Annotated in this window: 49 protein-coding genes and 1 pseudogene (1 of these 50 cut by a window edge); 13 read left to right on the forward strand and 37 right to left on the reverse strand. The window is 73.9% G+C overall.

The genetic code is table 11. The features are described from left to right. Positions 1 to 303 precede the first annotated feature (303 nt). Complete coding sequence (locus ACWDD9_RS05630) at positions 304 to 504, reverse strand: hypothetical protein (protein ID WP_049656200.1); 201 nt, start codon at positions 502 to 504, stop codon at positions 304 to 306. Positions 505 to 910: 406 nt separating this feature from the next. On the opposite strand from ACWDD9_RS05630, the pseudogene ACWDD9_RS05635 reads away from it, so the two are divergent. Continuing rightward, positions 911 to 2,224, forward strand: a pseudogene (locus ACWDD9_RS05635) (protein kinase domain-containing protein); the annotation flags it as partial. Positions 2,225 to 3,205: 981 nt separating this feature from the next. Here ACWDD9_RS05635 and ACWDD9_RS05640 read toward each other — a convergent pair. Then, positions 3,206 to 4,012: a TrmH family RNA methyltransferase gene (locus ACWDD9_RS05640; RefSeq protein ID WP_049658657.1), complete on the reverse strand. Its 807-nt coding sequence runs from the start codon at positions 4,010 to 4,012 to the stop codon at positions 3,206 to 3,208. Between the two features lie 88 nt (positions 4,013 to 4,100). Here ACWDD9_RS05640 and ACWDD9_RS05645 point away from each other — a divergent pair, with 88 nt between their 5' ends. Then, positions 4,101 to 6,842, forward strand: a complete 2,742-nt coding sequence (locus tag ACWDD9_RS05645; RefSeq protein ID WP_449810859.1) for a SpoIIE family protein phosphatase — start codon at positions 4,101 to 4,103, stop codon at positions 6,840 to 6,842. Between the two features lie 36 nt (positions 6,843 to 6,878). Here ACWDD9_RS05645 and cobA read toward each other — a convergent pair whose 3' ends face one another. From cobA to ACWDD9_RS05725, 16 genes are all read right to left on the reverse strand, one after another. Continuing rightward, positions 6,879 to 8,126, reverse strand: a complete 1,248-nt coding sequence (cobA, locus tag ACWDD9_RS05650; protein WP_380779124.1) for a uroporphyrinogen-III C-methyltransferase — start codon at positions 8,124 to 8,126, stop codon at positions 6,879 to 6,881. Positions 8,127 to 8,233: 107 nt separating this feature from the next. Then, a complete protein-coding gene (cobT, locus tag ACWDD9_RS05655; protein ID WP_449810860.1) occupies positions 8,234 to 12,232 on the reverse strand; it encodes a nicotinate-nucleotide--dimethylbenzimidazole phosphoribosyltransferase in 3,999 nt (1,332 codons plus the stop codon). Between the two features lie 494 nt (positions 12,233 to 12,726). Continuing rightward, positions 12,727 to 13,983, reverse strand: coding sequence for a precorrin-6y C5,15-methyltransferase (decarboxylating) subunit CbiE (gene cbiE, locus ACWDD9_RS05660; protein WP_107418731.1), 1,257 nt, complete (start codon positions 13,981 to 13,983; stop codon positions 12,727 to 12,729). Positions 13,984 to 14,120: 137 nt separating this feature from the next. Beyond that, positions 14,121 to 14,756: a GNAT family N-acetyltransferase gene (locus ACWDD9_RS05665; protein ID WP_049652062.1), complete on the reverse strand. Its 636-nt coding sequence runs from the start codon at positions 14,754 to 14,756 to the stop codon at positions 14,121 to 14,123. 199 nt (positions 14,757 to 14,955) lie between these two features. Further along, a complete protein-coding gene (locus ACWDD9_RS05670; RefSeq protein ID WP_074002360.1) occupies positions 14,956 to 15,783 on the reverse strand; it encodes a MetQ/NlpA family ABC transporter substrate-binding protein in 828 nt (275 codons plus the stop codon). A gap of 57 nt (positions 15,784 to 15,840) precedes the next feature. Beyond that, positions 15,841 to 16,569: a methionine ABC transporter permease gene (locus ACWDD9_RS05675; RefSeq protein ID WP_449810861.1), complete on the reverse strand. Its 729-nt coding sequence runs from the start codon at positions 16,567 to 16,569 to the stop codon at positions 15,841 to 15,843. Continuing rightward, complete coding sequence (locus tag ACWDD9_RS05680) at positions 16,566 to 17,591, reverse strand: methionine ABC transporter ATP-binding protein (RefSeq protein ID WP_074002359.1); 1,026 nt, start codon at positions 17,589 to 17,591, stop codon at positions 16,566 to 16,568. Before ACWDD9_RS05680 ends, ACWDD9_RS05675 begins: the two co-directional genes overlap by 4 nt. 550 nt (positions 17,592 to 18,141) lie before the next feature. After that, entirely contained in the window at positions 18,142 to 18,642 is a 501-nt protein-coding gene (locus tag ACWDD9_RS05685) for a GNAT family N-acetyltransferase (RefSeq protein ID WP_049652066.1), read from the reverse strand. A gap of 206 nt (positions 18,643 to 18,848) precedes the next feature. Beyond that, a complete protein-coding gene (locus ACWDD9_RS05690) occupies positions 18,849 to 19,106 on the reverse strand; it encodes a sigma-70 RNA polymerase sigma factor region 4 domain-containing protein (RefSeq protein WP_053112078.1) in 258 nt (85 codons plus the stop codon). Positions 19,107 to 19,270: 164 nt separating this feature from the next. Continuing rightward, the gene (argH, locus tag ACWDD9_RS05695; RefSeq protein WP_117487176.1) at positions 19,271 to 20,695 is read right to left on the reverse strand and encodes an argininosuccinate lyase; all 1,425 of its coding nucleotides are present in this window, start codon (positions 20,693 to 20,695) and stop codon (positions 19,271 to 19,273) included. A gap of 116 nt (positions 20,696 to 20,811) precedes the next feature. Continuing rightward, positions 20,812 to 21,360, reverse strand: coding sequence for an arginine repressor (locus ACWDD9_RS05700; RefSeq protein ID WP_049652068.1), 549 nt, complete (start codon positions 21,358 to 21,360; stop codon positions 20,812 to 20,814). A gap of 23 nt (positions 21,361 to 21,383) precedes the next feature. Further along, positions 21,384 to 22,652: an acetylornithine transaminase gene (locus ACWDD9_RS05705; RefSeq protein WP_449810862.1), complete on the reverse strand. Its 1,269-nt coding sequence runs from the start codon at positions 22,650 to 22,652 to the stop codon at positions 21,384 to 21,386. Further along, a complete protein-coding gene (argB, locus tag ACWDD9_RS05710) occupies positions 22,649 to 23,524 on the reverse strand; it encodes an acetylglutamate kinase (RefSeq protein ID WP_117491545.1) in 876 nt (291 codons plus the stop codon). The genes ACWDD9_RS05705 and argB overlap by 4 nt, the downstream gene beginning before the upstream one ends. Before the next feature lie 142 nt (positions 23,525 to 23,666). Beyond that, positions 23,667 to 24,839 carry a bifunctional glutamate N-acetyltransferase/amino-acid acetyltransferase ArgJ gene (argJ, locus tag ACWDD9_RS05715; protein ID WP_449810863.1) on the reverse strand — a complete coding sequence of 391 codons (1,173 nt, stop codon included), beginning with the start codon at positions 24,837 to 24,839 and terminating at the stop codon, positions 23,667 to 23,669. After that, on the reverse strand, positions 24,836 to 25,864 hold the full coding sequence (argC, locus tag ACWDD9_RS05720; RefSeq protein ID WP_449810864.1) for an N-acetyl-gamma-glutamyl-phosphate reductase: 1,029 nt from the start codon (positions 25,862 to 25,864) through the stop codon (positions 24,836 to 24,838). Before argC ends, argJ begins: the two co-directional genes overlap by 4 nt. Positions 25,865 to 25,958: 94 nt before the next feature. Then, a complete protein-coding gene (locus ACWDD9_RS05725; protein WP_387831178.1) occupies positions 25,959 to 27,170 on the reverse strand; it encodes a methyltransferase in 1,212 nt (403 codons plus the stop codon). 80 nt (positions 27,171 to 27,250) lie between these two features. Between ACWDD9_RS05725 and ACWDD9_RS05730 the strand changes: the two genes are divergently transcribed. Further along, on the forward strand, positions 27,251 to 27,673 hold the full coding sequence (locus ACWDD9_RS05730; protein ID WP_074002352.1) for a VOC family protein: 423 nt from the start codon (positions 27,251 to 27,253) through the stop codon (positions 27,671 to 27,673). A gap of 9 nt (positions 27,674 to 27,682) precedes the next feature. Continuing rightward, positions 27,683 to 28,057 (forward strand): RNA-binding S4 domain-containing protein, encoded by a 375-nt coding sequence (locus ACWDD9_RS05735; protein WP_074002351.1) that lies wholly within the window; start codon positions 27,683 to 27,685, stop codon positions 28,055 to 28,057. A gap of 14 nt (positions 28,058 to 28,071) precedes the next feature. Here ACWDD9_RS05735 and ACWDD9_RS05740 read toward each other — a convergent pair whose 3' ends face one another. From ACWDD9_RS05740 to ACWDD9_RS05750, 3 genes are all read right to left on the reverse strand, one after another. Continuing rightward, positions 28,072 to 28,581, reverse strand: a complete 510-nt coding sequence (locus tag ACWDD9_RS05740) for an FBP domain-containing protein (protein ID WP_049652075.1) — start codon at positions 28,579 to 28,581, stop codon at positions 28,072 to 28,074. Positions 28,582 to 28,625: 44 nt separating this feature from the next. After that, complete coding sequence (locus ACWDD9_RS05745; protein WP_449810865.1) at positions 28,626 to 29,180, reverse strand: HD domain-containing protein; 555 nt, start codon at positions 29,178 to 29,180, stop codon at positions 28,626 to 28,628. Positions 29,181 to 29,326: 146 nt separating this feature from the next. Next, a complete protein-coding gene (locus ACWDD9_RS05750) occupies positions 29,327 to 30,211 on the reverse strand; it encodes an SAM-dependent methyltransferase (protein ID WP_079272094.1) in 885 nt (294 codons plus the stop codon). 210 nt (positions 30,212 to 30,421) lie between these two features. Here ACWDD9_RS05750 and ACWDD9_RS05755 point away from each other — a divergent pair, with 210 nt between their 5' ends. Next, on the forward strand, positions 30,422 to 31,336 hold the full coding sequence (locus tag ACWDD9_RS05755; RefSeq protein WP_380779388.1) for a polysaccharide deacetylase family protein: 915 nt from the start codon (positions 30,422 to 30,424) through the stop codon (positions 31,334 to 31,336). 42 nt (positions 31,337 to 31,378) lie between these two features. Here the strand turns inward: ACWDD9_RS05755 and ACWDD9_RS05760 are convergent, their stop codons facing one another. Next, positions 31,379 to 32,197 carry an SDR family NAD(P)-dependent oxidoreductase gene (locus tag ACWDD9_RS05760; RefSeq protein ID WP_074002350.1) on the reverse strand — a complete coding sequence of 273 codons (819 nt, stop codon included), beginning with the start codon at positions 32,195 to 32,197 and terminating at the stop codon, positions 31,379 to 31,381. A 304-nt stretch (positions 32,198 to 32,501) separates the two neighbouring features. On the opposite strand from ACWDD9_RS05760, the gene ACWDD9_RS05765 reads away from it, so the two are divergent. Then, positions 32,502 to 33,371: a 3-hydroxybutyryl-CoA dehydrogenase gene (locus ACWDD9_RS05765; RefSeq protein WP_074002349.1), complete on the forward strand. Its 870-nt coding sequence runs from the start codon at positions 32,502 to 32,504 to the stop codon at positions 33,369 to 33,371. A 72-nt stretch (positions 33,372 to 33,443) separates the two neighbouring features. Here the strand turns inward: ACWDD9_RS05765 and ACWDD9_RS05770 are convergent, their stop codons facing one another. The 8 genes from ACWDD9_RS05770 to infC form a co-directional block, all read right to left on the reverse strand. Beyond that, positions 33,444 to 34,286: a chitosanase gene (locus ACWDD9_RS05770; RefSeq protein WP_449810866.1), complete on the reverse strand. Its 843-nt coding sequence runs from the start codon at positions 34,284 to 34,286 to the stop codon at positions 33,444 to 33,446. 249 nt (positions 34,287 to 34,535) lie between these two features. After that, positions 34,536 to 37,037, reverse strand: coding sequence for a phenylalanine--tRNA ligase subunit beta (gene pheT / locus ACWDD9_RS05775; protein WP_380741460.1), 2,502 nt, complete (start codon positions 37,035 to 37,037; stop codon positions 34,536 to 34,538). Continuing rightward, complete coding sequence (gene pheS / locus ACWDD9_RS05780; RefSeq protein WP_049649868.1) at positions 37,037 to 38,158, reverse strand: phenylalanine--tRNA ligase subunit alpha; 1,122 nt, start codon at positions 38,156 to 38,158, stop codon at positions 37,037 to 37,039. Before pheS ends, pheT begins: the two co-directional genes overlap by 1 nt. Positions 38,159 to 38,330: 172 nt before the next feature. Beyond that, on the reverse strand, positions 38,331 to 39,434 hold the full coding sequence (locus ACWDD9_RS05785; protein ID WP_049649869.1) for a sensor histidine kinase: 1,104 nt from the start codon (positions 39,432 to 39,434) through the stop codon (positions 38,331 to 38,333). 117 nt (positions 39,435 to 39,551) lie between these two features. After that, positions 39,552 to 40,418 (reverse strand): TrmH family RNA methyltransferase, encoded by an 867-nt coding sequence (locus tag ACWDD9_RS05790; protein WP_049649870.1) that lies wholly within the window; start codon positions 40,416 to 40,418, stop codon positions 39,552 to 39,554. A gap of 100 nt (positions 40,419 to 40,518) precedes the next feature. Continuing rightward, positions 40,519 to 40,914 (reverse strand): 50S ribosomal protein L20, encoded by a 396-nt coding sequence (gene rplT, locus ACWDD9_RS05795; protein ID WP_030055649.1) that lies wholly within the window; start codon positions 40,912 to 40,914, stop codon positions 40,519 to 40,521. 109 nt (positions 40,915 to 41,023) lie between these two features. Beyond that, positions 41,024 to 41,218 carry a 50S ribosomal protein L35 gene (rpmI, locus tag ACWDD9_RS05800; protein WP_030055648.1) on the reverse strand — a complete coding sequence of 65 codons (195 nt, stop codon included), beginning with the start codon at positions 41,216 to 41,218 and terminating at the stop codon, positions 41,024 to 41,026. A 142-nt stretch (positions 41,219 to 41,360) separates the two neighbouring features. Next, on the reverse strand, positions 41,361 to 42,092 hold the full coding sequence (gene infC, locus ACWDD9_RS05805; protein WP_074002347.1) for a translation initiation factor IF-3: 732 nt from the start codon (positions 42,090 to 42,092) through the stop codon (positions 41,361 to 41,363). A 446-nt stretch (positions 42,093 to 42,538) separates the two neighbouring features. On the opposite strand from infC, the gene ACWDD9_RS05810 reads away from it, so the two are divergent. Then, positions 42,539 to 42,916 carry a DUF1844 domain-containing protein gene (locus tag ACWDD9_RS05810; RefSeq protein WP_049649872.1) on the forward strand — a complete coding sequence of 126 codons (378 nt, stop codon included), beginning with the start codon at positions 42,539 to 42,541 and terminating at the stop codon, positions 42,914 to 42,916. Between the two features lie 68 nt (positions 42,917 to 42,984). On the opposite strand, the gene ACWDD9_RS05815 is transcribed toward ACWDD9_RS05810, so the two are convergent. Then, positions 42,985 to 43,758 (reverse strand): SseB family protein, encoded by a 774-nt coding sequence (locus ACWDD9_RS05815; RefSeq protein ID WP_074002346.1) that lies wholly within the window; start codon positions 43,756 to 43,758, stop codon positions 42,985 to 42,987. Between the two features lie 102 nt (positions 43,759 to 43,860). On the opposite strand from ACWDD9_RS05815, the gene ACWDD9_RS05820 reads away from it, so the two are divergent. From ACWDD9_RS05820 to ACWDD9_RS05830, 3 genes are all read left to right on the forward strand, one after another. After that, complete coding sequence (locus ACWDD9_RS05820) at positions 43,861 to 45,084, forward strand: amino acid deaminase/aldolase (RefSeq protein WP_074002345.1); 1,224 nt, start codon at positions 43,861 to 43,863, stop codon at positions 45,082 to 45,084. 58 nt (positions 45,085 to 45,142) lie between these two features. After that, positions 45,143 to 45,562, forward strand: a complete 420-nt coding sequence (locus tag ACWDD9_RS05825) for a hypothetical protein (RefSeq protein WP_049649875.1) — start codon at positions 45,143 to 45,145, stop codon at positions 45,560 to 45,562. A gap of 241 nt (positions 45,563 to 45,803) precedes the next feature. Beyond that, a complete protein-coding gene (locus ACWDD9_RS05830) occupies positions 45,804 to 46,718 on the forward strand; it encodes a lytic polysaccharide monooxygenase auxiliary activity family 9 protein (RefSeq protein WP_449810867.1) in 915 nt (304 codons plus the stop codon). Between the two features lie 139 nt (positions 46,719 to 46,857). Here the strand turns inward: ACWDD9_RS05830 and ACWDD9_RS05835 are convergent, their stop codons facing one another. From ACWDD9_RS05835 to ACWDD9_RS05850, 4 genes are all read right to left on the reverse strand, one after another. Then, positions 46,858 to 48,018 carry a DUF2510 domain-containing protein gene (locus tag ACWDD9_RS05835; RefSeq protein WP_449810868.1) on the reverse strand — a complete coding sequence of 387 codons (1,161 nt, stop codon included), beginning with the start codon at positions 48,016 to 48,018 and terminating at the stop codon, positions 46,858 to 46,860. Positions 48,019 to 48,172: 154 nt separating this feature from the next. After that, positions 48,173 to 48,973, reverse strand: coding sequence for a 3-oxoacyl-ACP reductase (locus tag ACWDD9_RS05840; RefSeq protein WP_049649878.1), 801 nt, complete (start codon positions 48,971 to 48,973; stop codon positions 48,173 to 48,175). A 7-nt stretch (positions 48,974 to 48,980) separates the two neighbouring features. Next, the gene (locus tag ACWDD9_RS05845; protein ID WP_449810869.1) at positions 48,981 to 50,360 is read right to left on the reverse strand and encodes an aldehyde dehydrogenase family protein; all 1,380 of its coding nucleotides are present in this window, start codon (positions 50,358 to 50,360) and stop codon (positions 48,981 to 48,983) included. A gap of 3 nt (positions 50,361 to 50,363) precedes the next feature. Continuing rightward, positions 50,364 to 51,758: a glutamine synthetase family protein gene (locus tag ACWDD9_RS05850; protein WP_049649880.1), complete on the reverse strand. Its 1,395-nt coding sequence runs from the start codon at positions 51,756 to 51,758 to the stop codon at positions 50,364 to 50,366. Positions 51,759 to 51,923: 165 nt separating this feature from the next. Between ACWDD9_RS05850 and ACWDD9_RS05855 the strand changes: the two genes are divergently transcribed. From ACWDD9_RS05855 to ACWDD9_RS05865, 3 genes are all read left to right on the forward strand, one after another. Continuing rightward, a complete protein-coding gene (locus ACWDD9_RS05855) occupies positions 51,924 to 52,652 on the forward strand; it encodes a gamma-glutamyl-gamma-aminobutyrate hydrolase family protein (protein ID WP_049649881.1) in 729 nt (242 codons plus the stop codon). 194 nt (positions 52,653 to 52,846) lie between these two features. After that, positions 52,847 to 54,001 (forward strand): cation diffusion facilitator family transporter, encoded by a 1,155-nt coding sequence (locus tag ACWDD9_RS05860; protein WP_074002341.1) that lies wholly within the window; start codon positions 52,847 to 52,849, stop codon positions 53,999 to 54,001. Positions 54,002 to 54,060: 59 nt separating this feature from the next. Then, entirely contained in the window at positions 54,061 to 54,963 is a 903-nt protein-coding gene (locus ACWDD9_RS05865) for a 5'-3' exonuclease (protein WP_380662857.1), read from the forward strand. A 54-nt stretch (positions 54,964 to 55,017) separates the two neighbouring features. Here ACWDD9_RS05865 and ACWDD9_RS05870 read toward each other — a convergent pair whose 3' ends face one another. Further along, positions 55,018 to 55,476 (reverse strand): NUDIX hydrolase, encoded by a 459-nt coding sequence (locus tag ACWDD9_RS05870; RefSeq protein ID WP_449810870.1) that lies wholly within the window; start codon positions 55,474 to 55,476, stop codon positions 55,018 to 55,020. Positions 55,477 to 55,750: 274 nt separating this feature from the next. Further along, a protein-coding gene (locus tag ACWDD9_RS05875) for a radical SAM protein (RefSeq protein WP_449810871.1) crosses the window boundary here: on the reverse strand, positions 55,751 to 56,120 show its 3' end. Its footprint extends 725 nt past the window's final position; 370 of the gene's 1,095 nt are visible here — the last part of the coding sequence; its start codon lies off the right edge, out of view; it ends in the stop codon at positions 55,751 to 55,753.

Consider the following 56,120-nt stretch of genomic DNA (forward strand, 5'->3'; position numbering starts at 1 on the left):
AGTAACGGCCGGGGCCGCGATCCGTAAGGGTCGCGGCCCCGGCCTTCTGTCGTCCCGTTCGGGTGGTTCCGGGTGCCGGGCCTCCGGCGGGGAAGCGCCGGGAAAAGAGAAGAGCCGCGTACGGACGCCCTCACCGACGTCCGTACGCGGCGTCTCCGCCTGCCGGGGCGCTCTGCGCACCGCCCACGCCCGTCCGCGTGTCATCGCGGCCGCGGCCTCCCCGGCGGCACCGCTCCCCGTCCCCAGGGGTTCGGTGCCCGTCTTCGACCGGCCTCGGGGCCGGTGTCCTTCTTCTTCCCCTGCTCAGCGGGCGATCAGATCGGCGACGGCCTGGGCCTGGTTCGCCATCTGCTCCCACCCTCCGAAGAGCAGCACCAGCAGCACGGCGCACGGCAGGGCCATGGCCAACGCCACGGCGGGGTGCCGCGTGGGCTGCTCGGCGGACCCCGTCCGGAGGGAGGCCTGCCGACGGCGGCGGGGGGTTCCCGTGAGCTGCGGTGGCATGTCCTGGCTCCTGATCCGGTCGAGTTGGCGCGGTGGACGGCTTACCTCGGGGGACGAGCTCCCCGTCCACCGCTGAGCACAACGCTATTGGTCGGGGGCCCCTCCGGGCGTCATGCCGTCGTACTGTTCCTCGGACGTCCCGGAGGATGACGATCGGACTTGAGGCCTACTACCGCAGGGGGACAGCGGGCTCATCCGACCCCCGGGGGAACCCTGAGGGGCAACCCCGAGAGGCTCTCCGACGGCCCTGTGACCTGCAGGTCAGCGCAAGATCCGACAATCGCACGGTGGCTACGGGTGTTGCGTATCAGCACACCGCAGCGGGCAGTCCGTAAGCTGTGCCAGACAGAAACTGACGATGGCCCAACCGACGGGGCCTCACCCACCGGCTGACGGGGAACGAAACATGGCGATGATGCGGCTGAGGCGTGAGGACCCCCGCATCGTCGGGCCGTACCGCCTGCACCGGCGACTGGGCGCCGGCGGCATGGGCGTGGTCTACCTCGGCTCCGACCGCCGCGGGCAGCGCGTCGCCCTCAAGCTGATCCGCGCCGAACTCGCCGAGGACCAGGAGTTCCGCACCCGCTTCGCCCGCGAGATCGCCGCCGCCTCCCGGATCCGCGGCGGCTGCACCGCGCGCGTGGTCGGCTCGGACATCGAGACCGAACGGCCCTGGCTCGCCACCGCGTACGTCCCCGGGCCCTCGCTGTACAAGCGGGTCGGCGACGAAGGACCGCTGAACTGGCCCGAGGCGGCCCGGATCGGGGCCGCGCTGGCCGACGGACTGGTCAAGGTGCACGAGGCCGGAGTGGTCCACCGGGACCTCAAGCCCTCCAACATCCTGCTCTCGCCCCGGGGCCCGCGCATCATCGACTTCGGCATCGCGTGGTCGCGCGGCGCCAGCACCCTCACCCACGTCGGCACCGCCGTCGGCTCCCCCGGCTTCCTCGCGCCCGAGCAGGTGCGCGGGGCCGCCGTCACCCCCGCCACCGACGTCTTCGCCTTCGGGGCCACCCTCGCCTACGCGCTCACCGGGGACACCCCGTTCGGCTCCGGGGCGTCCTCCGAAGTGATGCTGTACCGGGTCGTCCACGAGGAGCCCGACCTCGCCGCCGTACCGCCGCAACTGGCGCCGCTGATCCGGGCCTGCCTGGCCAAGGAACCCGCCGAACGGCCCGGGGCCGCCGCGCTGCACGAGCGGCTCAGCGAACTGGCCGCGCGCGGGACGGCGGCCGGGGCCTCCGGCACCACCCGCGCGGCGCGAGCCGGCCGGAGCGGCCCCGCGCCGGTCCCCGCCCCGGCCCAGGCCCCGCAGGAGAACGGCCGGCCGGGCGTACCCGCCCCCGGGCGCTCGCCCGAACCACCCGCCGCGGCCCGGGCCCGAGCGGCGGCGGGCCGCCCCGGCGCGCAGGCCGCCGGGGCCGCCGGACGGCGCCCCCAGGGGCCGGGCGCCCCACTCCCCCGGCCCGAGCCGACACCGGTCACCCGACCGCTGCGGGCACGCCCGGACCGACCGCAGACCCCGCCCCCGGCCCGGCCCGGGCCCCGCGACGCCCGCGACCCCCGCGAGCGGGTGCGTCCCCGGGACCGCCAGCACACCCCCGCCCCCGGCGGGCGGCCCGGCGCCGCGCGGCAACGGCTGCTCCGGCAGCGGCTGGTCGTCTTCGTCACCGTGACCATCGGGGTGGCGCTGGCCATCGCGGCGGCCCAGGGGTGCGAGAACCGGGACAACCGGAGCGTGCGGCCACCGGCCGCGGTGGTGACCAACACCGGCTCCGGCGGCGAGCAGGCCGTGCCCGGGACATCGGCGGACGTCGCGCCGCAGACCTCGACCACCCCCCTCCCGGCAGCGGCACGCGGCGGTACGGACGGCGGGCTGACGGCCCCCCAGGCGCCGCTGCCGGCCGTGGACTGGCCCAACCGCAGCTACCCCGACGGGGCCGGCGGGCCGGCCATCGCCCTGCAGAACGGGCACTCGGTCGGCGCCGGGCCCCAGGTCGCGCTGAGCGCGGTGCTGCCGGCCCGGTACAAGGGCCTGCCGGCCGCGGTGGTCGTCCTGCGACGGGTGGAGGGCTCGGCCCCGGTCGACCTCGTCCAGCTCTACACCTTCACCGGGGACGCCCCGGCCGCCACCACCTCCCGCACCTCGGTGGCGGACCCGCAGGCGACGGCCAGCTGGCGACTGGACGGCAGCACGGTCGTCCGCGAGGAACGCGCGGCCGCCACCGGCACCGTCACCTCCACCCGCTACGCCGTCCGCCCCGACGGCACCCTCGACGAATCCTGGACCGGCGCCGCCACCACCCCGCCCCCCGCCGCCGCCCCGGCCCCGCCCACCTCCCCCACCGGCTGAAGCCTCCGGGCCGGCTCCCGGTTGTGCGGCGGCCGCTGCGAAGGCATGCGCGGGCGGGGGCATGGCGCGAGAAGTCGGACCGGCCGACTTCCGGTGCAGGGCGGTCCCGGAAGGGCGCTGCGGGCCGACAGGCGGGATAGCGGCCTCAGCGAAGCCAGTACGCGTGAGAAGTCGGGCGGGCCGACTTCCGGTGATGCGGCGGCACCTGGCGAGGCGTCGAGTGGGCAGGGCTCGGCGTGGGAAGTCGGGTGGGCCGACTCTCGGGGATGGGGCCGTGGCTGCGGTGTCAGGAGTCGGGCAGCGCGCGGGAAGTCGGGTGGGGCGACTTCTCGCGCGCCGGTGAGGGGGTCAGGGGGTGGTGACGGCGTAGAAGGCGACGGCGGCGGCGGCGCCGACGTTGAGGGAGTCGATGCCGTGGGCCATCGGGATGCGGACCGGGTGGTGGGCGGCGGCGATGGCGCGGGGGGTGAGGCCGTCGCCCTCGGCGCCGAGCATGAGGGCGGCCTTGGGGAGGCTGTGCGGGGCGAGGGTGTGGAGGTCGACGGCGGTGTCGGCGGGGGTGAGGGCGAGCAGGGTGAAGCCGGCCTCGCGGACGGTGTCGAGGGCGGCGGGCCAGGGGTCGAGGCGGGCGTACGGGACGGCGAAGACCGCGCCCATGGAGACCTTGACGGCGCGCCGGTAGAGCGGGTCGGCGCAGTCGGGCGAGAGCAGGACGGCGTCCATGCCGAGGGCGGCGGCGCTGCGGAAGATGGCGCCGAGGTTGGTGTGGTCGACCAGGCCTTCCAGGACGGCGACCCGGCGGGCGCCGGCGAGCACCTCGGCGGCGTCCGGAAGGGGCTTGCGCTCCATCGAGGCGAGGGCGCCGCGGTGCACGTGGTAGCCGGTGACGGCTTCGGCGAGGGCGGGCTCGACCACGTGGACGGGGGCGTCGGCCTCGGCGATGACGTCGCCCATCACCTCCAGCCACTTGGAGGTGAGCAGCATCGACCGCATCCGGTAGCCGGCGGCGAGGGCGCGGCGGATGACCTTCTCCCCCTCGGCGATGAAGAGGCCCTCGGCGGGTTCGCGGCGGCGGCGCAGCTCGACGTCGGTGAGGCCGGTGTAGTCGGCGAGGCGGGGGTCGGCCGGGTCGGTGATGGTGCGGGGTTCGGACACCCTGCGATCTTGCCAAGCCCGGGCGGGGAAGGCCAAACGGCGGAGGGGGCGGGTGGTCCCCGGCTGGCCGTAGTGCAAATATGACCGTATGGCCCGAAATCCGGGCCGATCCTGGGCTCCGTCGGCCTCTGGCGCCACTGGCTCCGCCGGCTCCCCCGGTGGGCGCCCACACGGTCGGCCGCAGCTGCCGCACGCGAAGCCGCGGTGGCCCGTGTGGCACCGGTCGGTGGCGGGGCAGGTGTTCGCGCTCCAGATCCTGGTCGTGCTGCTGCTGGTGGTGGCGGCCGCGGTGGCGCTGGTGGTGCAGTCGCGCAACGACGCCGAGCACGAGGCGCGCAACCGTTCGGTGGCGGTGGCGCAGACCTTCGCCAGTTCGCCGGGCATCGTCGACGCGCTGCGCTCCCCCGACCCGACGGCCGTCCTGCAGCCGAGGGCGCAGTCCGCGCGGGTCGCCGCGGGCGTGGACTTCATCGTCGTGCTGAACAACCAGGGCATCCGCTACACCCACCCGAACCCGGCGCTGATCGGCCGGAAGTTCGTCGGCACCTACGAGCCCGCGCTGCACGGGCAGGTGGTGACCCAGCGCGTCTCGGGCACGCTCGGCTCGCTGGTGCAGGCGGTGGTCCCGGTGTACGCGCCGGACGGTTCGGTGGTCGGGCTGGTCTCGGCGGGCGTGACGCTGAAGAGCGTCAGCAGCGCCAGCGAGCGCCAGCTTCCGGTGGTGCTGGGCGCGGCGGCGGCCGCGGTGGGGCTGGCCACGCTCGGGACGGCGCTGGTCAGCCGCAGGCTGCGGCGCCAGACGCACGGGCTGGGCCCGGTCGAGATGACCAGGATGTACGAGCACCACGCGGCGGTGCTGCACGCGGTGCGCGAGGGCGTGATGATCCTCGGCGGGGACGGCCGGCTGCTGCTCTGCAACGACGAGGCGCGCCGCCTGCTGGACCTGCCGCCGGACGCCGAGGGCCGCCCGGTGGCCGGGCTGGGCCTGGAGCAGCGGCCGCTGGACCTGCTGACCGCCGAGCGCCCGGTGACCGACGAGGTGGTGCTGTCCGGGGAGCGGCTGCTGGCGGTGAACGTCCGGCTGATCGACCAGCCGGGCGGCCCGCCCGGCCGGGTCGCCACGCTGCGCGACTCCACGGAGCTGGCGGCGCTGTCCGGCCGGGCGGAGCGCGCGCAGCGGCGGCTGCGGCTGCTGTACGACGCCGGGGTGACGGTGGGCAGCACGCTGGACGTGACGCGGACGGCGGAGGAGCTGGCGCAGGTCACGGTGCCGCGGTTCGCGGACTTCGTCACGGTGGACCTGGCGGACCAGGTGCTGACCGGTGAGGAGCCGCCGCCGGGCCCCTCGCTGGGGCGGATGCGCCGTACGGCGGTGACGGGGGTACGGGACGACGCGCCGTTCTACCCGGTCGGCACGGTGCTGGACGTGGTGCCAGAGACCCCGCTGGCCGGGGCGCTGCACAGCGGGGAGCCGGCCATCGAGCCGCGGCTGGCGGAGGCCGGCCGGTGGCGGGAGCAGGACCCGGAGCGGTCGGCGCGGGTGCTGGCGTACGGGGTGCACTCGCTGGTGCGGGTGCCGCTGCGGGCGCGCGGGGTGCTGCTGGGGGTGGCCCGGTTCTGGCGGGCGCAGCGGGCGGAGCCGTTCGAGGCGGAGGACCTGGCGCTGGCCGAAGAGCTGGTGGCGCACGCGGCGGTGTGCATCGACAACGCCCGCCGCTACACCCGGGAGCACGCGATGGCGGTGACGCTCCAGCACAGCCTGCTGCCGCGCAAGCTGCCGGAGCAGACGGCGCTGGACGTGGCGCACCGTTACCTGCCGGCCCAGGCCGGGGTGGGCGGGGACTGGTTCGACGTGATCCCGCTGCCGGGCGCGCGGGTGGCGCTGGTGGTCGGGGACGTGGTGGGGCAGGGGCTGCACGCGGCGGCGACGATGGGCCGGCTGCGGACGGCGATCCACAACTTCTCGACGCTGGACCTGCCGCCGGACGAGCTGCTGGGGCACCTGGACGAGCTGGTGAGCCGGATCGACCAGGACGAGGCGGCGGGCGGCGAGCGCGCCGGGGTGGCCGGGGCGACCTGCCTGTACGCGATCTACGACCCGGTGTCGCGGCGCTGCACGCTGGCCACGGCCGGGCACCCGCCGCCGGCGGTGGTGGACCCGCAGGGCCGGGTGGTGTTCCCGGAGCTGCCGACCGGGCCGCCGCTGGGGCTGGGGGTGCTGCCGTTCGAGACCGCCGAGCTGGAGCTGGCCGAGGGCAGCCGGCTGGTGCTGTACACGGACGGGCTGGTGGAGGACCGGCAGCGGGACATCGACGAGGGGCTGGAGCTGTTGCGGGCGGCGCTGGCCGGGCCGCCGCGCACGCCCGAGCAGACCTGCGCGGACGTGCTCGGGGCGATGCTGCCGGAGCACCCGCAGGACGACATCGCGCTGCTGGTGGCGCGGACCAGGGTGCTGGCGCCGGAGCAGGTGGCGCAGTGGGAGGTGCCCTCCGACCCGGCGGCGGTGCGCGAGGTCCGGGCCGCGGTGGCGGAGCGGCTGACGGCCTGGGGGCTGGCGGAGGCGGCGTTCGTCACCGAGCTGATCCTGAGCGAGCTGGTGACCAACGCGATCCGGTACGGCTCCGGGCCGATCCGGGTGCGGCTGCTGCGGGACCGTTCGCTGATCTGCGAGGTGTCGGACGGCAGCAGCACCTCGCCGCACCTGCGGTACGCGGCGACCGAGGACGAGGGCGGGCGCGGGCTGTTCCTGGTCGCGCAGTTCGCGGACCGCTGGGGGACGCGTTACACGGCGACCGGGAAGGTCATCTGGACGGAGCAGCCGCTGGAGTAGGAAGTCGGCCGGGCCGACTTCCCACTCCCCGCGGGCCTACCGCTGGAAGGCGGCCGCCAGCACGTTGACGACGTCGCCGATGACGATGACCGCCGGGGGCTTGACCCCCTCGGCCTCGACCACCGCGGCGACGGTTCCGAGGGTGGCGTCCACCCGGCGCTGGGCGGCGGTGGTGCCCTCCTGGACGATCGCGACCGGGGTGTCCGCCGGCCGGCCGTACTCGACCAGCCGGGCGGCGATCGCGCCGATCTTGTCCACGGCCATCAGCAGCACCAGGGTGCCGCTCATCCGCGCGGCGGCTTCCCAGTTGGTGAGCGAGCGCTCGTCGTCCGGGCCGACGTGGCCGGAGATGACGGTGAACTCGTGGGTCATGCCGCGGTGGGTGACGGGCACGCCGGCCGCGGCGGGGACGCTGATCGAGCTGGAGATCCCGGGCACCACGGTGACCGGCAGCCCGGCCTCCGCGCAGGCCAGCAGCTCCTCGCCGCCGCGGCCGAAGACGTACGGGTCGCCGCCCTTGAGCCGGACCACGAACTTGCCGGCCTTGGCGTGCTCGACCAGGGTGCGGTTGATCGCCTCCTGGGCCATGAACCGGCCGTACGGGATCTTGGAGGCGTCGATCACCTCGACGTGCTCGGGCAGTTCGGCGAGCAGCTCGCGCGGGGCGAGGCGGTCGGTGACGACCACGTCGGCGTCGGCGAGCAGCCGGCGGCCGCGCACGGTGATCAGGTCCGGGTCGCCGGGGCCGCCGCCGACCAGGGCCACGCCGGCCCCGTGCGAGCGGTACTGACGGGCGGCCAGCGAGCCGTCCCGCAGGCCGTCCACGATGGCGTCGCGCAGGGCCGCGGAGTGGCGAGGGTCGCCGGTGAGGACGGCCACAGTGGCGCCCGCGTCGCGGCCGCTGGCCGGGGTCCAGGCGGTGGCCGCGGCGGCGTCGTCGCTGCGGGAGCAGAACACCCGCTCGCGCTCGGCCTCGGCGCTGACCGCCGCGTTGACGGCCGGGTCGTCGGTGGCCACCAGGGCGTACCAGGTGTCGGCGAGGTCGCCGTCCCGGTACGGGCGGGCGTGCCAGGTGAGCTCGCCGGCGTCGGCCATGGCCTGGACGGCCGGGGTGGTGGCGGGCGCCACCAGGTGCAGGTCGGCGCCGGAGGCGATCAGGGCGGGCAGCCGCCGCTGGGCGACCTGGCCGCCGCCGACCACGACGACGCGGCGGCCGGCCAGCAGCAGGCCCACCGGGTAGGGGGTACGGCCCTCGGTGCTCGGGTGCGGGGTGGGCGCGGTCATCGGCGGTGCTCCTGATCGGGGATGAGGGTGTGGGGACGGTACGGCACGTCACCGCTCCGCGGTCCGGCGCGCCCTCGGGCCGGACCGCGGAGCGGTGACGGGGTGCGTCAGGCCTTCTCGGTGACCCCGGCGGAGTCGAAGGTCGCTACATCGTGCATCGCCCGGGCCGCGCTCTGCACCAGCGGCAGGGCCAGCAGGGCACCGGTGCCCTCGCCCAGCCGCAGGTCCAGGTCGATCAGCGGGCGCAGGCCGAGCTTCGCCAGCGCGGCCTGGTGGCCGGGCTCGGCGGAGCGGTGGCCGGCGATGCAGGCGGCCAGCACCTCGGGGGCGATGGCCTTGGCGGCCAGCGCGGCGGAACCGGCGATGACGCCGTCCAGGATCACCGGGGTGCGCAGCGAGGCGGCGCCCAGCAGGAAGCCGGCCAGGGCGGCGTGCTCCAGGCCGCCGACGGCGGCGAGGACGCCGATCGGGTCGCTCGGGTCGGGCTGGTGCAGGGCCAGCGCGGCGCGGATGACCTCGACCTTGCGGGCGTGGGTCTCGTCGTCGATGCCGGTGCCGCGGCCGGTGACCTCGGCCGGGTCGAGGCCGGTGAACACCGAGATCAGGGCGGCCGAGGCGGTGGTGTTGGCGATCCCCATGTCGCCGGTGACCAGTGCCTTGTTGCCCGCCGCGACCAGGTCGCGGGCGGTCTCGATGCCGACCTCGATGGCCTTGAGGGCCTCCTCGCGGGTCATCGCCGGGCCCTGGGTCATGTCGGCGGTGCCGGGGCGGACCTTGCGCGGCAGCAGGCCGGTGGCGCGGCCCTGCTGGACGGCGTCCGGCAGTTCGGCGGCGACGCCGACGTCGACGACGCAGACCTCGGTGCCGATCTGCTTGGCGAAGGAGTTGATCACCGCTCCGCCGGCCAGGAAGTTGCCGACCATCTGGGCGGTCACCTCCTGCGGCCAGGGGCTGACGCCCTGGGCGTGCACGCCGTGGTCGCCGGCGAAGATCGCCACGCAGGCGGGCTCCGGGAGCGGCGGCGGGCACTTGCGGGACAGGCCGCACAGCTGGGCGGAGATGATCTCCAGCATGCCGAGCGAGCCGGCCGGCTTGGTCATCCGCTTCTGCCGGTCCCAGGCCTCGCCGAGCGCCTTGGCGTCCAGCGGGCGGATGCCGCGCAGGGTGTCGGCGAGCAGGCTCTGCGGCTCCTCGCCGGGCAGCGCGCGGTTGCCGTACTGCTCCTCGTGGACGACCCAGGACAGCGGGCGCTTCTTGGCCCAGCCCTGCTGCTCCAGCTCGGGCTCGTCCGGGAACTCGTCGACGAAGCCGACGCACAGGTAGGCGACGACCTCCAGGTGCTCGGGCAGGCCGAGTTCGCGGACCAGCTCCTCGTCGTCGAAGAAGCTCACCCAGCCGACGCCCAGGCCCTCGGCGCGGGCGGCCAGCCAGAGGTTCTCGACGGCCAGGGCGGCCGAGTACGGGGCCATCTGCGGCTGGGTGTGCCGGCCCAGGGTGTGCCGGCCGCCGCGGGTGCGGTCGGCGGTCACCACGATGTTGACCGGGGTGTCGAGGATGGCCTCGATCTTGATTTCCTTGAACTGCTTGGCCCGGCCCTTGGGCAGCGAGTCCGCGAACGCCTCGCGCTGGCGCTCGGCCAGGGCGTGCATCCGCCTGCGGGTCTTCGCCGAGCGGATCACCACGAAGTCCCAGGGCTGCGAGTAGCCGACGCTGGGCGCGGTGTGGGCGGCCTCCAGGACGCGGATCAGCACCTCGTGCGGGATCGGGTCCGGGCGGAAGCCGTTGCGCACGTCGCGGCGCTCGCGGATCACCTGGTGGACGGCCTCGCGGCCGGCCTCGTCGTAGCCGGGGGCGGCCGGGCCGCGCGGCTCGGCGGGCTCCTCGGGCTGCGGCTCCGGCTGCTCCTCGGCGGCCTCGGCGGCGGGCTGCTCCTCGGCCACGGGCTGCTCCTCGGTGGCCTCGGCGGCTTCGGCGGGCTCCGTGGCCTCGCCGGCTTCGGCGACCTCGGCGACCTCGCCGGACTCGACGGACTCGACGGTCCCGGCGGCGGGCTGCTCGGCCTGGGGCTGCTCGGCGGCTTCGGCGGCGGCCTCGGCGGCCTGCTCCTGGACGGGCTCCGCCTCGGCGGCGGGCTCCTCGACGGCGACGGGCTGCTCAGCGGCGGCCTCGGGCTCGGCCGGGGCCTGCGCCTGCTCGGCGGCCGGCTCCGCGGGGGCCTCGGCCTCCGGAACGGCGGCGACGGGCTGCTCGGCGACGGCCTCGGCGGGCGCGGCAACCTCGGCGGCCTCGGCGGCGGGCTCCTCGACGGCTTCGGCGGGCTGCGCCGCCTCCGCCTCGGGGGCGGCCTCGGCCGGAACCTCGGCGGCCGGCTCGACAGCTGCGGCGGCGTCGGCCTCCGCCGGCGCCTCCACGGGCTGCTCCGCGACCGGCTCGGCGACGGCCTCGGCCGGGACCTCGGCCGGGACCTCGGCCTGCTGCTGCGGCTGCTCGCCCTCGGCGGCGGGCTCGGTGACGGCCTGGCCGGAGGGCATCTCACCGGTGCCCGCGGCGGTCTCCGCCACCGGCTCGGCGACGGCCTCCGACACGGCCTCGGCCGGGACCTCGGCCTGCTGCGCGGCCTCGGCGACCTCAGCGGCTTCGGCAACCGGGGCGGACTCGGCGCCCGCCACGGCCTCGGCGACGTGAGCAGCCTCGACGACCTCGACGGCCTGCGGCGCGTCGGCGGCCGCTATGGGCGCGGGCTGCTGCGGGGCCGTCTCCTCGACGACCGGAGCCTGCCCGGCCGCCCCGACCTTGGGCAGGCCGTGCGGAGTGGGCGCGGCGAGGAAGGCGGAGATCCGGCGCGGCTGACCGGCCGGGGCCGCGGCCTCGGGCTGCTCGGCGGGCACGGCGGCGCCGTCGGCGGCAGCGCCCTCGACGGCGACGGCCTCAGGAGCGGCGGGGGCGACGGCGGTCTCGGCGGCCACGGGCTCGGCGACGGGTGCGTCGGCCGCCTCGGCCACCGGCTGGGCGGCCTCGGCCGGAGCCGGCTCGGCCACGGGGGCCTGCGGCGCGGCCGCGACGGCGGTCTCCACGACCTCGGCGGCCTGAGGGGCCTGCGGGGCCTGGGGAGCCGTCACGTCCTGCACGGGCTGCGCCGGGACGGCCTCCGACGTCTCGACGACCTCGATCACCTCGATCACCTCGATCGCCCCGACCGTCTCGACGGCCAGCACGGTCTCGACCGGCGGCACGCCGAGCGGCACCTGCTGGGCCCCGTGGGCCTGCGGAGCCTGCTGGACCTGCTGGGCCTGCGGGAAGTCCTGCGCCTGCGGCAGCTGCTGCCCCTCCACGACCGGGGCCGCCGGAGCGACCGGGACGGCCTGCGGCGCGACGGCCGGAGCCGGAGCCGCGGCCTCGGCCATCGGCGGGCGGCCGACCACCGGGATGCCGTGCGCCGGCGTGCCGCCCTGCGAGGGGCCGCGGTCGGCCAGCGAGCGGACCGGCACCTGGCCGGTCATCAGCGACGGGTCCGGGATCGGCGGACCGGCGTGCAGCGGCCGGCGCGGCTGCTGAGCCTGCGTCATCGGCTGCTGCGGCTGCTGGACGGGGTGCTGCTGGACGCCGTGCTCGGCGCCGAGCACCGGCGGGTCCACCGGCGGCCAGGACGGCTCGACCGGCGTGCCGTCATGCTGCGGCGCGAGCGGCACCTGCTCGGCCGGGACGGCCGCGAGCGGCTCGCCCCAGGAGCCCTGCGGACCGGGCATCAGCAGCACGTCGTCCTCGTCGTCCAGGCCGTCCGGCGTGTCGGGCTGGTCGAGGAAGTGGAAGGCCGGGCGCGGGGCGCCCTGGTCGACGCCCCAGCCCTCGCCGGGCTGGCCGGGCTGCGGCACGCCGGGAACGCCGTAGCCGTACTGGCCCTGCGGCGGGATGCCGCCCGCGCCCGGGGGCACCGCGCCGGGGACACCGCCGATCGGGGCCGCCGGGTTGGGGATCGCCCCGCCGTCCGTCGCGACGCCCTGGAGGGGTGCAACGCCCGCGACGCCCTCCGGTCCGCCGAGCGGGCCCGGCCCGCCGTGCAGGTGCTCCGGCATTCCCTCGCCCGGAACGTGGCCGCCATCGGTCATTGTCAAAGCTCCTTCCAGGCCGCTGCCGCGCCCTCGGCGACACGATCACCGATCGCAGCGCCCATCCGCACGGGCCGAACCAGCACCGGCCCGCCCCTAACCACACGCGGCCGCCGCGCCGTGGCGCTGCGGCCCAAGTCCATCCGGCGCGCTGCGGCACCCCGGTCCGGCGCACCGCCCGTAGGGGGCGGCGCATCGTCTGAAACAACGACAACCCGGAGCAACCGGCACGACCGCACCGGACCCTACGGCATTCTCCAGGTCCGGCACGAGGCCCGTCGAATTGCCCACACTTCGAGCGGAACCGGATTGCACCGCGTCAAAAAGGTGACAAACCGACTGAATCGGGTGGGTCGCCTACCCTTGCAGTCGCCCAGGACGTCACACTACCGGCACCGCGCGGTCACCTCTCGAATCGGTGTCCGGATGCGACCTGGATCACCGTCGGCGCCACCGGACGATCCCGGCGCGGGCCCCGGACGGGCCCACGGCCTTCACACGATCTGCTCACCCCAGAGGACCAGCGCGCCGGTTCCGCCCGCTCCCAGCGCCAGCCCGTCGCCCTCCCCGACCGGCCGCAACGGGCTCGCCTGGAGCAGCGCGCCGTCCGCCCGGTAGCCGGCCCCGGCGATCGCCCGGTGGACCTCCTCGGCCTCGGTGAGGGTCCGGGGCAGCGCGACGAACCGTTCGGGCCGGCGGGCCAGCACCGCGCGCACCACGTCGAGGCCGCCGGACTCCACCACCGCCGCGTCCGGTTCCGGCAGGCCGCCCAGCACCTCGGGGCCGCTCCCGTACACCGCCTCCACCTCGACGCCGTAGCGGCGGGCGTTGACGGTCAGCCGGGCGCAGGCCGAGCGGGAGCCCTCGACCGCGACGACGGCGGCGCCGAACCGGGCCGCCTCCACCGCGAGGGCGCCGCTGCCGGCGCCGACCGACCAGACCAGGTCCCCGGGGCGGGCGCCGAGCCGGGCCAGCACCAGGGCGCGCACGTGGGCGGGGAGCGCCTCCGGTGCGCCCGGCTCGCCTTCCGTGCGCCCGGCGCCCGCGTAGGCGTCACCGGGGAGCGCCCAGCCGCGTTCCACGCCGGGGTAGCCGACCGGGCGCCCGGCGAGCCAGCCGGCCGCCTCGTCCACCGCCCCCGTCCGGGCGCCGCCGCCGATCACCAGCACCACGTTGGGGTCGCGCCACACGTGGTCGGCGATCCGGTCGGAGGTGAGGACGGTGACGTCCTCGTCGGGGGTGCCGAGGGCCTCGCAGACCACGAAGGTCCGGTGCACCCCGCGCAGCATCAGGGCGAGTTCGGCGGGCCCGGCGCCCGGCGCGGTGAGCACCGCGACCTTGGGGTGGGCCCGGCAGATGTTGGCCGCGCGGCGCAGCCGTCCGCCGTGCGCGCTGACCACCTGGGCGTCCTCCCAGGGCATGCCGGCCCGGGCGAAGGCGGCGGCCACCGAGGAGACGGCGGGCAGCACCTCCAGTTCGAGGCCGTACTCGGGGCGGCGCAGGGTGCGCACCACCCCGAAGAACCCCGGGTCGCCCTCGGCGACCACGACGGCGGCGCCGCGGTGCTCGGCGATCCTGCGGGCGGCCTGCCGGACGTTGCCGAGGGCGATCCGTTCGGCGGCCTCCGGCACCGGGAGGGCGTTCAGTTGGTAGGGGGCGCCGGCGACCAGGGTCGCCGCGGCCAGGGCCGCGCCGGCGGCCTCGGTCAGCGGTGTGCCGTCCCACCCGATGACCGTGATCCGGTCAGCCATCTGCGGCCGTTCTCCCTCGACTCGGTGCGCCACTCGATCCGCCGTCGTGCGGCACCGGTCCAGAGGCTACCGGGTGCGGTCGGCCGGAGCCCGACATCTCGCACACATGTCCGCGCCGGGTGAACAGGCGGCGTGTCTCAGTCGCGCAGCACGTAGCGGTGGTCGCCGTGCCAGCCCTCGCGGTGCAGCTCGGGGGACTCCAGGTCCTCCGGGAGCAGGCTCCACAGGATGAGGTCGCTGCGGCTGTCCTGAAGCACCTCGCCGGACTCCCCGCGGACTATCCAGGCGCTGCGCAGCACGCCCTCGCTGATGCCGCCGATCTTCTGGGCGACCTGCTGGGCGGCGGTGTTCCCGGCGGCGGTGCGCAGTTCCAGGCGCAGGAAGCCGCGGTCCTCGAACAGCCACTGGGCGACGCCGAGGACGGCCTCCGGGGCGTAGCCCTCGCCGCGCGCCCAGACGGCGGTGACGTAGGAGATCTCCGTGCTGCGCAGCCGCCAGTCGGTGTTGCGCAGCTCGACCAGGCCGACCAGGCGCTGGGTGAGGTGCTCGGTGACGGCGAAGACGATGCCGCGGCCGGCGGCCCGGTGGGCGGGGGCGAGGGTGCGGGCGAGTTCGGCCGCGTACTCCTCAGTGAAGGGGTGCGGCAGGTCCGTCCAGGCGAGCACGAGGTCGTCGGCCATCATCGTGGCCAGGCCGGGGGCGTCGTCCTCCGCAAGGGGTCGCAGCAGCAGCCGTTCGGTGCTGATGGCGGTCTCGGGGAAGCTCGCTGCCATGCCGTCTCTCCTCGCCGGGTCGTGAACACAACACCGTACGCCTCCGGCGTGCCCCGGGTGCCACGCGGTGCGCTGCCCGCACGACGGTACGTCAGAACGCGGTCGGTCGGAGTGTCCCTGCTGCATACTGCCCGACCGGGCCCCCGTCGCGGTGCGGTGGGGGCCCGGTCGGGCGTTACGAGGTATGACCGTACGACGATCAGAAGGCCGGGATGACCGAGCCCTGGAAGGTGTCGTCGATGTACTTCTTGACCTCGTCGGAGTGCAGCAGCTCGGCCAGCTTCTTGACCCGCGGGTCGTTCTCCTTGCCCTTCTTGACGGCGAGGATGTTGGCGTACGGGTTGCCCTCGGCCTTCTCCAGCACCAGGGCGTCGGTGGCCGGCTTCAGGCCGGAGTCGATCGCGTAGTTGCCGTTGATGACGGCGGCGTCGAGGTCGGCGACGGAGCGGGGCAGCTGGGCGGCCTCCAGCTCCTTCCACTTGAAGTTCTTCGGGTTGCCGGTCACGTCCGCCGGGGTGGCGGTGGTGGTGACGCCGTCCTTGAGGGTGATCAGCTTGTTGTCGGCGAGCAGCTTGAGCGCCCGGCCCTCGTTGGTGGCGTCGTTCGGCAGGCCGATGGTGGCGCCGTCCGCGAGGTCGCCGATCGCCTTGACCTTCTTGGAGTAGAGGCCCAGCGGCTCCAGGTGCACGGGCTCGACCGACACGATGTTCGTGCCGTGCTTCTTGTTGAAGTCCTCCAGGTACGGGACGTGCTGGAAGTAGTTGGCGTCGGCCGAACCGTCCTGCACCGCCGTGTTGGGGGTCACGTAGTCGGTGACCTCCTTGATGTCGAGCTTGAGGCCCGCCTTCTCCGCGAGGTTGTCCTTGACGTACTTCAGGATCTGGCCGTGCGGGGTGGGGCTGGCCACGACCTTCAGCGGCGCGTTCGCGTCCGAGGAAGAGGAGGAGCCCGAGCTGCCGCAGGCGGCGAGCGAGAGGGCGACGCCGGCGGTGGCGAGGATGCTGGTGAACTTCAGGGCGTTGCGCACGAAAAGTGCCTTTCTGCGTGGAACGGGGAGCCGCGTCCGGGGTCGGACGAGGGAGGTCTAGGAGGCGGCGAGGTCCTTGTCGGGAGCCGCCGGGGTGCGGCCGAGCAGCCGCGTCCGGCCGCCGGTGCGGCCGCGGTGGGTCAGCCGCCGGACGGCGAAGTCGCCGATCAGCTGGACGGCGGTGACGATGATCACCAGCTCGGCCACGATGACCCACATGAAGGCGGTCTCGAAGCGCTGGTAGCCGTAGTTGACGGCGAGGGTGCCGAGGCCGCCGCCGCCGACGGTGCCGGCCATCGCGGAGTAGCTGACCAGGGTGATGACCGTGGTGGTGACCGAGGCCACGATGCCGGGCAGGGCCTCGGGCAGCAGGGTCTTGCGGACGATCGTCCAGGTGCTGCCGCCCATCGACTGGACCGCCTCGACCAGTCCCCGGTCGACCTCGCGGACGGAGGTCTCGACCAGGCGGGCGAAGAACGGGATGGCGCCGATGGTCAGCGGCACGGTCGCCGCCTGCCAGCCGATGGAGGTGCCGACCAGCCAGCGGGTGAAGGAGATCAGCGCGATCATCAGGATGATGAACGGCACCGAACGGGCGATGTTCACGACGAAGCCGATGGCCTTGTTGACGGCCCGGTTGGCCAGCAGGCCGCCCTTGTCGGTGAGCACCAGGAGCACGCCCAGCGGCAGGCCGAGCAGCACGGTGACGAGCGCGGACACCCCGACCATCTGGAAGGTCTCCTGGGTGGCGGGCCACATCAGCTCCCACATCTGGTCCCAGGTCATGCCACCGCTCCGTTCGCCGTACCGATCACGTCCACCTGCAGGCCCTGCTCGCGCAGGTAGCCGATCGGCACCACGTTGTCCTGGTGGCCGCCCGGCAGCTCGACCCGCATCCGGCCGACCATCCGGCCGGCGATGGTCTCCACCGCGGCGCCGAGGATGTTGATGTCGATCTGGTAGGTGCGGGCGAGCTGGGAGACGAACGGCTGGGCCGAGCTGTCGCCCTGGAAGGTGATCTCCAGCACGGTCGAGCCGGGGTGGCCGGTGCCGAACTCGCTGAGCGGGAACAGCTCGCGGGCCAGCTCCGAGCCGGGCTTGGCCAGCAGGTCGGTCAGCTCGCCGGACTCCACCACCCGGCCGCCGCGCATCAGGGCGGCGGAGTCGCAGACGGACTTGATGACGTCCATCTCGTGGGTGATCAGCAGGACGGTGAGGCCCAGCTGCTGGTTGAGGTCGCGCAGCAGCTTGAGGATCGAGCGGGTGGTCTCCGGGTCGAGCGCCGAGGTGGCCTCGTCGGAGAGCAGCACCTTCGGGTCGCCGGCCAGTGCGCGGGCGATGCCGACGCGCTGCTTCTGGCCGCCGGAGAGCTGGTTGGGGTAGCTGCGGGCCTTGTCGCCGAGGCCGACCAGCTCCAGCAGCTCGGCGGCCTTGCGGCGGCGCTCGGTGCGGTCCAGGCCGACGATCTCCAGCGGGAGCTCGACGTTCTGCTGCACCGTCCGCGAGGAGAGCAGGTTGAAGTGCTGGAAGACCATGCCGATCCGGCGGCGGGCCTCGCGCAGTTCGCGGCCGGCCCGGTTCTCGCCGCCGGACAGCGCGGTCAGCTCGACCCCGTCCACGGTGACCGTGCCGGAGGTCGGGCGCTCCAGCATGTTCACGCAGCGGATGAGGGTGGACTTGCCGGCACCGCTGGTGCCGACGACTCCGTAGACCTCGCCCGGGCGGACGTGCAGGTCGACACCGGCGAGGGCGGTCACCTCGCGGCCTCGGGAACGGTAGACCTTCGTCAGGTCCGTGGTGGTGATCACAGCGGCTTTCCGTGGGTCGGGGGCGGGCGGCGTGGTCCGACCGCCCGACCGGCTTGCGGCCGGCGGCGGCGTTACGGCGCTGCGCCGGGAGGGTCCGGACCTGCCGCCCCTTGATCGTGGCCGCTGGACGGCCGGGCCGCGCGACGGCGTGGCCCTAACGAGTCACCCGGGCCCGCGGGTCGGCGGGCACGGCAAAGGGAGGGGTCCGGGAGGAGGGGCGCGCTCGCACGGGCGGGAGCGGCGCCGGAGTCTCGCTTCGGGGCGCGAGGAGGAGGCGCCCTCAGCGGGGCGCCGGGGGCGGTGGCCCTCAGCAGTGACACATTCGACGACACATGGCACGCTCACCTGCCGGCAGGGTGCCGGTGGGGGTCCAGTTCGTCGTCGCAGTCATGTGAGCCAGTAAAACAGATGGGTTGATTCCTGCCCAATTGTTTCCCGAAGCTGTCCGCATTGCGGACACTCACCACCGTTGACCAGCGCGGATACGGCTCGGCGCCGCCACCGGTGGTCCGGATGGTGGCGGCGCCGGGAAAGCGCGGGGGCGGCGGGCTCAGGCCGTCGCGGCGAGCGGCTCGGCGGCCGCCTTCTCCAGGTGGACGAAGCTCAGCCGGGTGCTGACCTGCTCGACCCGGGTCTGACGGTACCCCTGCCGAGCGTACAGCCGCAGGTTGCCCAGGCTGCGGTGGCCGGTGAACAGCCGGTAGGCGCTCACCCGGCCGTCCTGGGCCAGGCGGCGCTCCAGCGCGTCCAGCAGGCGGCCGCCGAGGCCGTGGCGCTGCATCCGCGGATGGACCACCAGGCGCCCTATCCGGCCGACGCCGTCGGCGCCGACGTGGCCGCGGACGGTGCCGACCACCTCGTCGCCCAGCCGGGCGACCAGGAAGTGCTGCTCGGACAGTTCGGCGCGCAGGCTCTCCAGGCTCTGCGTCAGGGGCTCGATCGCCCAGTCGCCGTACAGCTCGGCCTCGGGCTGGTAGCCGAGGTACTGGAGCTTGAGGATCTGCTCCGCGTCCTCGGCCTCCGCGGCCGAGATGATCACGCTCATGCCCATGTGGAGGGGCCTCCCCAGTCGTCGTGCGCGGCGCGCGGAGGGTAGGCGCGCTCACGCTCAGTATCCGAGTGATCGCGCCACCGTCAAGGGCTGCGTTCGCCAGCGCTCTACCCGGGTGTCAGCTTCCCTCAACCTTCGCGGGGGCGGACGTGAGGAGGGTCACCTCCCGTGCCGCACACGTTCCGCTCGGTCGCACGGGCTTGCGCTCAGGGGTAGCGCTCGGTGTGGAGCAGCATCCGCAGGCAGGCCAGGCAGCGGGAGCGGGTGGGGCCGATCGAGCCGCGCGGCATGCCGAGCCGCTCGGAGAGCTCACGGTAGGTGGGCGGCGGATCCTCGGCGAGCGCGGCCATCAGCTGCGGACAGCGGCCGGGCAGGGCGGCGACGGTCTCGCGGACCGCGCGGCGGCGACACTCGTCGAGGTAGACGTCCTCGGCGGAGGGGGCGAAGGGGAGGGCGGTGCACACACCGTGCATGACGGCCCGGGGCGGGGCCGGTTACGCCCGGGCCGGGGCACGGACGCGGGAGGGGCGCGCCGGTCGGACCGCCGCGCCCCTCCCCCGTCGCGCCGGGGATCGGCCCCGTCGCGGGGGCTCGGCCCCTCGTCCGGGACCGGCCCCGCCGTCCGGGATCAGCCCCGCGCCCACTCCTGCTGCCGCGCCAGGTCCGCCTTCACCTCGGCGAGCTGGACCGCGACCGCCGAGGGGGCCGTTCCGCCGCGCCCGTCGCGGGAGGCGATGGCGCCGTGGACGCTGAGCACCGAGCGCACCTCGGGCGTCAGGTGCCCGGAGATCGCGGCGAACTGCTCGTCCGTCAGGTCGGACAGCTCGATGCCCTCGGCCTCGCAGACCTTGACGCAGGCGCCGGCCACCTCGTGCGCGACCCGGAACGGCACGCCCTGCTTGACCAGCCACTCGGCGATGTCGGTGGCGAGCGAGAAGCCGGCCGGGGCCAGCTCCTCCAGCCGCTCCCGGTGCACGGTGAGGGTGGCCATCATCCCGGTGAACGCGGGCAGCAGCACCTCCAGCGTGTCGCAGGAGTCGAAGACCGGCTCCTTGTCCTCCTGGAGGTCCCGGTTGTAGGCGAGCGGCAGCGCCTTGAGGGTGGCCAGCAGGCCGGTCAGGTTGCCGATCAGCCGGCCGGACTTGCCCCGGGCGAGCTCGGCGATGTCCGGGTTCTTCTTCTGCGGCATGATCGAGGAGCCGGTGGAGAAGGCGTCGTGCAGCGTGATGAAGCCGAACTCCTTGGTGTTCCAGATGATCACCTCCTCCGCGATCCGGGAGAGGTTGATGCCGACCATCGCGGTCACGAAGGCGAACTCGGCGACGAAGTCGCGCGAGGCGGTGCCGTCGATGGAGTTGCCGACCGAGCCGCCCTCGAAGCCGAGGTCGGCGGCGACGGCCTGCGGGTCGAGGCCGAGCGAGGAGCCGGCCAGCGCGCCGGAGCCGTACGGCGAGACGGCGGTGCGGGCGTCCCACTGGCGCAGCCGCTCGGCGTCCCGGCCGAGGGCCTGCACGTGCGCGAGGACGTGGTGGGCGAAGAGCACCGGCTGGGCGTGCTGGAGGTGGGTGCGGCCGGGCATCGCGGTGTCCGGGTGCGCCTCGGCGAGGCCGACCAGGGCCTGCTGGAGGTCGAGCAGCAGGCCGCCGATGGTCTTCGCGTGGTCCCGCAGGTACATCCGGAACAGGGTGGCGATCTGGTCGTTGCGCGAGCGCCCGGCCCGCAGCTTGCCGCCGAGGTCGGGGCCGAGGCGCTCCAGCAGGCCGCGCTCCAGGGCGGTGTGCACGTCCTCGTCGGCGACGGTGCCGGTGAAGGTGCCCGCCTCGACGTCGGCGAGCAGCTCGTCCAGGCCGGCCAGCATGCCGGCCAGCTCCTCGTCGGAGAGCAGGCCGGCCTTGTGCAGGACCCGGGCGTGGGCCTTGGAGCCGGCGATGTCGTACGGCGCGAGGCGCCAGTCGAAGTGGACCGAGGCCGAGAGCCTGGCCAGCGCCTCGGACGGGCCGTCGGCGAAGCGCGCACCCCAGAGGCGGACGTCGGAGGACTGCTCGGCGGTCATCGCGGTGGCTCCTTCATGCATGTGCAGTGGGTGGCATAAGTATGCACGACGCCGTATGAAACACAAAACCCCGGCCGGACGGTCTCCGTCGGCCGGGGTTTCGCGCGTTCGAGGTGCTACTGCGCCTTCGCCTGGGCGAGTTGCATGAGGTGGTCGGCGAGCGCCTGCCCGCCGGCCGGGTCCCGGCTGATCAGCAGGACGGTGTCGTCGCCGGCGATGGTGCCGATGATCTCGAACACCTCGGCCTGGTCGATCGCCGAGGCCAGGAACTGGGCGGCGCCCGGCGGGGTGCGCAGCACCACCAGGTTGCCGGAGGCCGTCGCGGAGACCATGAGCTCGCCGGCCAGCCGGGCCATCCGGCCCTCACTGGCCGACTCGCCCATCGGCGCGCGCGGCGTGCGGTCGCCGCCCTCGGCCGGGACGGCGTAGATCAGCGCGCCGTCCCGGTTGCGGATCTTGACCGCGCCCAGCTCGTCCAGGTCCCGGGAGAGGGTGGCCTGGGTGACCACGAGTCCGTCGTCGGCGAGCAGCTTGGCGAGCTGGCTCTGCGAACGCACGGGCTGGCGGGTGAGCAGGTCCACGATCCGCCGGTGGCGCGCGGTGCGGGTCTGCGGGACCTGCGGCGTCGGGCCTGCGGCGGACGGGCCGGAGTGGGAAGCGGTCATGTGATTATTCTCCCGGACGACGGTCAATTCGCATCGGCCGGGGCGCCCTCGCGCACCGTCCGGAGGATGCCCGGCAGCGCGGCCAGGAAGGCGTCCGCCTCCTGCTCGGTCAGCACCAGCGGCGGGGCCAGCCGGACGGCGTCCGGGACGGCCGCGTTGACCAGGAAGCCCGCCTCCTGCGCGGCGGCCTGGACCTGCGCCGAGACCGGCTCGGTGAGCACGATGCCGAGCAGCAGGCCCGCCCCGCGCACGTGCGAGACCAGCGGGTCGCCGAGCGCCTCGACGCCCTGCCGCAGCCGCTCGCCGAGCTTGCGGACGTGCTCCAGCAGGCCCTCGGACTCGATGGTGTCCAGCACCGCGAGCCCGGCCGCGGCGGCCACCGGGTTGCCGCCGAAGGTGGTGCCGTGCTGGCCGGGGGTGAGCAGCTCGGCGGCCGGCCCGAAGGCGAGCACCGCGCCCATCGGCAGGCCGCCGCCGAGCGCCTTGGCCAGGGTGACCACGTCCGGCTCCACGCCCTCGTCCGCCTGGTGGGCGAACCAGTGGCCGGTGCGGCCGACGCCGGTCTGGATCTCGTCCAGGACCAGCAGGGTGCCGGTGGCCCGGGTGATCTCGCGGGCCGCCTTCAGGTAGCCCTCGGGCAGCGGGATCGCGCCGTTCTCGCCCTGGACGGGCTCCAGGAAGACGGCGGCCGTCTCGGTGGTGACGGCCGCGCGCAGCGCCTCGACGTCGCCGAGCGGGACGTGGGTGACGTCGCCGGGCAGCGGGCGGAACGGGTCCTGCTTGGCGGGCTGGCCGGTGAGCGCGAGGGCTCCCATGGTGCGGCCGTGGAACGCGCCCTGGAGGGCGACCAGGTGGGTGCGGCCGGTCCGCCGGCTGATCTTGAAGGCAGCCTCGTTGGCCTCGGCGCCGGAGTTGCAGAAGAACACCCGGCCGCCCGGGCGGCCGTCCAGCTCCAGCAGCCGCTCGGCGAGCGCGATGGTGGGCTCGGCCATGAAGAGGTTGGAGACGTGGCCCAGGGTGGCGATCTGCCGGCTCACCGCCTCGACGACGGCCGGGTGGGCGGTGCCGAGGGCGTTGACGGCGATGCCGCCGAGCAGGTCGGTGTACTCCTTGCCGTCGGCGTCCCAGAGCTTGCTGCCCTCGCCGCGCACCAGCGGGATGCGGGGGGTGCCGTAGTTGTCGGTGAAGGCGTGCTGCCAGCGCTCGGCGAGCTGCTCGTTGTGGGTCGTACCCGTCGTACTCGTCGCACCCGTCGCGCCGGTCGTGCTGTCGGTGCCAGTCGTGCCGCTCATGCCAGTCCCCCGGTCACGGTCGTTTCGTCGTCCGGCACGACCATCGTGCCGATGCCCTCGTCGGTGAAGATCTCCAGCAGCAGGCTGTGCTGGACCCGGCCGTCCAGGACGCGGGCGGTGCCCACGCCGGAGCGGACGGCCCGCAGGCAGCCCTCCATCTTGGGGAGCATGCCGCTGGCCAGCTCGGGCAGCAGCTCCTCCAGCTCGCTCGCGCTGAGCTGGCTGATCACGTCGTCGGATTCCGGCCAGTCCTTGTAGAGGCCCTCGACGTCGGTGAGGACGACGAGCATCTCGGCGCCGAGCGCGACCGCGAGGGCGGAGGCGGCGGTGTCGGCGTTGATGTTGTAGACGTGGCCGTCGGTGCCGCGGGCGATCGAGGAGATGACCGGGATGCGGCCGTCGGCGATCATCGCCTTCACGGCGCCGGCCTCGATGTTGACGATGTCGCCGACCAGGCCGATGTCGACCTGCTCGCCGTCCACCACGGCGTAGCGCTTGACCGCCGTCATGGTGTGGGCGTCCTCGCCGGTCATGCCGACCGCGAACGGGCCGTGCTCGTTGAGCAGGCCGACCAGCTCGCGCTGCACCTGGCCGGCCAGCACCATCCGGACCACGTCCATGGTCTCCGGGGTGGTGACCCGCAGGCCGTTGGTGAAGCTCGACTCCAGGCCCAGCCGGTCGAGTTGGGCACTGATCTGGGGGCCGCCGCCGTGCACCACGACGGGGTGCAGCCCGGCGTAGCGCAGGAAGACGACGTCCTGGGCGAAGGCGGACTTGAGGCCGTCGTCCACCATGGCGTTGCCGCCGAACTTGATCACGACGGTCTTGCCGTGGAAGCGCTCCAGCCACGGCAGCGCCTCGATCAGCGTCATGGCCTTGGGCAACGCGGTGTTGTTGCGGGCCTGTTCGCCCTTGGGTGCGATCTGCACGGGTTTCCCTCGTCGATGGGGGTCCCCCCGGCCGCGGGCCGGGGGGATGTCGCGGATCAGGCGGGCTCGGGTGGAGCGGCGCGGATCAGGTCGAGTAGGCGCTGTTCTCGTGGACGTAGTCGGCCGTCAGGTCGTTGGTCCACAGCGTGGCGCCCGCCGTACCGGCGTTGAGGTTCGCGGTGATGACGACCTCGCGGCCCTTCATGTCGACCAGGTCGCGGTCCTCGCCGACGCCGCCGGACCTGCAGACCCAGACGCCGTTGATGGCGACGTCCAGCCCGTCCGGGTCGAAGGCGGCGGAGGTGGTGCCGATCGCGGCCAGCACCCGGCCCCAGTTGGGGTCCTCGCCGTGGATGGCGCACTTGAGCAGGTTGTTGCGGCTGATCGTCCGGGCGACCTCGACCGCGTCGTCCTCGGTGGCGGCGCCGGTGACGTCGATCCGGATCTCCTTGCTCGCGCCCTCGGCGTCGCCGATCAGCTGGCGGGCCAGGTCGGCGCTGACCGTGCGGACGGCCTCGGCGAACTCGGCCCGGTCCGGGACGGTGCCGGAGGCGGCGGAGGCGAGCAGCAGCACGGTGTCGTTGGTCGACATGCAGCCGTCGGAGTCGATCCGGTCGAAGGTGGTGCGGGTGGCGCCGCGCAGCGCGTCGTCCAGGGCGGCGCTGTCCAGGTCGGCGTCGGTGGTGAGGACGACCAGCATGGTGGCGAGGCTCGGGGCGAGCATGCCCGCGCCCTTGGCCATGCCGCCGACCGTCCAGCCGGCCGGGCTGGTGTACTCGGCGGTCTTGTGCACGGTGTCGGTGGTCTTGATGGCGATCGCGGCGGCCTCGCCGCCGTCCTCGCCGAGCGCGCCGGCGGCCAGGGCGACGCCGGGCAGCAGGAGGTCCATCGGCAGCCGGACGCCGATCAGGCCGGTGGAGGCGACGGCGACCTCGCCCGCGTTGAGGCCCAGCTCCGCGGCGGCCTTCTCCGCGGTGGCGTGGGTGTCCTGGAAGCCGAGCGGGCCGGTGCAGGCGTTGGCGCCACCGGAGTTGAGGACGACGGCGGACACCTGGCCGCCCTTGAGGACCTGCTCGGACCAGAGCACCGGCGCGGCCTTGACCCGGTTGGCGGTGAAGACGCCGGCCGCGGCGAGCGAGGGGCCGTCGTTGACCACCAGGGCGAGGTCGGGGGTGCCGGAGGCCTTGATGCCAGCGGTCACACCGGCGGCCCGGAAACCCTTGGCGGCGGTCACTCCGACGTTGGTGCTCTTGCTCACGGTGCGACTCCGTTCACGGGCAGGCCGAGCTCCTCGGGCAGGCCCAGGGCGATGTTCATGCTCTGCACCGCGCCGCCGGCGGTGCCCTTGACCAGGTTGTCGATCGCGCTGATCGCGATGATCCGCCCGGCGGCGGTGTCCAGGGCGACCTGGACCAGGGCGGTGTTGGCGCCGTAGACGCTGCTGGTCTGCGGCCACTGCCCCTCGGGCAGCAGGTGGACGAAGGGCTCGTCCGCGAACGCCTCGGTGTAGGCGGCGCGCAGGCTCCGGGCCGTCACCCCGGGCCTGGCCTTGGCCGAGCAGGTGGCGAGGATGCCGCGCGGCATCGGGACGAGGGTGGGGGTGAAGGAGACGGTGACCGGCTCGCCCGCGACCGGGGAGAGGTTCTGCGCCATCTCCGGGGTGTGCCGGTGGACGCCGCCGACGCCGTACGGGCTGACGCTGCCCATCACCTCGCTGCCCAGCAGGTGCGGCTTGGCGGCCTTGCCGGCGCCGGAGGTGCCGGAGGCGGCGACCACCACGGCCTCCGGCTCGGCGAGCTGCGCGGCGTAGGCGGGGAACAGCGCCAGGGAGACGGCCGTCGGGTAGCAGCCGGGTACGGCGATCCGGTTGCTGCCCTTCAACGCGGCGCGGTGGCCGGGGAGTTCGGGCAGGCCGTAGGGCCAGGTACCGGCGTGCGCGGTGCCGTAGAACTGCTCCCAGTCGGCGGCGGCCTTGAGCCGGAAGTCGGCGCCGCAGTCGATCACCAGGACGTTCGGGCCGAGCTCCTCGGCGACGGCGGCGGACTGACCGTGCGGCAGGGCCAGGAACACCACGTCGTGGTCGGCCAGCACCTCGGGGGTGGTGGCCTCGAGGACGCGGTCGGCGAGCGGGCGGAGGTGCGGCTGGAGCTGGCCCAGCCTGGTGCCCGCGTTCGAGCCGCCGGTCAGCGCCCCGATCTCCATCTCCGGGTGGCCGAGCAGCAGGCGCAGCACCTCGCCGCCCGCGTAACCGCTCGCGCCGGCGACGGCGACTCGCAATGCCATGGCGTTCCTCCTTAGTCTTGGCATGAATATACGCGTGACGGAAAATTCATGCAAGGAGGTTGCGCCGGACCCCCGCCGGGGCGGGGTGCCCGGGTCAGCGCTTGACGGCCCGCAGCACCACGAACTTGGGGTTCCCGGCGACGAGTTGGCAGTTGCCGAAGAGGCGGCGCAGCTTGACGTGGTAGCCGAGGTGGCGGTTGCCGACCACCCAGAGCTCGCCCCCGGGGCGCAGCGCCCGCTTGGCGCCGGTGAACATCCGCCAGGCGGTGGCGTCGGTGGTGGCCTGGTGGGAGTGGAACGGCGGGTTGTTGAGCACCAGGTCCACCGAACCGGGGGCGACCACGTCCCGGGCCAGGGCGTCGGCGGCCAGGAACTCGGCCGGGGCGTCCGGGCCCAGGTTGGCGCGGAAGGTCTCCTCGGCGGAGGCCACCGCCTGGTGCGACTCGTCCACGAACACCAGCTCCGCGCCGGGCCCGGCCAGCGCGGCGGCCGTACCGACCACGCCGTTGCCGCAGCCGAGGTCCACCACCCGGGCGCCGGGGGCGGGGACGGGCAGGTGGGCGAGGAGGAAGCGGGTGCCGATGTCGAGCCGGTCGGCGCAGAAGGTGCCCGCGTGGTTGACGACCGTACGGCCGGAGGCGGGGCCGATGTCCTGCGGCAGCGCGTAGCGGTGCGGCCACGGGTTGGGGCCGGGGTCCAGCGCCCGGTCCGGGGTGCAGAAGACCAGCCGGGCCTTGCGGGCGGCCAGCGAGGTGCGGGTCGGGCCGAGGATCCGCTCGAAGAGCCGGAGCGTGGAGGTGTGGATCTCGGTGACCATGCCGGTGCCGATCACCACGGTGCCCTCGTGGACGGCGGGGGCGAGCCGGTGCAGCTGGTCCTCCAGCAGGGCCAGGCTCTTGGGCACGCGCACCAGCAGCACGTCGATCCGCTCCGGCGGGGTGTCACGGGTGGTGAGCAGCCGGGACTCGTCGACGGCGGCGCCGGCCCGGGCCAGGTTGGCCAGGGTGGCCTGCCGGCCGAGGTGGGAGTCGGTGATCTGGACCGGCCGGTACTCGGCGAGCGCGGTGGTCAGCGCGCCCCAGCGGTCGCCGAGGACGGCGACCGTCCGGCCGGCCAGCTCCGTCGCGGTGCCGGCCGCGCTGTCGGCCTCGCCCGCGAGGTGGCGCAGCAGGTACTCGTCGGCGGCGTCCCAGGCCCGCAGCCGCTCGCGCGGGTCCTCGGGGAAGCGGGTGAGCGCGAAGGCGCCCCACGGGGTGGTGAAGGAGGTGTCCGGCGGGGTCGCGGCGGGCGTGGTCTGGGGATTCATCGTGTTCTCAGGCTATCCGACGGTCCCGGGGGCGGTTACGGACGGATACTGGAAGGGCCCGGCCGAGAGAGGTGAGGGCGATGGAGTGGAAACTCGAAGTCGTGGTGGTCCCGGTCTCCGACGTGGACCGCTCGAAGCTCTTCTACGAGGAGCAGGCCGGGTTCACCGTCGACCACGACACCCTGTTGCGGGACGGGATCCGGGTGATCCAGTTGACGCCCCCGGGTTCGGCCTGCTCCATCGTGGTGGGCAAGGGGGTGATCGACTCGCCGCCCGGATCGGTCAAGGGACTCCAGCTGGTGGTGCCGGACATCGAGAAGGCGCACGCCGAACTGGTGGCCCGCGGTGTGCAGGTCAGCCCGGTCCAGCACTTCGTGGCCGGGGCCCGGGTGGACGGGCACGGCGAGGCGTGGAACAACTTCCTGTTCTTCAACGACCCGGACGGGAACGGCTGGGCGATCCAGGAGGCGCCGCCCGCGGGCGGGCAGGCCGTCCTTGGGTAGGCTCCCAGGATGGCTGAACACGAGGGAAGCGTGCGGGTGGACAGCTGGATCTGGTCGGTCCGGCTGGTCAAGACGCGGGCGCTGGCGGCGGCCGCCTGCCGGGCCGGGCACGTCCGGGTGAACGGCGAGCGGGCCAAGCCCGCCCAGACGCTGAAGCCCGGGGACGAGGTGCGGCTCCGCGAGGAGGGCCACGAACGGGTCGTGGTGGTGAGCAAGCTGATCCGCAAGCGGGTCGGCGCCGTCGTCGCGGCGGAGTGCCTGGTCGACAACAGCCCGCCGCGGCCGCCGCGCGAGTTCGTCGCGGCGGCCGGGACGCGGGACCGCGGGGCCGGGCGGCCGACCAAGCGGGAGCGCCGCGACCTGGACCAGCTGCGCGGGCACTGAGCGGCGCGGAGCCGCTACGCGACGTCCGCGGTGGCGAGCACCTTGGCGAGGAAGCCGCCGAGGTTGCCCACCGTACGGTCGATCTGCAGTTCCAGCGGCAGCGACTCGTCGGGCCGGGTGACCAGCGTGGACTTCTTCAGCCCGCGCACGTAGAGCGAGCAGGCCAGGTCGGCGCAGATGTACGTGCCGACCGTGTTGCCCTCGCGCCCGGCCGCCCCGGCCCGGCGGGCGGCGAGCAGCGCGACCCCCGACCCGGCGTGCGCGGTGATGCACAGCGAGCACACGTTGGTCTTGGTCAGGCTGCGCCGGATCACCGAGGAGCGCAGCGTCACGCCGACCGGCTCGCCCTCGTACGGCGCCACCAGGTACGCCCGGTCGGGCGCGCCCTGGTCCCGCCAGCCGAGGAAGTCCAGCTGCTCCCAGGGCAGTTCGGCCAGACCCCGGGGCAGGTGGAGCCGACGGGCCTCGCCCTTGGAGCAGTTGACGAAGGACGCGCGGATCTCGTTCTCGCTCAGGGGTTCCATGCCGCGGACGCTAACACCGGCCGGCCGGGCCTGTCGCGCCGTTTTCACCCGGTCCGTACCGGGTGGGCGGCCTGGACGGCGAGCCGGCGCGGGGCGTCCTCGCCGATCCGGGTGAGCAGGTCGTCCAGGGCGAGGAAGGCCTCCCACCGCTCCTTCCCGCCGGCGGCGGCGAGGCGGTCGACGACCAGGTCCTCCAGGTCCTGGACCCGCTTGTTCTTCCAGGCCTTGTCGGCCAGGCCGACCAGCAGGTCCTCGACGGTGGTGCCGGGCTCGTCCCAGCTCGCGTGGGTGCGGGCGAAGCGGGCGAGGTGCTCGGGGACGCCGTGGGCGAGCAGCAGGGCGTACCCGGCGGGCTCGTGCCGGGAGCCGGGGGCGGAGAGCTCCTCGGGGTGGACGGTCTTGCCGATGTCGTGGGTGGCGGCGCCGTAGAGGACGGCCGCGCGGTCGAAGGCCAGGCCTTCGCGGGCGCAGAACCCGGCGATCTCCTCGGCGACCCGGTGCACCAGCGCGAGGTGGGCGACCAGGCGGGGCGGGGCGTCGACGGCCCGCAGCAGTTCGGCGACGTCGGCGGGCAGCGGCGGCAGGGCGGTGGTGGTCACGCCGCAGGGTAGCCGCGGGGGTGAGGGGCTGTCAGTGGGGTTCCGTAGCCTTCGACGGTCCGGTCCCGGCGTAGGAGGGAGGCGCCGGGACCGGGCGCGCGAACGGCTGCCGCTCGAAGCGGACGGCTGCCGTTCCAAGCGGACGACTACCGCTTGAAGGCGACGCCGGCGTACGCGGAGACGTCCTGCCAGCCCTCGGGGAGTTCGGAGGTCGGCACGTGGCCCGCGACGGGGCGCCAGAGCGGGAGCTGGACGAGCCCGGGGCCGACGAAGTCGAAGTCGCCGAAGAAGGGCTCGACGCCGGAGCGCGGGCGCAGCACGAGCGGGGCGCTGGCGCTGCGGTAGATGCGAGTGCCCTCGGCGGCGCTCTCGCGGGAGGCGAAGTCGGGGCTGCCGTGGGAGAGGATCAGCGCGCTGCCGGGGGCGAGCGCGTCGCGCAGGGTGCGGACGATCTGCTGGGCGCCCTCCTCGTCGCGGATGAAGTGCAGGACGGCGACCAGCATCAGCGCGACCGGCTGGGAGAGGTCGACGGCGCCGGCCAGCCCGGGGTGGCCGAGGATCGTGGCCGGGTCGCGCAGGTCGGCCTCGATCACCGAGGTGTGCCCGGCGGGGTGGCCGGCCAGCAGGGCGCGGGCGTGGGTGGCGACGATCGGGTCGTTGTCCACGTACACCACCCGGGCGTCCGGGGCGACCCGCTGGGCGACCTCGCTGGTGGAGCCGACCGCCGGGATGCCGGTGCCGATGTCGACGAACTGGCGCACGCCCCGGCCCGCCACGTACTCCACCGCGCGGCCGAGGAACTGCCGGTTGGTGCGGGCCAGCAGCGGCAGCGCGGGGTAGGCGGCTATCGCGGCCTGGGCGGCCTTGCGGTCGGCCTCGAAGTTGTCCTTGCCGCCGAGGTAGTAGTCGTACATCCGGGCGGTGTGCGGGACGCCGGTGTCCAGCTCGCTCGGCGGCTGCCAGTCGCCGGTCCTGCCCCAGTCCCACTCGGTGTCCGTGCTCCGGCCGGTCGCCGCGCTGTCCTCGTACATCCTGTCCGCCCCCAATGCGCCATGCCGGAAGAGTTCGGCCACCGCCCGTCCTCACGCGGTGCGCGGTGATCGTATCCAAGGACACGCCGTGGAAACAGCGGGAGTTCAGGTTTACGCAACACCCGGTGACGGAGTGTGTGCACGTCAAGAAGGGTCCGGACGCTCGGCCCGGATCGCCCGCCCGAGCCGTCCTCTCTATGCTGGCTGCCGATGACTGCCGACCGCCGCAGCGTGCTGCGCACCACCGCCCGACTCGCCGCCCTCGCCGCCACCGGGGGGCTGCTGGCTGCCTGCGGCACCGGCACGCTCCGCCGGGCCGACCCGGGGGCGCTCGCCGCGCACCCCGGCACGGTGGACCCGCAGCACACCACCGACCCGGCCTGGAACGGCGGCGAGGGCCCGGCCTCCCCCGAGCCCACCGCCCCGGCGGAGCCCCGGCCCGACGCCGAGCCGACCGCCGCCGCGGCCGCCGCCCAGCCCAGCGCCCCGCCGGCCCCGCCCGCGCTGCCGCCGCTCGCGCCCGGCACCCCGGTCGAGGTCGCGTACGGGCCGCGCACCGGGAAGAACGTGGCGCTCACCGTCCACGGCAGCGGCGACCCGAAGCTGGCCACCGCCCTGCTGGAGATCGCCGAGCAGCGCGGCGCCAAGCTGACCGTGATGGTCGTCGGCAGCTGGCTCGACCAGCAGCCGCAGATGGCCCGGCGGATCCTGGACGGCGGCCACGAGCTGGGCAACCACACCCAGAACCACCTCAACATCTCCGCCATGACACCGGACCAGGCGCGCGCCGAGATCGCCCAGTGCGCGGAGCGCCTGCAGCGGCTCACCGGCTCGATCGGCCGCTGGTTCCGGCCCTCCGCCGCGCAGTACGCCACCCCGATGGTGCGCGAGCAGGCCAAGGCGGTCGGGTACGAGCACGTGCTGTCCTTCGACGTCGACCCGCGCGACTACAACGACCCCTCGGCGGCCGAGCTGCAGCGCCGGGTGCTGAACTCGGTGCGCGGCGGCTCGGTGGTGGCGCTGCACATGGGGCACCAGTGCACGGTGGACGCGATGCCCGGTGTCCTGGACGGCCTGGCCAAGGCGGGGCTCAAGCCGGTGACCGCCAGCCAGCTCTGCGCCTGAGCACCCGGGACCGGTCTGACGGGCCCCAGGGAACGCCCCAGGTCAGACCATCGGATCGTCGTCCTTGTACGGGCGCAGCCGCAGCGTACGGGCGTCCGCGGCGCGGATCGCGTCCGCCCGGTTGACCAGCTCCTCCAGGTCGTCCCGGCCGGCGTGGATGAACCGCCCGTGCAGTCCGTCGAAGCGGCCCCGGGCGGCGTCCACGGTGACCGCGACCATGTACGGGATGGAGCCCCAGGTCGTCGTCTCCTTGAACATCGGCATCCCGGCGGTCATGTCGGTGGCCACCGCGCCCGGGCTGACGTCGAGGACCACGACGCCGTTGCGCGCGAGCGAGTCCGCCATGTTGTCGGAGAGCTGGAGCAGCGCGCCCTTGGACGTGGCGTACGCGGTGTAGTTGCCGTCCGGGCGCAGCGCGAAGCCGGAGTTGAGGTTGACCACCCGGCCGCTCCGGCGGGCGACCATGCCGGGGAGCACGCAGCGCAGCAGGTTGTAGGGGCCGCGCAGGTTGGTCTCGATCACCTGCCACCACTGGTTCGCGTCGGTCTCCCAGATCGGCACCTCGGCGCGGTCGACCAGGCCGGCGTTGTTGACCAGCAGGTCGATCGGCCCGAGGTCGCGCTCGACCAGCCGGACGGCCTCGCGCACCGAGCCGGGGCGGGTGACGTCGGCGGTCACCGCGACGCCCCGGGAGCCGCGCTTGACGCACTCCTTGAGCGTGTCGGTCAGCGTCTCGTGGGTGCGGCCGACCAGGCCGACGGACATCCCCTCGGCGGCCAGGCCGATGGCGAGCTCCCGGCCGATGCCCCGGCCCGCGCCGGTGATCAGGGCGACCTGTCCTGCGAGCGATCCCGTCGACACCCTGTGCTCCCTTCACGTCCCCGGCCCTGTCCGCGTCCGCCCCCGGCCCCGTCTGCGGCATTCTGTCGGCAGCCGGGCGGAGCGGGCCCCGGGCACACGGGTCCGGGGCCACTGCCTCACTCGTTCGGGTGAAGCCCGACCCTGGCACTACGCCGGGGAGGGGGTGACCTACTGGCCGGTACGGAGTAGTAACGTCGTCGGGGCGGTGACCGGTGCACCCATTCCGGCACACCGGCCCGTCGTCCAGCAGCTCGCTGGGCCACCCGAAGCTGGGCGACCCCCAGCACCGTCGAAGGGCAACTGAGTGAGTGACATCGCGCGCGTCGGAGTGATCGGCTGCGGTCTGATGGGGTCGGGCATCGCCGAGGTCTTCGCCCGGGCCGGGCTGGACGTCCTGGTGTCGGAGGCCAGCGGTGAGGCGCTGGAGTTCGGCCGCACCCGGCTGACCAACTCCCTGGAGACGGCGGTCAAGCGGGGCAAGCTGAGCCCCGAGCAGCGGGACGAGGCGCTGGCCCGGCTGTCCTTCACCGTCGAGCTCTCCGACTTCGCCGACCGCGACCTGGTGGTCGAGGCCGTCGCCGAGCGCGAGGACATCAAGGTCAAGATCTTCGAGACCCTGGACCGGGTGGTCGAGCGCCGCGACGCGATCCTCGCCTCCAACACCTCCTCGATCCCGATCGTGAAGCTGGCCGCCGCCACCACCCGCCCGGAGCAGGTGATCGGCCTGCACTTCTTCAACCCGGCGCCGGTGCAGAAGCTGGTCGAGGTCATCCCGACCCTGACCACCTCGGCGACCACCACCGAGCGGGTCGAGGCCTTCGCCTCCCAGGTGCTCGGCAAGGAGCCGATCCGCGCCCGCGACCGGGCCGGCTTCGTGGTCAACGCGCTGCTGGTGCCGTACCTGCTGTCCGCGGTGCGGATGTTCGAGACGGGCGTGGCCACCGCCTCCGACATCGACAAGGGCATGGAGGCCGGCTGTGCCCACCCGATGGGCCCGCTGCGGCTGTGCGACCTGATCGGCCTGGACACCATCGTCTCGATCGCCGAGTCGATGTACGACGAGTACAAGGAGCCGCTGTACGCCGCTCCCCCGCTGCTCTCCCGGATGGTCGACGCGGGCCTGCTGGGCCGCAAGTCCGGCCGGGGCTTCTACGACTACACCGCGAGCGCCTGACACCCCGGCGCGACCGAACGGCGGGGCCCGGCGGCTGTGAACCAGCCGCCGGGCCCTTTCGCCGTGCCGGCGTCAGCTGTTGATGGCGTAGCTGTCGCCGTAGACCTTCCACTTCAGCGGCGGGTTGAGGTCGAAGTTCTTGGCGTTGAGGAAGACCAGCTGCTCGCTGTCGACCCGGCTGGTGTCGGAGTGCGCCTCCTCCTTCTTCATGACCACCTTGCGGGCGTCCAGGAAGGCCTTGAGGTAGGTGGCCTCGTCGCCGCCCTGGGCGGGGGTCTTGGCCTTCTTCAGGGCGGCGGCGCGGATGCCGCCGAAGCTGTCCGAGCTGTTGCCCGGGCCGTGCATGACGATGGCGTCGTAGTAGGCGAACTGGCCGAGCGCGCGCAGGCCGTCGCTCTTGGCCTGGTTGACGGCGGGGTTGAAGTACACCCGGTCGCGCTCGTCGTTCTGGGCCTGCTGGAAGACGGTGTCCTTGGCGGCGGTGGCCCAGTCCTTCTCGAACGCGGAGCCCAGCCCGGCGTGCGACTCGCTGCCGTTGACCTTCTTCAGGGCCGGCAGGTACTTGGCCAGGATGTTGCCGGGCTTGAGGTCGGTGTAGTGCTGGACCAGGTCCAGCATGTCACCGGTGCCGGAGCAGAAGCCGATGATGCCGGCGGTGTAGCCGCGGCCGTCCTTGATGTCCTCGATGTACTTGTACTGGGCCTTCCAGTCCAGCGACGAGTTCTCCGCGCTGGACACCAGCTGCATGGCGATGTCCTTCTTGTGCGGGTCGTCCAGCCCGACGCCCTTGAGCTGGACGGCGGCGGCGGGCGACGGGGCGGCCTGGGCCGCCGAGGTGGCCGCGACGGTCAGCGGCGCGGCCACCAGGGCGGCGGCGAGGGCGATGCGGAGGGCACGACGGGGCTGAGGGCGCATGGGACGCTCCGATTCCTCGTGGGGTTAGGAAACTTTCCTAACGAGAAAAAGGAAACGCTCTCGGCCCGGCTCCCGCAAGGGTTTTGACCGAACCTCTTCAAGAGATCTTGAGGGCCGGCGGCCGGGTCGCGACGCCCGGGCGACCGTCCGGTCGAGCCGGGGAAACGGCCGGGACAACACCGGGGAAACGGAGAGGGCCCCGCCCCGGACGCGTGGTCCGGGACGGGGCCCTCCTCGGGCGCTGCCGCGTCAGGCGCCGCGCAGCACCGCGCCGGTGCGGGCGACGGCCTCGGCGACGGCCGCCTCACGGGCGGCGGTGGCCTCGTCGGCGGTCAGGGTGCGGTCGACCGCGCGGAAGCGCAGCGCGTACGCCAGCGACTTCCGGCCCTCGCCGACCTGCTCGCCGGTGAACACGTCGAACAGCCGGATGGCCTCCAGCAGTTCGCCCGCGCCGGCCCGCAGCGCGGCCTCGACCTCGGCCGCCGGGACGGCGGTGTCGACGATCAGCGCGACGTCCTGGGTGGCCACCGGGAAGCCGGAGACCGCCGGGCCGTTGACGCGCTCGGCGCCGTCCGCCGTCAGCAGGTCGATGTCGATCTCCATCGCGGCGGTACGGGCCGGCAGCCCGAGCGCCTTGACCACCCGCGGGTGCAGCTCACCGGCGTGGCCGACCACCCGGTCGGTGCCGGCCACCAGCAGCTCGGCACAGCGGCCCGGGTGCCACGGCGCCAACTGGCCCTGCCGGACGGTCAGTTCGACGCCGGCCGCACGGGCCACCGTGCGGGCCGCCTCGACGGCGTCCGCCCAGGAGGCCTGGGAGCCCTTGCCCCACCAGCCCGACGGCAGCCGCTCGCCCGCGAGGGCGACGGCGATCCGGCGCGGCTGGTCCGGCAGCGCGGCGTCCAGCGCGGCCAGCTCCTCGTCGCTGGGCCGGTGGTCGACCGCCGGACGCGGGGCCACGCTCAGCTCGTCCTTGGGCAGGAAGACCGTGCCGGTCTCGAAGACCGCCAGGTCGGTGTTGCCCCGGCCGACGTTGCGGCGCAGCGCGCCGAGCAGGCCCGGCAGCAGCGTGGTGCGCAGCGCCGGCTCCTCATCGTTCAGCGGGTTGACCAGCTTCACCGTGCGGCGGCGCCGGTCGTCCGCCTCCAGGCCGAGCGCCTCGAAGGCGGGCTCGCCGAGGAACGGGTAGTTGTTGACCTCGACGTAGCCGGCCGCGGCCAGCGCGACGCCGATCCGACGGTGCACCCGCTGGGCCTCGGTCAGACCCTTGCCCGGGGGGACGTTGGGCATCCGGGCGGGGACGTTGTCGTAGCCCTCCAGCCGGATGACCTCCTCGGCGAGGTCGTACGGGTCCGTGAGGTCGGGCCGCCAGGTCGGCGGGGTGACCTCCAGGACGTCGGCGCCGGAGACCGAGCAGCCGATCTCCTGCAGGCGCCGGGTGACGGTCTCGCGGCCGTACCCGGTGCCGGCCACCCGGTCGGGCAGGTCGGCGGCGATGGTGATGGTCCGCACCGGGTGCGGGGCCGCGATGTCGGTGACCCCGGCCTCGGCGGTGCCGCCGGCGATCAGGACCAGCAGGTCGACGGCGCGCTGCGCGGCGGCGCGGGTGGCCTCCGGGTCGACGCCGCGCTCGAAGCGCTTGGACGCCTCGGAGGGCAGCTTGTGCCGCTTGGCGCTGCGGGCGATGGCGACCGCGTCGAAGTGCGCCGCCTCGATGATCACCTCGGTGGTGCCCGGGCCTGCGGCCGGGTCGAGGATCTCGGTGGAGGCGCCGCCCATCACGCCGGCCAGGCCGATCGGGCCGCTGTTGTCGCAGATCAGCAGGTCCTCGGCGGAGAGCTTGCGCTCGACCCCGTCGAGGGTGGTGAGGGTCTCGCCCTGCGCCGCCCGGCGGACCGTGATCGGGCCGTCCACGCGCTGCTTGTCGTAGGCGTGCAGCGGTTGGCCGACCTCCAGCATCACGTAGTTGGTGATGTCGACGGTCAGCGAGATCGGGCGGATGCCCGACTTCTGGAGCCGGCGCTGCAGCCAGATCGGGGACTTGGCGTTCGGGTCGACGCCGACGACCGTACGGGCCACGAAGCGGTCGCAGCCGGTCTGGTCGTTGACCTTCACCAGGTAGCCGAAGGAGTTCGCCGGCGGCACGTCGAGCAGCGCCGGGTCGGCCAGCGGCAGCCCGTACGCGGCGGCGGCCTCGCGGGCCACACCGCGCATGGACAGGCAGTAGCCGCGGTCCGGGGTGACGGCGATGTCGAGCACCTCGTCGACGAGCTGGAGCAGCTCGATGGCGTCGGTGCCGGGCTCGTACTCCGGCGGGAGCACGATGATGCCGTTGTGGTCGTCGCCCATGCCCAGCTCGCGGGCGGAGCAGATCATGCCGGCCGAGGTGTGGCCGTAGGTCTTGCGGGCCGCGATCGGGAACGGGCCGGGCAGGACGGCGCCCGGGAGCACGACCACGACCTTGTCGCCGACGGCGAAGTTGGTCGCACCGCAGACGATCTCCTGCGGGTCGCCGGTGCCGTTGGCGTCGCCGACGTTCACGAAGCAGTGCCGGATCGGCTTCTTGAAGCCGGACAGCTCCTCGATGGAGAGCACCTCGCCGACCACCAGCGGGCCCTTGAAGTCCGCGCCGATCTGCTCGACGGTCTCGACCTCCAGGCCGGCCCGGACCAGGCGCTCCGCGACGTCACGGCCGGTCTCGCCGGCCGGCAGGTCGACGTACTCGCGCAGCCAGGAAAGCGGGACGCGCATCAGATCTCCATCCCGAACGGGAGGGTGAAGCGGACGTCACCCTCGACCATGTCGCGCATGTCGGCGACGTTGTGGCGATTCATCAGGATCCGCTCCAGGCCCAGGCCGAAGGCGAACCCGCTGTAGCGGTTCGGGTCGACACCGCAGGCGACCAGCACCCGCGGGTTGACCACGCCGCAGCCGCCGAGCTCGATCCAGCCCTCGGAGGAGCAGGTCCGGCACGGGCGGTCCGGGTTGCCGACGCTCTCGCCGCGGCACACGAAGCACTGGAGGTCGATCTCCGCGCTCGGCTCGGTGAACGGGAAGTACGACGGGCGCCAGCGCAGCTCCAGGCCGCCGCCGATCAGCTTCTCGACCAGCACCTCGATGGTGCCCTTGAGGTCCGCGAAGGTGATGCCCTCGTCCACCGCGAGGCCCTCGACCTGGCGGAAGACCGGGGTGTGGGTGGCGTCCAGCTCGTCCGTCCGGTAGACCCGGCCGGGGCAGACCACGTAGAGCGGGGGCTCGCGGTCGAGCATGGTGCGGGCCTGGACCGGGGAGGTCTGGGTGCGCAGCACCACGCCGGAGTCGGCGGAGCCGTCCGGGGCCTGGACCCAGAACGTGTCCTGCATCGAGCGGGCCGGGTGGTCCGGGCCCAGGTTGAGGGCGTCGAAGTTGAGCCACTCGGCCTCGACCTCGGGGCCCTCCGCGACCTGGTAGCCCATCGCGACGAAGGTGTCCTCGATGCGCTCGGCCATGGTGGTCAGCGGGTGCCGGGCGCCGCGCGGGGCGCGGTCGTACGGCAGCGTGACGTCCACCGCCTCCTCGACCAGCACACGGGCGTCCCGCTCCGCCTCCAGCTCGGCCTGCCGCTGGGCGAGGGCCTTGTTGACGGCCCCGCGGGCCTGGCCGATCAGCTTTCCGGCGGCCGCCTTGGCGTGCGGGGGCAGGGCCCCGATCTCGCGATTGGCGAGCGAGAGCGCGGAGCGGTCGCCGGTGTGGGCGACCTTGGCCTGCTTCAGCTCGTCCAGGGAGCCGGCGGCGGCGAACGCGGCGACCGCCTCGTCCCGCGCCTGCTCCACCACCTCGGGCTTGAGGGCCTCGACCTCGACCGGGTCGTACGACTTGTTGGGTGCCGACATCTCTATCTTTCCCGTGCTCCTGCTCGTCCGTGCTCAAGGTCTTTGGGCCAACGCCAAAGGTCGAGTGTAGTCGCAGCGTGTATCACCGCTGCCGCGAAGCCCGTCCGGGGGGAACGACGTCCGACCTGCTCGGGATCCCGAAGCAGGCTGTGCTTGGCGTTCACGCACTTTCTCAGAGCATGAAGTCGGGCACCCCGGCGGGCAGGATAAATCGGAACCGGGCGCCGCCGCCGGGCGCGCGGTCGACGCGGATCGAGCCGCCGTGGGCCTCCACGATGCCCTTGACGATGTAGAGGCCCAGGCCCGTACCGCCGCGCTTGGAGCCGCGCCAGAAGCGGGTGAAGACGCGCGGCACCGCCTCCTCGGGGATGCCGCTGCCTTCGTCGCTCACGGTGACCGCCGTACCTTCCACGATGCGGGGCGGGGTGCCGTTGCGCTCCCAGACGGGCGCCTCGACGACCTCCTTGGCCGGTGCCACCTCGATCGTGACAGTTCCCTCACCGTGCCGCACCGCATTTTCCAGCAGGTTGGCCAGCACCTGGTCGACCTTGTCCGGGTCGGCCCACAGGACGGTCAGCGGCTCGCTGATCCGGATGTCGAAGCGGTCCTCGGGGATGCCGGTGGCGACCTTGCGCTCGACGTGCCGGCGCACCGCCGCCGCCAGGTCCACCACCTGCTTGCGCAGCTCCAGCCGGCCGGCGTCGATCCGGGAGATGTCCAGCAGCTCGGCGATCAGCCGGGTGACCCGGTCCGCGTCGGCGTCCACGGTCTCCAGCATCAGCCGCTTCTGCCCGTCGGTGAACCGCTCCCACTTGGCCAGCAGCGTCGCCGTGAAGCCCTTGACGCTCGTCAGCGGGGAGCGCAGCTCGTGCGCCACGGTGGCGATCAGCTCGGCGTGGCTGCGCTCGGTGCGGCGCCGGGCCTCGGTGCCGCGCAGCGCGATCACCAGGCGCTCCAGCGGCCCGCCCGGGGCGCCGCGCACGTACCGGGCGGAGACCAGCACCTCACGCCCGCCGGGCAGCAGCAGGTTGCGCTCCGGCTGGCCGGTGCGGATGGCCAGGCCGCCGTACGGGTCGGTCAGCTGCCACCAGCGGCGGCCGTCCAGGTCCTCCAGCGGGAGGGCGTCCTCCAGCCCGCTGCCGAGCGCGGCCTGCGGGAGCACGCCGGTGAGCCGGGCCGCGGCCCGGTTGAAGCAGACCACCCGGCCCAGCGCGTCGGCGACCACCAGGCCGTCCGGCAGGTCGTCCGGGTCGAGCTCTGGCCCGCTGCCGACCATGGGTTGCCTCCCCGATTACCCACCGTGCCGTTCCCCCCACAGAGGCAGACCCTAGCGTCTCCCAGGCGGGTGTAGTAGGGCTTGCAACGGGGAGATCCCGGTGCGCCCCCGGGTGCGTCAGGCGTTCGAGCGGCAGCCGCCGGGCGAACGCTGCGCCCGGGCCGAGGCGTACAGGCAGACGGCCGCGGCCGTGGCCAGGTTGAGGCTCTCGGCGTGGCCGTGGATCGGAACGCGCACGACCTCGTCGGTGAGCGCGCGGGTCTCCTCCGGAAGCCCCCACGCCTCGTTGCCGAACACCCATGCGCCGGGCGCGCCCAGCGTGCCCTCGTCCAGCTCCTGGTCCAGGTCCCGCTCCCCCGCGCCGTCCGCGGCGAGCACCCGGACACCGGCCTCGCGCAGCCTGCCGACGGCCTCCTCGACCGGCACGCCGACCGCCACCGGCAGGTGGAACAGGCTGCCCACGGAGGCCCGGACGGCCTTCGGGTTGTAGAGGTCCACCGAGGCGTCGGTGAGCACCACGGCGTCCGCGCCGGCCGCGTCGGCGGTGCGCAGCACCGTGCCGGCGTTCCCGGGGTCGCGCACGTGGGCGAGGACCGCGACCAGCTTGGGGCGGGCCCTGAGCACCTCGTCGAACGGGGTGTCGATGAAGCGGCAGAGCGCCACGATGCCCTGCGGGGTCACGGTGTCGCAGATGTCGGCGATCACCTCGTCGGTGGCGGTCAGCACCGGCAGCCCCTCCGCCAGGGCGGCCTCGACGATGCCGGCGTGCCGCTCGGCGGCCTCCTGGGTCGTGTAGACCTCGACCACGGCGTGCTCGCCGCTGCCCGGCAGCCTGCCGAAGGCGACGGCCTCCCGGACGGCCTGCGGGCCCTCGACCAGGAAGCGGCGCTCCTTGCCGCGCTGGCTTCGCTTGGCCAGCCGGCGGGCGGCGACGACGCGCGGCGAGCGCAGGGAGGTCAGCAGGGGGGTGTCGGTGCTCGGCATGGTCTCGATCTCTGAGGGCGCTGAAGGAGGGGGGCGAAAGCAGGACCGGACCCGCAGGCGAGCCTGCGGGTCCGGTCAGAGCTCAACCGATCTCGGAAGATCAGGCGGCGTCCGCGGCGGCCTTCGGGGCGTTCACGTCGGCCGGCAGCGCCTTCTGGGCGACCTCGACCAGGGAGGCGAACGCACCCGGGTCGTTGACGGCCAGGTCGGCCAGCATCTTGCGGTCGATCTCGACGCTGGCGGCCTTCAGGCCCTGCACGAAGCGGTTGTAGGTGATGCCGTTGGCACGGGCCGCAGCGTTGATGCGCTGGATCCACAGCTGACGGAAGTCGCCCTTGCGCTTCTTGCGGTCGTTGAAGTTGTAGACCAGCGAGTGGGTGACCTGCTCCTTGGCCTTGCGGTACAGGCGCGAACGCTGGCCACGGTAGCCGCTGGCGCGCTCCAGGATGACCCGGCGCTTCTTGTGGGCGTTGACTGCCCGCTTGACGCGTGCCACTTGATTACTCCTTGGGTTGGACCACGGACTACTTCACGTGGTCCGTCATTCGAATGGGTCGGGAAGGATCAGCTGCCCCGCTCACGGCTCGCGCCGGGCGGGAGGGCGATCACTTGCCGAGAAGCTTCTTGATCTTCTTGGCGTCAGCGGGGGCCAGCTCGACGGTCCCGGCCAGCTTGCGGGTCAGCGTCGAGGGCTTGTGCTCCAGGAGGTGGCGGCGGCCGGCGCGCTCGCGCAGCACCTTGCCAGAGCCACTGATCTTGAAGCGCTTGCTGGCGCCACTGTGCGTCTTCTGCTTCGGCATTTCGCCGTATCTCCTCGTCAGTCCCGTCCGCGCCCGCGCGACGTGCGCCGCGCGGGCGTGAACTGGATGGATCTGCGGTGACCGGGCGGGACGCCCCGTCACCCTGGGGGCCGGTCTCCCGGGCCTCCTGGCCGGTGAGGGCTCAGGCGCCCTGGGAGGCGGCCGGCTGCTCGACCGGAGCGTCGGCCTCGACGGCCGGCGCCTCGGCCGGGGCGTCCTCGGCCTCGGTCACGACGTCCTCGACGTCGGTCACGACGTCCTCGTCCTCGATGTCCGCAGCGGCGTCGGGGCCGCCGGTGCGGCCCTGACGCTCGGCCTTGCGGGCGTCCGCGAGGGCGCGGGCCTCGGCCATCGCCTCGGTCTTCTTCTTGTGCGGGCCAAGAACCATGATCATGTTACGGCCGTCCTGCTTGGGCGAGGACTCGACGAAGCCCAGGTCCTGGACGTCGTCGGCGAGCCGCTGGAGCAGACGGAAGCCCAGCTCGGGGCGGGACTGCTCACGACCGCGGAACATGATCGTGATCTTGACCTTGTCGCCCTGCTTGAGGAACCGGACGACGTGACCCTTCTTGGTGTCATAGTCGTGCGGGTCGATCTTCGGCCGGAGCTTCATCTCCTTGATGACCGTGTGCGCCTGGTTCTTGCGCGCCTCACGGGCCTTCATGGCCGACTCGTACTTGAACTTGCCGTAGTCCATGAGCTTGCACACCGGCGGCCGGGCGGTCGCCGCGACCTCGACCAGGTCGAGGTCGTACTCCTGCGCGAGCTCCAGCGCCTTGGCAAGCGGCACGATGCCGACCTGCTCGCCGCTGGGACCGACGAGTCGCACCTCGGGGACGCGAATCCGGTCGTTGATGCGGGGCTCGGTGCTGATGGGGCCTCCTCGGTTGCACCTTCTGCGATGCGGCCGTCGGACGGCGGTCGCACGTAGTGGACTCGACCACTGGGCGGGGCTTCATTCGTGCTGCGCTGTCCGGCTACGTACACCGCCACACGAAAAAAGCCCCGCTCGGTACAAGCGGGGCTCCACACAACCGGGGGCTGCGCCCGGTGAGGGGCGCTGCGGCGACTCGGCGCCAGGGGCGCCCGTCGCGGACCGGGACCCGTCGGCCGCGAGGCCGACAAGGTGGGAGACTTTCGCGGTTGCCCTCTCGGGCCTCCTCAGTGGAGCCTCCACTTGCTGGCCGAGTGCCCATACGGGATCCCGGCCGGTCAGTCTCGAAGCTTACAGCGTCACGCGGTCGAACGCTATTCCGCCCCGGCGCGGACCCCCTTGTACGCTCCACGTGTACCCACACGGCACAACGGAACGAGCCACCCTTGAGCAGCGAGCCCACCCAGAACCCCGGCGCGGACGACGACGCGATCGGCTTCGACGACCTCACCCGCGACATCGCCGAGGTCCCGGCCGTCGAGGTGATCACCACCGTCGCCGTGCACCTGATGAGCGCCGCCGCGGTCAAGTGCGGTCTCGCCGAGGGCGGCGACAAGGACAAGGACCTGGACGAGGCCCGCAAGCTGATCACCGCGCTCGCCGGGCTGGTCACCGCCGGCGCCCCGGAGATCAGCAACTTCCACGCCGCGCCGCTGCGGGATGGGCTGCGCTCGCTGCAGCTCGCGTTCCGCGAGGCGTCCGTCGTCCCGGACGCGCCGGGCGCGGGGCCGGGCGAGAAGTTCACCGGGCCGGTCTACTCCTGAAGTCCGGACGGGGAAAAAGGGGAGGTCAGCCTACTAGTCTAGTAGGCTGACCTCCCCCTTTTCGCTTCCTACCGCTTGTAGAGCGGCTCCCCCGGCAGCTCCGCACCGGCCGGCAGCACCGCGAGGTCCAGCCCCCGGTCCAGCCGCACCCGCAGCACCGGGTCGGCGGCCACGGCCTGTCCGACCCGCTGGGCGGCCGCCTGCAGCCCGGCCTGGTCCAGCGCCGGGTCGAAGACCACCGCGAGCACACCGTCCGAGTCCTCCGAGGCCGCCAGCAGCCCGGTGACCACCTGCGGCTCGGCCGCCAGCAGCCCGCGGACCGCCTCGCGCACCTCCGGGTCCCGGACCGGCGGCAGGAACGCGCGGTTCTCCGCCAGCGCCCGCAGCCGGGCACCGCTCAGCAGGAACGGCACCGGCCCGGCCGGGTCGATCAGCAGGGTGTCGGCGCGCTCCGAGAAGGCCACCATCGCGGCCTGCGGGGCCGCGGTCGGCGCCGGGCGGGCGTCGGCGCGCCAGCGGGCGAGCGAGTCGAGCGAGGTGAAGGCCGGCAGCGCGCGGCGCCCGTCCGGGGCCTCCAGCACCGGGACGGCCATGTCGCTGGTCTTCTCGTGCCGGTGCCCGTTCGCGTCCACCTCGACCTCGCCGAGGATCGCGACGATCGGGACCATCAGCCGGGTGGGGGTCAGCGCCGCCAGCACCTCCGGCTCGGCCGCGCGGTCCTGCGACCAGCGGGCGAGGGCCTCGGTGAGCGCCTGGTCGGCGGTGCCGTCGTCGTCGGAGAAGCCGGGATTCGGGATGCTCTTGCCGACGAACGCCGGGTTGGAGAAGTCTTTGCGGTCCACCCGCCCGACCCTATGCCACCGCGCGCGAGCGGCCCCATTTCCCTGCACGCTCCCCGTGCACGGGGCCTACCCACCGGTAGCGCGGTGTGGCACCCTGCGGCCATGGTGATCCTCGACGCGCCCGCGACCGCACCCGCCCCGGTCTCCGACCGCCTCCGGTACGACCGCGCCACCGCCCACCTGGACGGGCCGGTGGCCGTCGTGGACCTCGCCGCGTTCGACGCGAACGCCGCCGACCTGGTCCGCCGGGCCGGCGGCAAGCCGATCCGGCTGGCCAGCAAGTCGATCCGCTGCCGGGCGCTGCTGGAACGGGCCCTGGCCGTGGACGGCTTCCTCGGGGTGATGAGCTTCACCCTGGACGAGTCGCTCTGGCTGGCCCGCACCGGCGTCCGCGACATCCTGCTCGCCTACCCCTCCGCCGACCGGGCCGGCTACGCCGAACTGACCGCCGACCCGGAGGCCGCCCGCGAGATCACCGTCGTCCTGGACGACCCGGCCCAGCTGGACCTGATCGACGCGGCCCGCGGCGGCGACGCCGAGGTGCGGGTCTGCCTGGAGCTGGACACCTCGCTGCAGCTGCTCGGCGGCCGGGTCCGGGTCGGCGCCCGGCGCTCGCCGCTGCGCACCCCCGAGGACCTCGGCGCCTTCGCCGAACTCGTCCAGCGCCGCCGGGGCTTCCGGGTCGTCGGCCTGATGGCGTACGAGGGGCACGTCGCCGGGGTGGGCGACCGGGTGCCCGGCCGGCCGGTGCGCTCGCAGCTGATCCGGCTGATGCAGGCCAGGTCCCGGACCGAGCTGGCCGAGCGGCGCGCGGCGGCGGTCCGACGGCTGCGGCGGGTGGCCGACCTGGAGTTCGTCAACGGCGGCGGCACCGGCAGCGTGGAGTCCACCGTGGCCGAGCGCGCCGTCACCGAGGTGGCGGCCGGCTCCGGGCTGTACCAGCCGCGGTTGTTCGACAACTACCGCTCCTTCCGGGGCCGCCCGGCCGCGCTGTTCGGCCAGCCGGTGGTGCGCCGCCCCGGCCTCGGCGTGGTGACCGTGCTCGGCGGCGGCTACCCGGCCTCCGGCGCGGCCGGCCCGGACCGCTCGCCGGTGCCGTACCTGCCGGCCGGGCTGCGCTACGACCCGATGGAGGGCGCCGGGGAGGTGCAGACCCCGCTGCTCGGCTCGGCCGCGGACGACCTGCTGATCGGCGACCGGGTCTGGTTCCGGCACGCCAAGGCGGGCGAGCTGTGCGAGCGCTTCGCCGAGCTGCACCTGGTCGAGGGCGACCGGGTCGTGCGGACGGTGCCGACGTACCGGGGCGAGGGGAAGACGTTCCTCTGACGCTTCGTCCGCCTTTGCCCTACCGTGGTGGCGACACTGCGAACGTGAAGGGGGCGGCATGGACGCCGAGCTCGTGCAGGAGATGGTGAGGTCCGGGGCGACCTCGGTGGCCGGACTGATGGCCACGGCCGCCTGGAACCAGGCCAGTTCGCGGATCGCCCGGCTGTTCGGGCGCGGCGAGCGGGACGAGGAGGCGAGCGCCGAGCTGGAGGTGATCCGCGCCGAGGTGCTGGAGGCCGACGGCGACGAGGAGGTCCTGGCCGACCAGGCCGCCGCCCTTCGCAACCGGCTGCGCGCGCTGTTCCGGACGAACCCGCAGGCGGCCGAGGAACTCTTCGACATCCTCAGGGAGTTCCTGCCCGGGCAGTTCGAGAAGGCGCCCGGCGGGACCTACATCATCAACACCATCAGCGGCAGCTCGACCGTCAACAGCGATCTCGTGATCCAGGCCGGCATCATCCACGACATGCGGCACTGACCTTTCCGGAGCCTTAACGGGGCCCGATGGAACGGCTAACCACGGCCGTCCGTCGGGCCTTTGTCCTGCTCCGGGGCCTACAGTCCGTCAACAAGCACAGTACGCGCGGCTATTGCCTTCTGGTCCAGACCAATCCTACGCTCTGGCCGGGAGCCGCGCGCCGGGCCGGCGGCTCCCGAACGGGCAGGCGTGCCCGTTCCCCCACGCACGCCCGGAACGACGGTCAAGGAGTCCCCACCCCATGTCCATCAAGCGAAGTGTCCTGTCCGTCGGCGTGATCGGCGCCGCGGTCGTCGCGGTGGCCGGTGCCACCGCCGGCACCGCCAGCGCCCACGGCACGATGACCAACCCCGTGAGCCGGGTCGCCGCCTGCTACGCCGAGGGCCCCGAGCACCCGGTGTCCCAGATCTGCAAGGACCTCGTCGCCGCGAGCGGCACCCAGCCGCTGTACGACTGGAACGAGGTCAACATCGCCAACGCCAACGGCAACCACCAGGCGCTGATCCCGGACGGCAAGCTCTGCTCGGCCAACCGCGACAAGTACGCGGCGCTGGACTGGCCGCGCACCGACTGGCCGGCCACCGCGGTGAAGTCCGGCGCCTTCACCTTCCAGTTCCGCACCACCGCGCCGCACGTCGGCACCCAGACCGTCTACATCACCAAGGCGGGCTACGACCCCACCAAGCCGCTGAAGTGGTCGGACCTCGACCCGACCCCGGTGGCCAAGGTGCAGGTCGACCGCAACGCCGTCAACGGTTCCTACAGCTACTCCGGCACCCTGCCGCAGCGCACCGGCCGCCAGGTGCTGTACACGGTGTGGCAGCGCAGCGACAGCCCGGAGGCCTTCTACGCCTGCTCCGACGTCGACTTCGGCGCCTCCGCCACCGCCGCGTCGGCGCTCACCGCCCAGGCCCCGGCCGCGCCCAGCGACGCCCAGATCGCGGCCGACGCCTCCAAGTCCACGGTCGCCCACCACGGCCACGGCGGGGACCCGGACTCCCCGGCCGGCCAGGTGATCCCGACCGCCTCGGCGGCCGTGGGCGGTACCTCGGCCACCGGTCCGCTGCTGCTCGCGGGTGCCGCCGCGATCAGCGTCGGCTGGGCCGGCATGGTGCTCCGGCGCCGTCGCGTCGAGGCTGTTCGACGCGACTCCTGACGCCGGGCGCGGGACCGGGCCGGCCACACCCCCGTCCGGCCCGGTTCCCGCGGCACCACCCCGCGTACGAGCGAACGGCGGCGGCCCACCCGGAGGGTTCCCTCCCGGGTGGGCCGCCGCCGTGTGAGGAGCGCGGTGCTCAGGTGGTGGTGCCCCCGGCGCCGCCGGCGCCCGCACCGGACCCGCCGGACCCGGGCAGCCCCGGGATGGTCGGCAGCTTGCCCTTGTAGTCGGTGATGCCCTTGACGATGGTGTCCATCACCGCGACGTCCGGCGACTTGTCGGCGATGTCGAAGCCGAAGTGCACCGAGACCAGCGACTTCCCGTCGGCGGACGGGAAGACCACGGTCTGCACGTAGCCGTTGTTGCCCTTGGGCGTGTCCACCTTCCAGCGGACCAGGTAGCCGTCCTGGCCGTTGACCTTCACGGCCTCGGACTTGAGCTCCTGGTGCCCGGTGACGTCGCCGTACGCGGCCTTGGCGGCCGCCGCGATGTCGGCCTTGGCCGCCGCCTGGGCGTCGGTGCCGCCGCCGTCGATCCGGCCGGTGTTGGCCCCGCCGAGGGAGCAGGTGCTCTTGCCGTCCACGCAGGTGTACGAGCCGACGCTGAGCATGGCGTAGCCGTCGGTGGTGGTGCCGGCCTCCCAGCCGTCCGGGACCGGCAGGGTGAGCTTGTTGACCACGTCGATCGCCTGGTCGGTGCTCGGGCGGGTCTTGCCGCCGCCGTTGCCGTTCCCGCCGCCGCCCTTCCCGCCGTTCCCGCCGTTGCCCCCGTTGCCGCCCTTGCTGTCCCCGCCCCCACCGTTGCCGGGGTCGCCGAAGCCCGGGAGGCCGCCCCACGGGCCGTAGCCGCCGCCCTGCGGGGCCGGGCGGGCGCTGCGCGGGGCGCGGTCGCTGTGGCCGTCCACCGCGAGGTAGGTGACCCCCGCGCCGACGGCCAGGCCGAGCAGGGCGGCGACGGTGGTCGCCAGCACCAGCTTGGAGGGCTTGCGCCGGGGCTTGCGCGGCGGCCCGGCGGGCGAGCCGTAGGCGGCGCCGAAGGGCGGCGGCTCCGGGTAGCGGACGGTCGGGCCGCTCTCCAGCACCTCGCCCTCCAGCACCGTGGTCTGCCCGGCCGCTCCCGGCCCCGGGGCCGCGGCGGCCGTCGGCTCCGCCTCCGGGGCCTGCGGTGCCGGGGCGTCCGAGGGTGCGGGCCGGGTGTCGGCCGTCCAGCCCTTGCCGTCCCACCACCGCTGCGGCCTCGGGTCGCCGGTGGTGTTCTTGGGGTCCGGGTACCACCCGGCGGGAATCTGCTCGCTCACGGTAGAGAATCTAAAGGCAGCCGGATAAACGCGAAATCAGCGCGGCCCGGAATTCCCGCCGTTTTCGATGAGATTCCGGTGAGAACCCCGGCTGCGACCCTTCCGCGACCCTTCCGCGACCCTTGTGCGGCCCGACCGCCGAGCCCGCGGGCGGCTACAGCGGTGTGACGTACGCCCCGGAGATGCCGCCGTCCACCAGGAACTCGCTCGCCGTGATGAACGAGGAGTCGTCGCTGGCCAGGAAGGCCACCGCGGCGGCGATCTCCTCGGCCCGGGCGAACCGGCCGAGCGGGATGTGCACCAGCCGGCGGGCGGCCCGCTCCGGGTCCTTCGCGAACAGCTCGCGCAGCAGCGGGGTGTCCACCGGCCCCGGCGAGAGCGCGTTGACCCGGATGCCCTCCCGGGCGAACTGCACGCCCAGCTCGCGGGACATCGCCAGCACCCCGCCCTTGGAGGCGGTGTAGGAGATCTGCGAGGTGGCCGCGCCCATCCGGGCCACGAAGCTGGCGGTGTTGATGATCGAGCCCCGCCCGTGCCGGCGCATGTACGGCAGCGCGGCCTTGCAGCACAGGTAGACCGAGGTCAGGTTGACCTCCTGGACCCTGCGCCAGGCGTCCAGGCCGGTGGTCAGGATCGAGTCGTCCTCGGGCGGCGAGATGCCCGCGTTGTTGAACGCGACGTCCACGCTGCCGCAGGTCTCGTACGCCTCGTCGAACAGCGCCTCGACCATGTACGGGTCGGTGACGTCGGTGTGCACGAACAGCCCGCCGACCTCCTTGGCGGCGGCCCGCCCGGTCTCCTCGTCGAGGTCGGCGCAGACCACCTTCGCGCCCTCCGAGGCGAGCCGGCGGGCGGCGGCCAGGCCGATCCCGCTGCCCGCGCCGGTGACCACGGCGGTGCGGCCGACCAGCCGTCGGCAGACGGGCTCGTCCGGCGCGGCGTGCTTCTCGCTCATCGGGCTGTCACTCCTCGCTGTGGATGAAGACGTTCTTGGTCTCGGTGAAGTGGCGCAGCGCGTCCGGCCCCAGCTCGCGGCCCACCCCGGACTCGCCGAAGCCGCCGAAGGGCGTCCAGTAGCGCACCGAGGAGTGCGAGTTGACCGACAGGTTGCCCGCCCGTACGCCCCGGGCCAGGCGCAGCGCGCGGCCGACGTCCCTGGTCCAGATCGAGCCGGACAGGCCGTAGCGGGTGGCGTTGGCCAGCCGCAGCGCGTCGGCCTCGTCGGTGAACGGCAGGACGGCGGCGACCGGGCCGAAGATCTCCTCGGTGACGGCCGGGACCTCCGGGTCCTCGGGGGCGACCACCGTCGGCGGGTACCAGTAGCCGGGCCCGTCCGGGACCTTGCCGCGGGCCAGCACCGGCAGGTCGGGGGTGAGGTAGGAGGCCACCCGGCGGACCTGGGCGGCCGAGATCAGCGGGCCGAGCTGGGTCTGCGGGTCGGTCGGGTCGCCGGTGCGCAGGGTGTCGACGGCGGGCAGCAGCAGGGCGAGGAAGTCCTCGTACACCTCGCGCTGGACCAGGATCCGGCTGCGGGCGCAGCAGTCCTGGCCGCTGTTGTCGGCGAAGGAGAGCGGGTCGGCGGCGCGGGCCAGGTCGGCGTCGGCGAAGACGATGTTGGGGCTCTTGCCGCCGAGCTCCAGGGTGACCCGCTTGGCGCGGGCGGCGCAGCGGGCGGCGACCTCCTTGCCGACGAGGGTCGAGCCGGTGAAGACGATCTTGCGGACGGCCGGGTGGTCCACCAGGGCCCGTCCGGTGGTGGCGCCCGCGCCGGGGACGGTCTGGAACAGGCCCTCGGGCAGGCCCGCCGCGAGGGCGAGTTCGGCCAGCCGCAGAGCGGTCAGCGGGGTGGCCTCGGCGGGCTTGAGCAGGACGGCGTTGCCGGCCGCCAGGGCGGGGGCGAAGCCCCAGGCGGCGATCGGCATCGGGAAGTTCCACGGCGCGATCACCCCGACCAGGCCGACCGGCTCGTGGAAGGTCACGTCCAGGCCGCCGGGGACCGGGATCTGCCGGCCGGTCAGCCGTTCCACTCCCCCGGCGGCGTACTCCAGCAGGTCCCGGACGTTGCCGGCCTCCCAGCGGGCGCTGGCCTGGAGGTGGCCGGCCTCCGCCACCTCCAGGGCGGCCAGCTCCGGGACGTGCGCCTCGACCTGGTCGGCGAACCGGCGCAGCAGCCGGGCGCGTTCACCGGGGGCCAGCGCCACCCAACCGGCCTGGGCCTTCACCGCGTGCCGGACGGCCGCGTCCAGCTGCTCGGGGGTGGTGTCGGGGACGGTGGCGAGCACCTCGCCGGTGGCGGGGTTGCGGACCGTGCTGCTCCCGGCGGTCGCGTTCGGCTCGCTCATGACTCACATCCGTTCGAAGGATCGGTAGCGCTCCCAGTCGGTGACCGCCCCGTCGTAGGCGGACTGCTCGACCCGGGCCATGTTCAGGTAGTGCTCGACCACGTCGTCGCCGAAGGCCTCGCGGGCCAGTGCGCTGTCCGCCCAGAGCCCGGCGGCCTCGCGCAGCGAGCCGGGCACCCGGGCGTACTCCTCGACCGCGTAGGCGTTGCCGAGGCAGGGCGCGGGCAGGTCCAGCTTGCGCTGCAGCCCGTGCAGGCCGGCCGCGAGCATCCCGGCCACCGCGAGGTACGGGTTGACGTCGCCGCCCGGTACCCGGTTCTCCATCCGCAGGCCGGGGCCGTGGCCGACCACCCGGTAGGCGCAGGTGCGGTTGTCCCGGCCCCAGGCGACGGCGGTCGGGGCGAAGGAGCCTGGGCGGTAGCGCTTGTAGGAGTTGATGTTCGGCGCGTACAGCAGGCTGAACTCGCGCAGCGCGACCAGCTGGCCGGCCAGGAAGTGCCGCATGGTGTCGGTCATCCGGCCGTCCCGATCGGCGAAGGCGGGGGCGCCGACGGCGTCGCGCAGCGAGAGGTGGATGTGGCAGCTGTTGCCCTCGCGCTCGTCGTACTTGGCCATGAAGGTGAGCGCGCAGCCGAGTTGGGCGGCGATCTCCTTCGCGCCGGTCTTGTAGACGCTGTGCTGGTCGCAGGTGGTGAGGGCGTCGGCGTAGCGGAAGGCGATCTCGTGCTGGCCGAGGTTGCACTCGCCCTTGGCGGACTCCACCACCAGGCCGGCGCCGGCCATCTCGGTGCGGATCCGGGACAGCAGCGGCTCGACCCGGGCGGTGCCCAGCATCGAGTAGTCCACGTTGTACAGGTTCGCCGGGGTCAGGCCGCGGTAGCCGCCCAGCCAGGCCTGCTCGTAGGTGTCGCGGAAGACCAGGAACTCCAGCTCGGTGCCGATGTCGGCGGCCAGTCCGTACTCGGCGAGCCGGGCGATCTGGCGGCGCAGCAGCTGGCGCGGGGCGGCGTCCACCGGGTGGCCGCCGTGCCGGGCGAGGTCGGCGGTGACCTGGGCGGTGCCGGGCTGCCAGGGGGTCAGCCGCAGGGTGCCGAGGTCGGGGCGCATCGCGAAGTCGCCGTAGCCGGTGGCCCAGGAGGAGAAGGCGTAGCCGTCCACGGTGTTCAGGTCGACGTCGACGGCCAGCAGGTAGTCGCAGGCCTCGGCGCCGTGCTCGGCCACCTCGTCGAGGAAGAACCGGGCGGCGAAGCGCTTGCCCTGGAGGCGCCCCTGCATGTCGGTGAAGGCGAGCGCGACGGTGTGCACCTCACCGGTGTCCACCAGGGCGCGCAGCCGGTCCAGGGTCAGCGGCGGCCGGGGCGGCGAGCCCGCGGCGGCCCGTTCGGGCGTTTCGGACATACCGAACCCTCCTCCTCGATCACTCTTCGAGATCAAACGGTCACAGCGAACCGTACGGCCTGCGACTCGCGGGGCGGAAGAGGGCGGGTGGGTGTCGGGCGCCCGTGGCGCGCCGACGCGCGTGGCTGACGGTGGATCAGGTGCTCCGGGGGGAGAATGCGCGCCATGGATCGCAGGCCTTTGATCGGCGTCAGCACCTACCTGGTGGACGCGAGTTGGAGCGATTGGCGGGGCCGCCGGGTGGCCCTGCTGCCCGAGCGGTACACCGCGCAGGTCCGGGACTCCGGCGGGATCGCGGTCCTGCTGCCGCCGGACGTCCCGGAGCGCGCCCCGGAGGTGCTGGCCCGGCTGGACGGCCTGGTGATCGCGGGCGGGCCGGACATCGACCCGGCGTACTACGGGGAGCCGGCCCACCCGGCGACGGAGGTGGACTCGCCGGAGCGGGACGCCTGGGAGGTCGCGCTGCTGCGGTCGGCGCTGGCGGCGGGGATGCCGCTGCTGGCGGTCTGCCGGGGGATGCAGGTCCTGAACGTGGTGTGCGGCGGGACGCTGGTGCAGCACCTGCCGGACGTGGTGCCGGTGGACGTGCACGGCGGCTCGCCCGGGTGCTACGGCTCGCACCTGGTGCGGCCGGTGCCGGGGACGCTGCTGGGCGGGCTGCTGCCGGAGAGCGAGCTGGAGGTGCCGACCTTCCACCACCAGGCCGTCGACCGGGTGGGGGCGGGCCTGCGGGTGAGCGCCCACGCGCCGGACGGGACGGTGGAGGCGGTGGAGGGGCCGGGGTTCGCGCTCGGGGTGCAGTGGCACCCGGAGCAGGGGGACGACCTGCGGCTGATGCGGGCCCTGGTCCGGGCGGCCACCGCGGCGGTCCTCGACGCGATGGCGCTGGGGTAGATCAACTGGGCACGGCGGAACGGGAGTTCGGGAGGCCGGTCGGGTGCGGAGTGAGCCGGATCCGGCCGCCCGGACGGGAACGACAACGGTCACCAGTACAACCTTTGGATCTTTGTCGATTCTGCGGTTCACTTCGGTTGCGGGGCGGTCGTATCGCGCCCCCTTTCCCACCCGTGCGCCCAGAGAGGACTTCCATGGCCGGGCACGAGCACTCGCACGATGATCATGCGCATGACCAGAGGCACTCGCCCTCGCACTCGCACGGCTCCGGGGGGCACGCGCATGGTTCGGGCGGGCACTCCCACGGCTCCGGGGGGCACTCCCACGGCTCCGGGGGACACGGCGGCCACTCGCACGGCGTCGCCGCCGACGCGGACCGCCGCTGGCTGCTCAGTGCCCTCGCCCTGATCGTCGTCTTCATGGCCGGCGAGGTCGTGGTCGGCTTCGCCGCCCAGTCCCTGGCCCTGATCTCGGACGCGGCGCACATGCTCACCGACGCCGCCTCGATCGTGCTCGCGCTGATCGCCATGCGGCTCGCCGCCCGCCCGGCCCGGGGCGGCTACACCTACGGCCTCAAGCGCGCCGAGATCCTCTCCGCGCAGGCCAACGGGGTCACCCTGCTGGTGCTGTCGGCCTGGCTGGGCTACGAGGCGGTCACCCGGCTGTTCGAGCCGCCGCAGGTCACCGGCTCGCTGGTGCTGATCACCGCGCTGATCGGGATCGTCGTCAACCTCGCGGCCACCTGGTGCATGTCCAAGGCCAACCGCAGCTCGCTGAACGTCGAAGGCGCCTTCCAGCACGTCCTGACCGACCTGTACGCCTTCATCGCCACCGCCGTCGCCGGCGCGATCGTGCTGACCACCGGCTTCGCCCGGGCCGACGCCATCGCCTCGCTGATCGTCGTCGCACTGATGCTCAAGGCCGGCATCGCGCTGGTCCGGGACTCCGGACGCATCTTCCTGGAGGCCGCCCCGGCCGGGATCGACCCGGACGCGGTCGCCGACCGGATGGTCACCGAACCGCTGGTCGAGGAGATCCACGACCTGCACATCTGGGAGATCACCTCCGGCCAGCCCGCCCTGTCCGCGCACATCCTCGTCACCCCCGGCGGCGACTGCCACGCGGTGCGGCGCTCCCTGCAGCGCCGGCTCTCGGACGAGTACGGCATCACCCACTCCACCCTCCAGGTCGACCACGTCGGCGAGGACGAGGCCGGCGCGCTGCTGCAGATCGCCACCCCGCCCGACTCCACCGCCGCCCCCAACGGCGCCTCCGCCGCCTCCTCCGCCGCCGAGCACTGCGCCGACTCCCACGGCCCGGTCCACCGCGCCGGACCGCACGAGCACTGAGAACCGGCGGTCCGTCACCCCCGTACGGCATGATCTGAGACGTGACCGCACCGCGACTGATGCTGCTCGACTCCGCCAGCCTGTACTTCCGGGCCTACTACGGCGTACCGGACACCCTGCGCTCGCCGCAGGGTGAGCCGGTCAACGCCGTCCGCGGCCTGCTGGACTTCATCGCCCGGCTGGTCCACGACCACCGGCCCGACCAGCTGGTCGCCTGCATGGACGCTGACTGGCGCCCGCAGTGGCGGGTCGACCTCGTCCCCTCCTACAAGACCCACCGGGTCGCCGAGGCCGCCGAGGACGGCGAGGAGGAGGTGCCCGACACCCTGGCCCCGCAGGTCCCGGTGATCGAGCAGGTGCTGGATGCCCTCGGCATCGCCCGGGTCGGCTCCCCCGGTTACGAGGCGGACGACGTGATCGGCACCCTCACCGCCCGCGCCACCGGCCCGGTGCAGATCGTCACCGGCGACCGCGACCTCTTCCAACTGGTCGACGACGCCCGCGGGATCACCGTGCTCTACCCGGTCAAGGGCATGGGCAACCTCCAGGTCACCGACGACGCGCTGCTCCAGGAGAAGTACGGCGTACGCGGCGCCCAGTACGCCGACATGGCCGCCCTGCGCGGAGACCCGTCCGACGGCCTGCCCGGCGTCAAGGGCATCGGCGAGAAGACCGCCGCCCAACTGATCAACGAGTACGGCGACCTCCCGGCCATCCGCGCCGCCGCCCTCGACCTCGGCTCCAAGCTCACCCCGGCCCGCCGCCGCAACATCGTCGAAGGCGCCGCCTACCTCGACGTCGCCCCCACCGTCGTCCGCGTCGCCCCCGACGCCCCCCTCCCGGACTTCGACCCCACCCTCCCCCGCGAACCCCTCTACCCCATGACCCTGGAGGAACTCTCCACCCGCTGGGGCCTCGGCACCTCCCTCGACCGCCTCCTGGAATCCCTCGCCACCCGCTGACCCCGATTCCACCCCGGGGCCCGCACGTTCGCCTCGAACGCGCGGGCCCCTGCCCTACCGGCCGTGGTGCGCCAGGCCGCCGGGGTCGGTGAGGGCGCCGCGGATGCCTGCGGCGGGGTAGGGGATGAGGTCGTCGGGCAGGCCGTCCTCGGCGAACCAGCGCAGGTCCAGGCACTTCTCGGGCTCGCGGTTGACGGGCTCCCCCTGCCACTCGGTGGCGAGGTAGAACAGTCCGAGGCGCAGGGCCGCCGGGCCCTGGTGGTGCAGAACGGTGTAGGCGAGGCGGAGGCGGGCCGGGTCGGTCGTGATACCGGTCTCCTCCTCCAGTTCGCGGGCGGCGCCGTGGACGGGCTTCTCGCCGGGGTCGAGTTTGCCGCTGGGGGCGTGCCACTGGCCGTAGCCGTAGGGGCCGCCGCGCTGGGAGAGCAGGATCTTGCCGTCCGGGGTGCGCAGGACGACGTGGACGTCCACGATCGGGAGCGGGGCAGGGCCGATGTCGCTGATTGTGCTCATGTTCTCTCCAACTCCCGTACGGGATTTTGGTGTTGACCGTCCGGTGCGATAGCGCTTCCAGGATGGCCTGTGCGGTGTCGGGCTCCGTGGTCAGCAGGACTGCGAGGTCGGGACGTCCGCGCCCTTGTCGGCGGCGAGGAGGATGTCGGATTCCACACCCTTGGCACTCTGGAGGACGAGGCCGAAGGGCAGGTGCCAGCCCAACAGTTTCGGAGCCCAGCGGCCTCGCTCGACCCGAGCGAGGCCGCAAAGCCCTGTCGCCGGGGCCGACCACTCAGGCGGCGGCACCGTACTCGCGCGTCAGCCTTCGGACTTCGGCGTCCTTGAAGGCCAGTACCTCCTCCACGATCCCGCTCTTCGGCAACTCGGCCACGGGCACGCAGAGGTCCATCCGCTGAATGCAGACGCCCACCATGTACTCCCCCTGATCGGTGAGGTACAGGCGGATGCCGTAGTAGCCCTCCTCGCAGTCCGTGTCGTTGTTGAACCGGCACGACGCGCAGGTGTCGGGGAGCCGCACGGGCAGCAGCCGCTTGACGTACACCGCCCGGCTGCCGAGCGCCCGGTAGAGGGTGCGCTCGTCGGAGGTCCCGGCGGTGAACGTCCGGAGCACCGGTTCCGCGCCGACCCGGGCCAGCACTTCG

The organism is Kitasatospora sp. NPDC001119, assembly GCF_053598475.1.

What these genes read in the sequence shown, in the direction of transcription:
- ACWDD9_RS05665 (WP_049652062.1), bottom strand. Translation starts at nt 14,756, where the DNA reads ATGGCAGCGAGCTTCCCCGAGACCGCCATCAGCACCGAACGGCTGCTG.
- ACWDD9_RS05755 (WP_380779388.1), top strand. Translation starts at nt 30,422, where the DNA reads ATGACTGCCGACCGCCGCAGCGTGCTGCGCACCACCGCCCGACTCGCC.
- ACWDD9_RS05705 (WP_449810862.1), bottom strand. Translation starts at nt 22,652, where the DNA reads ATGAGCGGCACGACTGGCACCGACAGCACGACCGGCGCGACGGGTGCG.
- ACWDD9_RS05630 (WP_049656200.1), bottom strand. Translation starts at nt 504, where the DNA reads ATGCCACCGCAGCTCACGGGAACCCCCCGCCGCCGTCGGCAGGCCTCC.
- ACWDD9_RS05675 (WP_449810861.1), bottom strand. Translation starts at nt 16,569, where the DNA reads ATGACCTGGGACCAGATGTGGGAGCTGATGTGGCCCGCCACCCAGGAG.
- argH (WP_117487176.1), bottom strand. Translation starts at nt 20,695, where the DNA reads ATGACCGCCGAGCAGTCCTCCGACGTCCGCCTCTGGGGTGCGCGCTTC.
- cbiE (WP_107418731.1), bottom strand. Translation starts at nt 13,983, where the DNA reads ATGGCTGACCGGATCACGGTCATCGGGTGGGACGGCACACCGCTGACC.
- ACWDD9_RS05740 (WP_049652075.1), bottom strand. Translation starts at nt 28,581, where the DNA reads ATGGAACCCCTGAGCGAGAACGAGATCCGCGCGTCCTTCGTCAACTGC.
- ACWDD9_RS05790 (WP_049649870.1), bottom strand. Translation starts at nt 40,418, where the DNA reads ATGCCGAGCACCGACACCCCCCTGCTGACCTCCCTGCGCTCGCCGCGC.
- argC (WP_449810864.1), bottom strand. Translation starts at nt 25,864, where the DNA reads ATGGCATTGCGAGTCGCCGTCGCCGGCGCGAGCGGTTACGCGGGCGGC.
- ACWDD9_RS05850 (WP_049649880.1), bottom strand. Translation starts at nt 51,758, where the DNA reads ATGTCCGAAACGCCCGAACGGGCCGCCGCGGGCTCGCCGCCCCGGCCG.
- ACWDD9_RS05700 (WP_049652068.1), bottom strand. Translation starts at nt 21,360, where the DNA reads ATGACCGCTTCCCACTCCGGCCCGTCCGCCGCAGGCCCGACGCCGCAG.
- ACWDD9_RS05735 (WP_074002351.1), top strand. Translation starts at nt 27,683, where the DNA reads ATGGCTGAACACGAGGGAAGCGTGCGGGTGGACAGCTGGATCTGGTCG.
- ACWDD9_RS05860 (WP_074002341.1), top strand. Translation starts at nt 52,847, where the DNA reads ATGGCCGGGCACGAGCACTCGCACGATGATCATGCGCATGACCAGAGG.
- pheT (WP_380741460.1), bottom strand. Translation starts at nt 37,037, where the DNA reads ATGCGCGTCCCGCTTTCCTGGCTGCGCGAGTACGTCGACCTGCCGGCC.
- pheS (WP_049649868.1), bottom strand. Translation starts at nt 38,158, where the DNA reads ATGTCGGCACCCAACAAGTCGTACGACCCGGTCGAGGTCGAGGCCCTC.
- ACWDD9_RS05685 (WP_049652066.1), bottom strand. Translation starts at nt 18,642, where the DNA reads ATGGGCATGAGCGTGATCATCTCGGCCGCGGAGGCCGAGGACGCGGAG.
- ACWDD9_RS05830 (WP_449810867.1), top strand. Translation starts at nt 45,804, where the DNA reads ATGTCCATCAAGCGAAGTGTCCTGTCCGTCGGCGTGATCGGCGCCGCG.
- ACWDD9_RS05870 (WP_449810870.1), bottom strand. Translation starts at nt 55,476, where the DNA reads ATGAGCACAATCAGCGACATCGGCCCTGCCCCGCTCCCGATCGTGGAC.
- ACWDD9_RS05855 (WP_049649881.1), top strand. Translation starts at nt 51,924, where the DNA reads ATGGATCGCAGGCCTTTGATCGGCGTCAGCACCTACCTGGTGGACGCG.
- cobA (WP_380779124.1), bottom strand. Translation starts at nt 8,126, where the DNA reads ATGACCGCGCCCACCCCGCACCCGAGCACCGAGGGCCGTACCCCCTAC.
- ACWDD9_RS05770 (WP_449810866.1), bottom strand. Translation starts at nt 34,286, where the DNA reads ATGCGCCCTCAGCCCCGTCGTGCCCTCCGCATCGCCCTCGCCGCCGCC.
- ACWDD9_RS05825 (WP_049649875.1), top strand. Translation starts at nt 45,143, where the DNA reads ATGGACGCCGAGCTCGTGCAGGAGATGGTGAGGTCCGGGGCGACCTCG.
- argB (WP_117491545.1), bottom strand. Translation starts at nt 23,524, where the DNA reads ATGACGCTGATCGAGGCGCTGCCGTGGCTGGAGCGCTTCCACGGCAAG.
- ACWDD9_RS05785 (WP_049649869.1), bottom strand. Translation starts at nt 39,434, where the DNA reads ATGGTCGGCAGCGGGCCAGAGCTCGACCCGGACGACCTGCCGGACGGC.
- ACWDD9_RS05865 (WP_380662857.1), top strand. Translation starts at nt 54,061, where the DNA reads ATGCTGCTCGACTCCGCCAGCCTGTACTTCCGGGCCTACTACGGCGTA.
- ACWDD9_RS05820 (WP_074002345.1), top strand. Translation starts at nt 43,861, where the DNA reads ATGGTGATCCTCGACGCGCCCGCGACCGCACCCGCCCCGGTCTCCGAC.
- cobT (WP_449810860.1), bottom strand. Translation starts at nt 12,232, where the DNA reads ATGACCGATGGCGGCCACGTTCCGGGCGAGGGAATGCCGGAGCACCTG.
- rpmI (WP_030055648.1), bottom strand. Translation starts at nt 41,218, where the DNA reads ATGCCGAAGCAGAAGACGCACAGTGGCGCCAGCAAGCGCTTCAAGATC.
- ACWDD9_RS05845 (WP_449810869.1), bottom strand. Translation starts at nt 50,360, where the DNA reads ATGAGCGAGCCGAACGCGACCGCCGGGAGCAGCACGGTCCGCAACCCC.
- ACWDD9_RS05645 (WP_449810859.1), top strand. Translation starts at nt 4,101, where the DNA reads ATGGCCCGAAATCCGGGCCGATCCTGGGCTCCGTCGGCCTCTGGCGCC.
- ACWDD9_RS05750 (WP_079272094.1), bottom strand. Translation starts at nt 30,211, where the DNA reads ATGTACGAGGACAGCGCGGCGACCGGCCGGAGCACGGACACCGAGTGG.
- ACWDD9_RS05725 (WP_387831178.1), bottom strand. Translation starts at nt 27,170, where the DNA reads ATGAATCCCCAGACCACGCCCGCCGCGACCCCGCCGGACACCTCCTTC.
- ACWDD9_RS05840 (WP_049649878.1), bottom strand. Translation starts at nt 48,973, where the DNA reads ATGAGCGAGAAGCACGCCGCGCCGGACGAGCCCGTCTGCCGACGGCTG.
- ACWDD9_RS05730 (WP_074002352.1), top strand. Translation starts at nt 27,251, where the DNA reads ATGGAGTGGAAACTCGAAGTCGTGGTGGTCCCGGTCTCCGACGTGGAC.